The sequence below is a fragment of the Streptomyces sp. NPDC022910 genome, from assembly GCF_055561075.1.
In genome coordinates this window covers 57,672-115,342 of sequence record NZ_JBVHHL010000013.1, presented here as the reverse complement: position 1 = coordinate 115,342, position 57,671 = coordinate 57,672, and the positions used below count along the sequence as shown (strand labels likewise).

Genomic DNA, 57,671 nt, shown 5'->3' with positions numbered 1-57,671 from the left:
ACCCCGGTCACGCCGAGCAGCGGTGCGGCCGCCCCGCTCGCGCCGGCCTCCAGCTCCCCGTGCGTGAGCGTGTAGCCGGGCTCGGCGACCGCCTGCCTGCGAGCGGCGAGTATTGCGCGTCCGGCGGCTCCACGGTCCAGCGGATGCCGGAACCCGGCCCGGTACGCCACGTGGTAGTCGGTCCACGTCGGCTCGACCACGGCGACAGCCAGCGCCTCCGCCCCGTCGACCAGCGTGAGGTGCGCGGTGGCCCCTATGTCCTCGGCCAGCGCCCGCAGGGCAGGCAGCGCGGCCTCCCGCACCAGCGGGTGCACCTGACGGCCGAGGCGCAGCACACCGAGCCCGACTCGGGCGCGGCCACCCAAATCCCGGCGAACGAGCGAGTGTTGCTCCAGGGTGGCCAGCAACCGATACACCACGGTCCGGTTCACGCCCAGTTTGTTGGACAGCTCGGTGACGGTCAGCCCGTGATCCGTGTCGGCGAGCAGCTTGAGGACCCTGAGGCCCCGGTCGAGCGTCTGGGAGGTCTCCGCGGTCACGACGCCCACTCCTTAGTGGTGAGGTCGGCGGCCCTCGCGGCGGTTGCGGCGCCGAGTCCCGTCGGCGACGCGCTTCAGTGGCCGCCGATCGGCCGGCCGTCCGGGTCGGCCCCGGACTCGGTCGCTTCACGGCTGCGCTCCGCGGCGACGCTGCCACGGGGCGTGTGCGTAGCGGGACAGTAGCGAGCCGGTTCGCTCAGCGGAAGGCTCCGTCCAGAATCCGGTCACCGACCAGGACGCACTGGTTGGTTTTGCGGGGTTACGCACTGCTCACCGGGGCCAGCAGTGCCGCTGGAGCAGCCCCGGCATCACTTCATGCGGGTGGCCCACTCCTGGACCTTGGCGATCCGCTGGCGCAACTGGCCCGCGGTGCACTCGGCGCTCGGCGGGCCGCCGCACACCCGGCGCAGCTCGGTGTGGATCACGCCGTGCGGCTTGCCGCTCTGGTGGACGTATGCGCCGACCATCGTGTTGAGCTGCTTGCGCAGCTCCAGCAGCTCCTTGTGGGTGACCACGGGCCGCCGGTCGGCGGGCAGTTCGAGCAGGTCGGCCTCGGTGTCCGGCTTCTTGCGGCTGTGCGCGATCTGCCGGGCCTGCCGCTTCTGCAGCAGCAACTGCACCTGCTCCGGCTCGAGAAGACCCGGAATGCCCAGGTAGTCCTGTTCCTCCTCGCTGCCCGGGTGCGCCTGCATGCCGAACTCCGCGCCGTTGTACATGACCCGGTCGAAGACGGCGTCGGACTCCAGCGCCTCGAACGGCAGCGTGTCCTGCTCGCCGGTGTCCTCGTCCTGCTCCCGGTTGGCCTCCTCCATCTCCTTCTCGGACTCGGCGTAGGGGTCCTCCTCCTCGCCGTCCTTCTTCGGCTTGTCGAGGACGTGGTCGCGCTCGACCTCCATCTCGTTGGCGAACGTGAGGAGGTCGGGGACGGTCGGCAGGAAGACGGAGGCGGTCTCACCGCGGCGCCGCGACCGTACGAAACGGCCGACGGCCTGGGCGAAGAAGAGCGGGGTGGAGATGGTGGTCGCATACACCCCGACGGCGAGCCGCGGCACGTCGACTCCCTCGGACACCATGCGCACCGCGACCATCCAGCGGTCGTCGTTGTGGCTGTACTCGTCGATGCGGTCGGAGGCGCCGGCGTCGTCGGACAGCACGAGGGTCGCCCGGTGGCCGGTGATGTCACGGATGAGCTTGGCGTAGGCGCGGGCCGCCTCCTGGTCGGAGGCGATCACGAGCGCGCCTGCGTCCGGGACGGCCTTGCGGACCTCGGTCAGCCGCTGGTCGGCGGCGCGCAGCACGCTGGGCATCCAGTCGCCGCGCGGGTCGAGGGCGGTACGCCAGGCCTGGCTGACGGCGTCCTTGGTCATGGGCTCGCCGAGCCGGGCGGCGATCTCGTCGCCCGCCTTGGTGCGCCAGCGCATGTTGCCGCCGTAGGAGAGGAAGATGACCGGCCGCACGACCCCGTCGGCGAGGGCGGACCCGTATCCGTAGGTGTAGTCGGCGGCCGAGCGCCGGATCCCGTCGTTCCCTTCCTCGTACGACACGAAGGGGATGGGGTTGGTGTCGGACCGGAACGGCGTACCGGTCAGGGCGAGTCGGCGGGTGGCCGGCTCGAACGCCTCCAGACAGGCCTCGCCCCAGGACTTGGAGTCTCCCGCGTGGTGGATCTCGTCGAGAATGACGAGGGTCTTGCGCTGCTCGACCCGGTTGCGGTGCAGCATGGGCCGGACGCCGACGCCCGCATAGGTGACCGCGACACCGTGGTACTCCCGGCCGAGCGGTCCCGCGCTGTACTCGGGGTCGAGCTTGATGCCGATCCGTGCCGCCGCCTCCGCCCACTGCTTCTTCAGGTGCTCGGTCGGCGCGACGACGGTCACCTGTTGCACGACGTGGTGGTGCAGCAGCCAGGACGCGAGCGTCAGCGCGAAGGTCGTCTTGCCGGCGCCGGGCGTGGCGACGGCGAGGAAATCACGCGGCTGCTCCCGGAGGTACTTCTCCATCGCCCCGTGCTGCCAGGCACGCAGCTTGCCTGCGGTGCCCCAGGGGGCGCGGCCGGGGAAGGCGGGAGAGAGGTGGTGCGAGTGCGAGGAGCTGGAGCTGGCAGAGGTAGGGGCGGGCCTGGAAGGCCCTCCGTCGAGGGCGGTGGCGGGCGTCGGGCGGGCGGTAGTCACGGTCTCCGTGGAGGGTCGGGCGGCTCGGCTACATATGACAACCGGGCCACCCTACCGGTGAGCTCACCCGCCACTCGGGTCAACGCCGCCGCATCGGGCCAGGGTGCGACACGGGTCACAGATCATCGGGATCACCGCGTTCCGCCCCGCGGGGTCACCGCTCCCGCAGCCGGGTCGCCACCCACGCGCCCACCAGCGCCACCGCCGTCATCGGCAGGAACACCGCGGCGAAGGCGGCCGGGTGGGAGCCGCCGGCGGTCGCCTCGGTGGTCGTACGGGCGACGGTGCCGCCGCCGAGCGCGGCGAACGCGGCGCCGCCCGCGGAGAGCAGGACGACGTTGGACAGGCCGTCGGAGATCTGCAGGGCGGCCGAGTTGGCGCCGGCCTCCTCGGGGGCGGACAGGTGCAGCAGCAGGACGCTGGTCGAGGAGATGACCAGGCCCATGCCGAAGCAGCCGAACCCCCAGGCGACGGCGACGGTCCAGACGGGCACCGCATGGATCAGCACACCGGGCGCCGCGGCGATCGCGGCCGCGACGACGAGCATGCCGAGCGTCATCAGCCGCTCCCGGTACGGCTCCAGGCGCGGCCTCGACTGTACGTACGACCCGAGCGCCCAGGTCCCGCCGCCGGCCGCGAGCGAGAACCCGGCCAGCGTCGGCGACAGCCCCCGCTGGGTGACGAGCATGAGGGGGACGAAGCTCTCCGCCGAGATGAAGGCACCCGCCGCCACTCCGCGCAGCAACACCACGGAAGGCAGTCCGCGCGCCGCCCGGTAGGTACCGCGAGGCAGCAGTCCGAGCACCGCCGGGACCAGCAGCGCGGTGCCCGCGACACCGGGAGCCAACGAGGCCCAGCGGACGTCCTGGGCGGCGTACTGGAGGAGGCCCGCGCCCAGCGAGATACCGAGCGCCAGGCGGATGCGGCGGACGTCGAAGGGGGCCTCCACGGCCTGCTCGGCGGGTGGGCCCGCGCGGCGCCGTATCTGCGGCAGCGCGAGCGCCAGCGGGAACACCACCAGAACGGGGATGCCGACGAACACCCAGCGCCACCCGAGCTGTTCGGTCACCGCACCCGACGCGAGCGGACCGACCACCGACGGAACCACCCAGCTCGCGGCGAACGACGCCATGATCGCCGGGCGCAGCCGCTCAGGGTAGGCGCGGCCCACGACCACATACAGGGCGACGATCACGAGTCCGCCGCCGAGGCCCTGCACGGCCCGTCCCAGGATGAACAGCCACATCGCGCCGGCCGTCCCGGACAGCAGCAGCCCGGCCGCGAAGGCGGCGATGCCGCAGGTCAGCGAACCGAGCGGGCCGCTGCGGTCCGACCACTGCCCCGCGAGCACCATGCCGAACAGGCTCGTCGTGAAGTAGCCGGAGAACGCGAAGGCGTACAGCGACAGCCCGTCCAGTTCCCGCGCCGCGACAGGCATCGCCGTGCCGACGGCCGTCGCCTCGAACGCGATGAGCAGGACGACGGACACGATGCCGATGCTCAGCGCCCGGTACGGCCGGCTGAGCACGCCGGTGGCGCCGTCCGGGGGGACCGAGGGCGCGGCGCCGGCGACGTCACTGTCGCGGGGTTCCAGGGCTGCCATGCAGGTCAGAGTAAGGGGCTCGGCCGAGATTGGCTCCTGTCAGGAGTCGGTGATCGAGAGGGACCTTGGTCGTACGACTCGCCTTTCATGAACGGCGTATGGCAGTCCCATTGCGGCGCCGGCGATCCCCTTGAGCCCCCTGATCGCCCCGCCGTACGGTCCATACGTCAGGTCGGAACGAGTGAGCCGTGCCGCACCTGATCTTGGCCGTGTGTCACGTGGGTCGATGCCCTCTACGGCCTGGCGTACGGCCGTGTGCCCGAGTGGTTCAGGGACTCGCCTGCAAAGCGAGTTACGCGGGTTCGATTCCCGCCACGGCCTCTGATGCCTCGACCAGGCAAAACAACAGTTGCCGCGGCCCCGCGCGAGAAGTATCGGCCGGGTGCCGATTCAGCCGGTGGCTTCGCCCGCCCTGCGGAGTTGCGCGATTCCGACGTCCAGGGCGGCCTTGAGGTGGGTCGAGTCGCCCGTGGACGTCATGATGGAGACACCGCCCTGGATTCCGGCAAGCAGTGCGGCGGCCGTTTGATCGGCGTTCAGTGACGTCGGCAGCAGATCCCGCGCCTGCAGGGCCCGTACGCCGGCGGCGAGGTGTGCCTGCCACTGCCTCATCAGCTCGGCGACGATCGACCGGGCACCGGGTTCGGTCCGCCCGACCTGCAGGAACAGTGAGCCCAGCGGGCAGTGCTCGCCCTGTAGCTCGTAACGCTCCACCACGGCGTCCCGCCATCGGTACCAGGCGTCCCAGGAGTCCAGACAACCGAGATGGGGCTGCTGGTCGTCGAGGACACGGTCCGCCTCGTACTGCGCGACCGCGAGCAGCAACTGGTCCCTGCCCTCCGGGAAGTAGTGGAAGAGCTGGCTCTTGCTGGTGCTCGTCCGGGCCCGGATGTCGTCGAGCGTCGTGCACGCGACGCTTCTCTCACGCAGCACCTCGGCAGCGCCCTCGACGATGCGCGCCCGCGTGGCCCGCCCTCTCGCTGTCACCGCACTCGGCATCACGCCACCTCTTCCACTGGACCGACAAGTCCATTCTATCGCACCGGCCACAACCTATTGGACTTGCCGGTCCAGTTTCCTCGGACGATAGTCGATCCCACTGGCCCTCCACACGGGACGAATCGAAAAGAGGCACACGTCATGGCTACACGGCTGCAGCAGAAGACCGCCCTGGTCACCGGGGCCACCAGCAACATCGGTCGCGCGATCGCCGAGGCCTTCGCTGCCGAGGGCGCGCACGTCGCCGTCTCCGGTCGAAGCCGCGAGCGCGGCCTGGAGGTCGTCACCGGCATCCGAGCGGCGGGCGGCCGGGCCGACTTCGTCCCGGCCGACCTCGACGGGACCGCGCAGGCATCCCGGGACCTCGCCGAGCGCGCGACCGACGTGCTCGGCGGACGCATCGACATCCTCGTCAACAACGCCGGCATCTACCCCGGCGCCACCACAGCCGCCACCGACGAGGAGACCTTCGACCGCGTCTACGCCGTCAACGTGAAGGCCCCCTTCTTCCTGACCGCCGCGATCGCCCCGGTCATGGCGGAGGCCGGCGGCGGAGCCGTCATCAACCTGGGGTCCTGGATCGCCCGCCTGGGCGTCCCCATCGGCGCGCTCTACAGCTCCACCAAGGGTGCGATCGAGACGCTGACGCGGGCCTGGGCGGCCGAGTTCGGGCCCTCCGGGGTGCGGGTGAACGCCATTTCGCCCGGCGTGATCCGCGTCCCTTCCCCGGACGAGACCGAGCCGCACCCCGGCGACGTCATGATGAAGGGAACTCCCGCCGGGGTCGTCGGCGAGCCGGAGGCGATCGCTCAGGCCGCGGTCTTCCTGGCCGGCGACGAGGCGGCCTTCGTACACGGGACGGTCGTCGACGTGGACGGCGGCCGCACGGGTACCGCCGTCATCGCGGCGTAGCGATCAGATGCGTGCCGACCGGCGTCGCACAGCCCACAGTTGTCAGCGATATCGCGCAACCGAGCCGGGAGCCGCGGTCGGCGCTACGCGTACAGCCCTCCGCCGGCCTGGTCCTCGAAGGCCTCCGGCCAGTAGCGCCAGCCGTCGTCCTGCGGGGTCCTCGGGGTGGGGTCCCAGGCTGTCGGGTCGACCGTGGCGAGCGTCTCGGCCATCGTGGCGGCCAGTTGCTCGTAGGCGTCCGTCAGGTCGTGTTCCGCGTCCAGCGCCTTCTCGCGGTGCACCAGCCAGACCGTGAACGCCAGGGTGGAGATGTCCGCGTTGAGCGGGCGCAGCATCGCGTCGGGCTCGTTCCAGCACAGGACGGCCCCGGTGGCGCCGTCGACGAGAAGGCTCGTGTCCTCCAGCAGACAGCCGAGGCGTATCAGCCGGTCCGCCGCGGAAGGGAGTTCCTCCGCGGTGAACCGGTCCTCGTCCGCGTAGTACTCGGCCAGCGTCGGCAGGGGCACGTCCGTGTCCAGCTCGTACCAGTAGCCGTTCTCCGGGAGGCCCACCTCGCTCAGGAAGCGGCGGGTCGGCTCGTGCGTGAGCGTGCCGGGGAAGTCGACCTCCTCGAAGCGCACGATCGCGGCGGAGCCGAACTCCTCGTCCAGCAGCCGCGACGGCAGGTCGAGCGTGAGGCCCACGCCGGGGCGGGCAATCCGGGCCAGGGGGCGGATCAGCGCGGCCATGCGCCAGTACGGCGCAAGGTCCTGCCCGGCGTCCGCGGCGAACACCGACGCCAGTCGCTGGGCCGCTTCCGCCACCGCCTTCGGGCCGTACCCGTGTGGCGCGAACCGGCCGCGGGACGCGGTCAGTTCGTCCGTCGCCGCGGCGAACCGCAGCAGCGCCTCCAGGGAGGGGGCGAGCGGGGAGAGGTCCATCAGACCCGGGTGGCGCGGGTGGACGTACGTCGTGCCGACCTCACCCGTGGCGCCGTTGAGCACGAGGGACTCCAGGTCGCGGTCGACCGTGCGCAGCGCCCCTATGACCAGTTGGTCGCGCAGCTCCTCGGCGAGCTTCTCCGCGTCGTCGACCAGCTCGGCCACCCGCCGCAGCGCGGGCCGCTCGCACAGCGTCCCGAACCCCAACAGAGCGCTGCCGGACGGCAGTCCGGGCCCCGTGAGCAGGCGCCGTGTCTCCGCATGCGTGACGTACGGATCGAGATCCGTCTCGGTCAGCGTGATCACGCCACCGACGTCGGTCGTGCCCATTGCTTCCCCCGTGTGCTGTGACTTCAGAGCGCTCTCATGGCAGGGGAACATCCCCGTCGAGCTGCTCTCCCCCGATGCCGAAAACCATACGCGGCCCCACTGACAACGCGGCCGGAATTAGGCGCGGGCGCCGCCGGTCATCGAAGGCTCGTGACAAAGAGCACAAAGGTGCGGTCCGCCACGTGAAGGACGCGCCGCGCGGCGCCGCGACGACCGCCGCCGACACGAACAAAAGGGTGACGGAGTGTCCGTCGCTCACTGCGTCGTCACCACGGCCGCCTGTGGACGGATCGGCAGGCGGTTGACCGGGCGGCCCGTCGCCGCGCGTACCGCCGACGCGATCGCCGCCGGGGACGTCACCACGGGCACCGCGCTGACCGACTTCGCCCCGAAGGGCGCGACCACGTCCCGTTCCTCGACCAGCTTGACGATCCTGATGTCGGGCGCGTCCAGGGCCGTCGGGAGGGAGTAGCCCGTCAGGTCGGGGTGGCGGACCAGGCCGCGGGCCGTGCGCAGGTTCTCCGTGAGCGCGATGCCCACGCCCTGGGTGACGCCGGCCTCCACGCGCGCGGCGAGCTGCGCCGGGTTCAACACCCGGCCGACGTCCTGGGCGAGCGCCAGTTCCACGACGCGTACCGAGCCGATCTCGATGTCCACGTCGACCACGGCGCGGATCGCGCAGAACGCGAGCCCCACGAAGGCGTCGCCCTGGCCCGTCTCGTCCAGTGGCTCCGTGGGGTGCGGGCGGCACTGCGCCGTGGCCCACAGTTCCTTGCCGTCCATCGCCTCGGTCACCGTGGTCGACAGCACACCGTCGTACGAGGTGATCTTGCCGTCGGTGATCTGGAGCAGCTCGGTCGACATGCCGAACTTGTGTGCCAGGGGCTGCAGCAGTTGCGTACGGACCATCTTGGCGGCCCGTTCCACCGCGCCGCCCGACACCCAGGTGTGGCGGCCGCGGCAGCCCGCGCCCGCGGGCGGCTGGTCCGTGTCGACCGGCGCCACGTGCACCTCGTCGATACCGAGCGTCTCCTGGACGATCTGCCGGGCCAGCGTCGAGAAGCCCTGGCCGGTCTCGACGGCCGCGCACAGGACCGTCGCCACGCCGTCCTGCACCTTCACCGTCGCCGTGGAGACCTCGTCCGCGCCCTCCGCGCCCAGCATGTGCACCATGCCGATGCCGTAGCCGACACCGCGGCGCACGGCGCCGGGTTCGCCCGCGCCCTCGGGGCCGCCCGGCAGCAACCACTCCTCCTCGGGGGTGTCCTTGGGCAGCGGGGGCAGCGGGTAGTCCCGTACCGCCTGGAGCAGTTCGGCCACCGGCGCCGGGCAGGTCACCGTCTGGCCCGTGGGCAGGACGTCACCCGTCGCCATGATGTTGCGCAGCCGCAGCTCCGCCGGGTCGAGGCCGAGCTTCTTCGCGAGCTTGTCCATCTGGGCCTCGTAGGCCGCGCACACCTGCATCGCGCCCTCGCCCCGCACATGACCCGACGGCGGGTTGTTGGTACGGACGGCCCAGCCCTCGATGAAGGCGTTCGGGACGACGTAGGGGCCGCAGGCGAAGGAGACCGCGGCGGCGAGCGCGTCCGAGGGGGCGTCCGCGTACGCGCCCGAGTCCAGCAGGATCTGCGCCTCGACCTTCACCAGCTTGCCCTCGGCGTCGGCGTGGTGGCGGTAGCGCAGGAGGGTGGGGTGGCGGTGGACGTGGCCGAGGAAGGACTCTTCGCGCGTCGCGGTCAGCTTGACCGGGCATCCCGTCTTCAGCGCGAGCAGTCCGAGCGGCAGCTGGAAGCTCTGGTCCTCGCGGTCGGCGGTGGCGCCGGGCACTCCGGTGACGACGACCTTCACCCGCTCGGGTTCGAGCCCGTAGACCGCGGCGGCCCGGTCCCGGTCCGTGTGCGGGTCGGTGGAGGCGATGTACAGCTCGACCCCGCCGTCGGGCCGGGGCACGGCGAGTCCCGCCTCCGCGCCGATCGGGGCGGGGTCCTGGCGGCCGATGCGGTACAGGCCCTCGACGACGATCTCGCCGACCGCGTCCGGGTCGCCGTGGCGCAGCGGGATGTGCCGGATCAGGTTGCCGTCGGGGTGCAACTGCTCGGCCTCGAATGCCTGCTCCGGGTCGGTCACCGGGTCGAGCACTTCGTACTCCACGATGACGGCGGCGGCGGCCATGCGCGCGGTGTCGGGGTGGTCGGCGGCGACGGCCGCGATGGGTTCCCCGTGGTGGCGCACGACCTCGGAGGCGAACACGGGCCGGTCTGCCGTGCCGCGGCCGTGGAACGCGCCGCCGGGCACGTCCTCATGGGTGACGACGGCCCGGACGCCGGGCATCTCGCGCGCGTGGCCGGTGTCGATGGACAGGATGCGCGCGTGCGGGTGCGGCGAGCGCAGCACCGCGGCCCACAGCAGGCCCTCGGCCCACAGATCGGCCGCGTACGGGAAGGTTCCCTCGGTCTTGGCTCCGGCGTCGACGGACGGCAGGGAGGCGCCCAGGCCGTGCGGCAGCGGCTCGGGGGCGGGTGCGGCCGCCGCGGTGGTCGCGGTGGCGGCTTCGTTGCTCACGCCTGGCCTCCGTCCTGGCCGTACGGGTGCTCGTTCGGGGCCGCGTTGTCGAACGCGGAGGGGTGGACGCCGCCCGCCCCGGGGCCCGCCTGGTGCGGGATGCGGGCCTCGTCGGCGTCGCGTGCCGACTCCGCTCCGCTGTGCGCCTCGCGCTCGGCGACGACCTCCTTGACGGCCTCCAGGACACCCCGGTAGCCGGAGCAGCGGCACAGGTTGCCGCACAGGGCCTGGCGGGCCTCCAGCTCGGTGGGCGCGGGATTGCCCTCCAGGAGGTCGTGCACGGTCATCGCCATGCCGGGGACGCAGAACCCGCACTGCACGGCCCCCCGCTTGGCGAGCGCCCGCTGCACGTCGGAGGGCTGTCCGTCCACGGCGAGGCCCTCGACCGTACGCACCTCGCTGCTCGCGGCGGTGACGGCGGGCACCAGGCAGGACGCGACGAGCCGTCCGTCGACCTGGACGTTGCAGGCGCCGCACTCGCCCTGGGAACAGCCGTCCTTGGCGCCGGCGAGACCGAGTCGCTCGCGCAGCACGTACAGCAACGACTCCCCGATCCACGCGTCGGTGACGGGTCGGTCGGCGCCGTTCACCCGCAGGACGTACGACGCCAGGGGGTGCTCGTCGTGCGGCGGCGCCGGCTCCGTGCCCTCCTCGGGCGCCGGCTCGTGGCCGTCGGCGGCCTCCGGGGCCGCTTCGGACTCGGCGGCGGGCGGGGAGTCCGGTTCGGCGTCGGGGGCGCCGAGGGGCTCGGACGGCTCCTGGGCGGCCTCGTGCGCCTCAGGGGCCCCACCGGGCCGTGTGTGCTCGTACGACGCACCGGACGGCTCCCCAGGGGCCTCGGCGGGCTCTTCCGCGGCGCGCTCCCGCGTCCCGTCCGACCACGGCTGTCCGGCCGCGCCCGTGGCCCAGGGCGCGGGCGCACCGCCCGGAAGGGTCGCGGGCGGGGTGCCGCCCCACTGCTCGACCAGCGACGACGTGCTGAACTCGCCCGACTCGTCCGGCAGATCACCGCCGGCCACGGGGATCGACCACTGCCCGGTGACGTCGTGCCCGGATGCCGGTGCCGCCTGTTGCCCGGCCACGGACTCGTCGAAGCTCCACTGCCCCGTCGCGCCGGGGCGGTAGGTGAACCGGTCGTCGGCCCCCTCCCCACCGGCGGCGTTCGGGTCGTGCCACTGGGCGCCGTCGGCGGGCGTCCCCCAGTCGTCGCCGTCGGCCCCCGGGTCGGCGGGCGTGCCCGCGGCCGGGGTGAACGAAGGGGGCACATAGCCGTGGCCCGGGGCGGCCAGCGGGGTGTGGGAGGCGAGGAGGGCGTCGATACCGCCCTCGGGGAGCTGCACGAAGGCGGTGGCGCCGTCGTCGTAGTCCCCTTGTGGCAGCCGCTCCCAGGAGCCGTGGGTGGCCCCCTGGGGGGTGCCCTCCCGGTGCTGGTCGTCGGTCATGACAGTGCCCTCCCCAGTGCTCGTCGGGCCAGCGCGGCGACAGTGCGCCGCAGGTGCAGTACGGCGGGCGGAAGCTGCTGCACGGTACCGTCCTCCGCCGGGGCGGGGTCGGGGATGCAGGCCGCGGCGACGTACTCGCCGAAGGCGGCGAGGGCCTCCGGGACGATCGCGCGGTTGTTGTCCCAGTCGATGAGCTGGGCGACCCACTGCTCGGCCTCCAGGGGGCGCAGCGGCATCGGCGCTATGGCACCGACGGCGCAGCGCACGCCGCGCCGGGCCGGATCGAGGACGAGCGCCACGGACGCGACGGCCCGCCCCGGGCCGGTGCGCCCGGTCGCCTTCAGGAAGACCTGCGGGGCGTGCAACAGCGGCACGCGCACGTAGCCGATGAGTTCGCCGCCGCGCAGCATCTCCATGCCGGCGAGCAGGTGTGAGACAGGCATCTCCCGGCGGGCTCCGCCCGGGCCCGCGATGATCAGCGTGGCCTCCAGGGAGGCGAGCACCGGAAGGGCGTCGCCGGTGGGGGCGGCCGAGGCGATGTTGCCGCCCAGGGTGCCCGCGTTGCGGATGTGCGGCGGTCCGACCGCGCGCGCCGCCGCCGCGAGGGCGGGAATGAGGGCCGCGAAGTCGGGGCGGCCCATGCGTGCGTGGGTGAGGCCGGCGCCGAGCAGCGCGTGGCCGTCCTGGTACTGCCAGCCGCGGATCTCGCTGATACGGCCGAGGCCGACCAGCGCGGCGGGTCGCAGCTGCCCGGAGTTGACGGCGGCCATGAGGTCGGTGCCGCCCGCCACGGGAACGGCGGTCGGCATGGCGGCGAGAGCCGCCACGGCCTCGTCCAGTGAGGCGGGCAGCGTCACGGCCTGCGCCGCCTGCGGTGCGTGCGTGGTCAAACCGGCTGCCCCTTCCCGCTGCCCCACCTGTGTTGCCGTACGGTACGTGCTGACAGGGCGGACGTGGCAACTCTGGCACATCTTTCCCCGCCCCCGACGCGGGGGTCCGGTAGGAGGCATTCGCCCCCTCACCAGGGAGATGGTCCGTTTTGCCACCGGATCGCCGATCGGGGTGAATTGCTGCTCTTCGGTGATCCTTGTGCCACTTTTCGCAGGCGGGGTCACGTTTCCAGGGAGTCCGGCGCCTCGGCTGCCCCTCGCGAGCCGCCTCACACGTTCGGGGGCGCACCCTCGATCGGGCGTCCGAGCACACCGGGTCGCCGCTGCCACGGCCACGGTCCCGTGGGCGGCCGGTAGGCCACTCCCAGGGCGTCGAGCCGGCGGTAGTGGGCCGTCATCCGCCGCTCGAAGCCGGCGAAGTCCCGTTCCGCCGGGGTGGGCAGGGTGCTCCAGGCGACCTCGGCGAAGGCCGCGAGCCGGGGGAACGTCTGGTAGTCCACGCGCGGCTGATCCTCCATCACCTCGGTCCACACGTTGGCCTGGGTGCCGAGAACGCGCCGTGCCTCCTCCTCGGTGAGCTGCGGCGGAACGGGCTCGAACCGGTAGACGTCCTCGAGGGTGCGCACGTACCCGATGGGCACCGGCTCGTCCTCGCCGCCGTCCTGACGGTGGTCCAGGTACACCTGCTGCTCCGGGCACATCACGACCTCGTGCCCGGCCCGCGCGGCGGTGATGCCGCCCGCGTACCCGCGCCAGGAGGACACCGCGGCACCCTCCGCAAGGCCACCCTCCAGGATCTCGTCCCAGCCGATGAGCCTGCGGCCGCGCGCGGTGAGCCAGCTGTCGAAGTGCCGGACGAACCACGACTGCAGTCCGTCCTCGTCGGCGACTCCGAGTTCTCCGATGCGGGCCTGGGCGGTCGGGGACTTCCGCCACTGGTCCTTGGCGCACTCGTCGCCGCCGATATGGATGAAGGTCGAGGGGAACAGTTCCAGGACTTCCTCGAACACACCCTCGTAGAACCGCAGGGTGTTGTCAGTGGGGGCGAGTACGTTCTTGGAGATGCCCCAGTCGTCCCAGACCGTGAGGGAGGTCGTGTCGATGACGTCGGAGTTGCCGAGTCGGGGATACGCGGCGATGGCCGCCTGGCTGTGCCCGGGGACGTCGATCTCGGGGACGACGGTGATATGCCGCTCCGCCGCGTACGCCACGATCTCGCGGATGTCGTCCGGCGTGTAGAAGCCGCCGTGGGGCTTCTCCTCCCACAGCGGCGAAGCCCGGTGGCCGAATCTGCTGCGCGCCCGCCAGGATCCGACCTCGGTGAGCCTCGGATACCGCTCGATCTGAAGACGCCAGCCCTGGTCGTCGGTGAGATGGAAGTGGAAGACGTTGAGTTTGTGGGCGGCCATCAGGTCCAGGTAGCGCAGCACGCCGTCCTTGGGCATGAAGTGCCGGGCGACGTCGAGCATGAGACCGCGCCAGCGGAAACGGGGCGCGTCCTCGATGATCTGCTGCGGAATTCCGTGGTTGACGCCCGGGCGCACGGGGGCACGGCGGAAGGCGTCGGGTCCGAGCAGTTGACGCAGCGTCTGGGCACCCCAGAACACTCCGGCCGCGCTGCCGCCCCGGATCTCGATGCCCCGGTCGACAATGACGCTGAGTTTGTACTCCTCGGGCTCCAGTGTGTCGTTCAGGTACAGCCGTACGGAATTGCGGCTGTCCTCGGGGCCGGGCGGCAACGGCAGGCCGAGAGCCGCGCCGAGTGTGGAGCGCAGCCAGCGTTCGGTGGTGTCCGTACCGGGTGCGGCCCACAGGGCGGTGTCCTTGTCGAGCATGACAGCGCCGTGCAGGGGGCCCTCGACGGCGCGCGGCGCCGGAATCAGTTCCATCACGTCAGTCCTTCACCGCTCCGCCCAGCCCGGAGACCAGCCGTCGCTGTACGAGTACGAAAAAGACGAGTACCGGAATCGTCATCACCGTCGACGCCGCCATCACGCCGCCCCAGTCCGGCTCGTCGGGCTTGTAGAAGACGAGGAGTGCCATCGGCAGCGTGGACTGCGATGTGTCGCTGATGATGAACGACTTGGCGAACAGGAAGTCGTTCCAGGCCGAGATGAAGGAGAACACGCTCGTCGCCACCAGGCCGGGCAGCACGAGCGGGAAAAGGATCTGCCACAGGAATCGCGCACGGCTCGCCCCGTCGAGGTACGCGGCCTCCTCCAGCGCCTCGGGAACGGCCTTCACAAAACCCCGCAGCATCCAGATCGCGAAGGGCAGCGAGAAGGCGATGTGAGGCAGGATGAGCGAACCCAGGGTGTTGAGCTGTCCGAGGTCCCGCATGAGGAAGAAGAGGGGGATCGTCAGGGCTTCCACGGGCACCATCTGGGCGATCAGAAACATGATCAACAAGGTTGTCCGGAAACGGAAGCGGAATCGCGTCACGGCGGTCGCCGCGAGAAACGCGATGAGCGCCGACACGAGGACCACACAGCCCGCCACGAGAAGGCTGTTGAGGAAGTAACGGCCGAATTCCTGCTGCCCGAAGACGCGGCGGAAGGAATCAAGGGTCGGGGACGTCGTCCACGGCCGCGGCCGGGTCGACTCGATCTCCCCGGCCGGTTTCACGGCGCTCAGCACCATCCAGTACAGCGGGAAGGCGACCACCGCCGCGAGAAGCAGCGCCGACGCCTCGGCCGCCAGCCGCCGGGGACGCCGTACCAGACCGCGTACGAGGTTCACAGCTCCTCCCCCTGCCTGCGCAGCAGCCGCAGATACACGAGGGTGACGGCCAGCAGGATCAGCAGCATCACCACGCCGATCGCCGAGCCGAGGCTGTACTGGGAGGACGCGAACGCCTTCTGGTACGCGTACACGTTCAGCACCAGGTTCTGTCCGGCGATGCCGCCGCCGTTCGTCATGACGTAGATCTGGGTGAAGACCTTGAAGTCCCAGATGACCGACTGGATGGTGACCACCGTCAGGATCGGCCGGAGCATCGGTGCGAGCACCGAGCGCCAGATCCGCCACTGCGAGGCGCCGTCGAGCGCGGCGGCCTCGAGCACCTCGGCCGGGACGGCGCGTATGCCCGCGTACACCGTCACCATGACGAACGGGAACGAGCACCAGACGACCTCGAGGAGGACGAGGGAGAAGGCGCTGTAGCGCCCATACGTCCACGAGTGGTCGCCGAGGCCCAGCACGCGGTTCACGGGCCCGAAGTCGGGGTCGAAGAGGAACAGCCAGACGGTCGAGCCGGTGACGGCCGGGGTCGCCCAGGCACCCAGGGCGGCCAGCATCAGGGCGAGGCGCGGCAGCGCGCGGACCCGGGTGAGCAGCACGGCGAGCGCGCAGCCGACCGCCAGGGTCGAGACGACGCAGGCGGCCGCGAACACGACCGTGGCCAGCAGCACCGACCAGAACTGGTCGTCGCCGAAAAGGGTCGCGTAGTTCCCGAACCCCTGGAAGCTGGTCGGTTCGCCGCCGCTGACCTGGGCCTGGGTGTACTGCAGGACCGAGATCAGGCCGAGCTGGTAGACGGGGTAGACGAGCAGCCCGCCGAGCACGACGAGGGCGGGGGCCAGGTAGAGCCAGGGGGTCCTGCCGCCACGCATCGCATGGCGTGTGCGTACGGCGGTCGTGGAGCGGGCGGGCCGCTCCACGAGCGTGTCCTGAGCCATCACCGGCTCAGCCCGCGGAGCCGAACGCGTCGTTCATCTTCTTCGCCGCGTCCCTTGAGGCGGCCGCCACGCTCTTACGGCCGCTGATGACCTCCTGGAACATGGTCGGCAGGACCAGCGAGGAGTCGATCTGAGACCAGGCGGGCGAGGTCGGCACGAACTTGGTGCCGGCGGACAACGTCTGTACGAAGGGCTTCACGAACGGCTGCTTCGCAGCTGCCCGGTCCCGCACGTCCGTGAAGGTCGGCAGGAACCCCATCGCGTCGAAGAGTTCGCCCTGTGCCTTCTTCGAGGCGAGCTGCTCCATCAGATCGACGGCGAGGGTGCGGTGCGTGGTGCTCTTCAGGACGCCGATGTTGTTGCCGCCCGCGAACGCCGGGGCGATCGAGCCGGACTTCACACCCGGCAGCGGTACGACCCCGTACTTGCCCTTGACCTTCCCGGCCTCGACGGCGGTGTGGCTGAAGTCGCCGCCGATCGCCATGCCCGCCTTGCCGGCCGCGAACGCGGTGATAGTGTCGTTGCCGCCCATGCCCGCACACTTGGCGGCCGGACAGTTGCCGTCGCCGAACAGCGAGGTGTACGCCTTGATGCCCTTCTGAGCGGCGGCGCCGTCGATGGCCGAGGTGTACGAGCCGCCCTTGCCGGCCGCGAGTTCGCCGCCGTTGGCCCAGACGAACGGCATCGCGCCGTACGTGTAGGCGCCCCCGACCACGAGTCCGTACAGGTCGGGCCTGGCGGCGTGGATCTTGCGTGCGGTGACGGCCAACTCTTCCATGGTCTTCGGGACTTGGATGCCAAGATCCTTGAAGATGTCGGTGCGGTAGTACAGGGCGCGGACGCCGACGTAGAAGGGCGCGCCGAAGACCTTGCCGTCCACGGTGACCGACTGCCTGGCGGTGGGGTCGGTGTCCTTGGCCTCGCTCCAGTCGGTGAAGTCCTTGCTGACGTCGAGGAGTCCGCCGTCGTGGACGTATCCGGCGGTGTCGGTGTTGCCGTACTCCATGAGGTCGGGGGCGGACTTCGGGTCGTTGAAGGCGGCCTTGACGCGCTGGGCGCGGGTGTCGACCGGGATGTACTCGACGTCGACCTTCGTGCCCTTGTGGGCCTTCTCGAAGGCGGCGACGACCGAGTCGACGACCTGCTCCTTCGGCTTGTTGCCGACCTCCTGGAAGAGCCACACGCGCAGGGTGCCGCTCTTGTCGTCCTTCCCGGAGGAGGAGTTGGAGGAGGTCTGGGGGGCGCAGGCGGTGGCGGTGAGGGCGGCCAGGACCAGGGCGGTCAGCGATGTGGTGACTCGGGCGGACGGCTTCATGGAGCGTTCCTCCGAAGGCGGCGTTGCAGCATATGCAATGACGGTTTCGCTCTGCACAACACTCGGGAGGCTAGGGACTGCATGAACACGCCCACAAGAGGTCTCAACCACTCTGTGACCAGCAGACACACTCCGTGCAACGGGGGCCGCGCCGCAAAACGACACAAAGGCCCCCGGGGCGCATGAAAACGCGGCCCCGGGGGCCCAGCCGTGTGTCGTGGGTGAGCCAGTCGGCTACTTGTCGCCACCCTTGCCCTCGTCGCCGCTGCCCATGGATTCGTAGATCTCCTTGCACATGGGGCAGACGGGGTACTTCTTCGGGTCCCGGCCCGGTACCCACACCTTGCCGCACAGCGCCACGACGGGCGTGCCGTCGAGGGCGCTCGCCATAATCTTGTCCTTCTGGACATAGTGGGCGAAGCGCTCGTGGTCACCGTCGCCGTGCGACACCTGCGGCGTCGGCTCAACGAGGGTCCCCGTACCAGTACCGCGCTCGGGCTCAAGAGTGCTCATACGGCCAAGGGTACTGAAGCCCGCACGCATCAGTTGAGCGTAGGGTCGTCCGGGTAGGTGGCCACCATCGCCAGCTCGCTGCGCTGACGTCGCAGCACCTCCCGCCAGAGTCGCTCCGGCATCGGGGACGACACGTCGCCGGGCTCCGACTCGACGACGTACCACGCCCCTTCCACCAGCTCGTCCTCCAGCTGGCCCGGCCCCCAGCCCGCGTACCCGGCGAAGATGCGCAGCGACCCGAGCGCCTTGGCGAGCAGCTCGGGCGGGGCTTCCAGGTCGACCAGGCCGATCGCCCCGTGCACCCGGCGCCAGCCGAGCGGGGCACGCTCCGCGGAGCCGCCGGGGATCACCGCGACACCGAGCGCCGAGTCCAGCGAGACCGGCCCGCCCTGGAAGACGACTCCGGGCTCGCCCGCGAGGTCCGCCCAGCCCTCCAGGATGTCGCCCACGTCCACGGGGGTGGGGCGGTTGAGGACCACACCGAGCGAGCCCTCCTCGTCGTGGTCGAGAAGGAGCACCACAGCGCGGTCGAAGTTCGGGTCCGCCAGGGCGGGCGTGGCCACGAGCAGCCGCCCTGTGAGCGAGGACACCTCGGTCATGCCAGACATGATCCCGCATCTTGCCTCCGGATGGGGAGGCAATACGGGTACGCGAGTGAATGCGGCCATGAATCGGGCAGGCGGCCTGGTAAGGCCTGGTTCGGGGGTGTGACGGGACGGGGCAGGGGTGGGGCGCGGGCACACACGGCGAAGGGTAACCGCGCGCGTCCGGTGACGCACGGTTCGTGTTGTGGCAAAGCTATGACGTAGCTGGGGGGTCCTTGGGCTTACTCAAGGGGGGTGGGCGGCCATTACGCTTACGTCTTCGGCCCCTGCCCAACTCCACGGAACGCGAGATTCATGACCGTCAACGACGATGTCCTCCTTGTCCACGGCGGCACCCCGCTGGAGGGCGAAATCCGTGTCCGCGGTGCGAAGAACCTCGTACCGAAGGCCATGGTCGCCGCCCTGCTGGGCAGTGCGCCGAGCAGGCTGCGCAATGTTCCCGACATCCGCGACGTACGTGTCGTACGGGGGTTGCTGCAGCTGCACGGTGTGACGGTCCGGCCGGGCGAGGAGCCGGGCGAGCTGGTCCTCGACCCGACGTACGTCGAGAGTGCGAACGTCGCCGACATCGATGCCCACGCCGGCTCGTCGCGCATCCCGATCCTCTTCTGCGGCCCCCTGCTGCACCGCCTGGGCCACGCGTTCATCCCGGGCCTCGGGGGCTGCGACATCGGCGGCCGGCCCATCGACTTCCACTTCGACGTGCTGCGGCAGTTCGGCGCGGTCATCGAGAAGCGCGCGGACGGCCAGTACCTGGAGGCGCCCAAGGGGCTGCGCGGCACGAAGATCCGGCTGCCGTACCCGTCCGTCGGAGCGACCGAGCAGGTGCTGCTGACAGCCGTGCTCGCCGAGGGTGTCACCGAACTGTCCAACGCGGCCGTGGAGCCCGAGATCGAGGACCTCATCTGCGTGCTGCAGAAGATGGGCGCGATCATCGCGATGGACACCGACCGCACCATCCGCATCACCGGTGTGGACAAGCTCGGCGGTTACACCCACTGTGCCCTGCCTGACCGGCTGGAGGCCGCGTCCTGGGCGTCGGCGGCGCTGGCGACCGAGGGCAACATCTACGTCCGCGGCGCGCAGCAGCGCTCGATGATGACGTTCCTGAACACCTACCGGAAGGTGGGCGGCGCCTTCGAGATCGAGGACGAGGGCATCCGCTTCTGGCACCCGGGCGGCCAGCTCAAGTCCATCGCGCTGGAGACGGACGTGCACCCGGGCTTCCAGACGGACTGGCAGCAGCCGCTGGTGGTCGCCCTTACGCAGGCCACGGGCCTGTCGATCATCCACGAGACCGTCTACGAGTCCCGCCTCGGCTTCACCTCCGCGCTCAACCAGATGGGCGCGCACATCCAGCTGTACCGCGAGTGCCTCGGCAGCTCCGACTGCCGCTTCGGGCAGCGCAACTTCCTCCACTCCGCGGTGGTTTCGGGCCCGACCAAACTCCAGGGCGCCGACCTGGTCATCCCCGACCTGCGCGGCGGCTTCTCCTACCTGATCGCGGCCCTGGCGGCCCAGGGCACGTCCCGGGTCCACGGCATCGAACTCATCAACCGCGGCTACGAGAACTTCATGGACAAGCTCGTGGAACTGGGCGCGAAGGTCGAACTGCCGGGCAAGACACTCGGCTGACGGCACCGATACGGCGCGAGGGGCGGTCACCCGAACCGGGTGACCGCCCCTTTGGCCTTACTGGGCCCGTACGCCGTCCCGAGGGCGTCTGCGGGCCTCGTCACGCCGTCCCATGCCGGTACGGGCTCATCGCGCCGTCCCATGCCGGTGCGGCCCCATTGCGCCTCACCATGCCGGTACGGTACGGCCTCGCACGCCGTCCCGTGGCGTGCGAACGGCAAGGTCACTTGCCCTTGGCGGCTTCCTTGAGCTTGGAGCCCGCGGAGACCTTCACGCTGTAGCCGGCCGGGATCTGGATGGGGTCGCCGGTCTGCGGGTTGCGCGCGGTGCGAGCGGCACGGTGGGTGCGCTCGAAGGTCAGGAAGCCGGGGATGGTGACCTTCTCGTCGCCCTTGGCGACGACCTCGCCGACCGTCTCGGCGAACGCGGCCAGCACGGCGTCGGCGTCCTTGCGGGTCACCTCGGCGCGGTCGGCCAGCGCGGCCACCAGCTCACTGCGGTTCATGTTGTTACTCCCGTGTTCTTCTTGCCGTTGAGGCGTGCCACGCGGCGGAGCCGCATGTTTGGGCACAGCGAAGCCGATGCTGCCAGGGTCCTCGGTGGGTCCCCGGACCCGGGTCCGTCGTCAGACCCTCGCGCCCGAAGACGCATCCTGCCCCCACCTGCGGCGGGAAAGCCAATCCGGCACCCATAGGAGTCGTGAGAACACCCGTGGGAGTCACACGAAAGCGCCACTGCCTCACTGTGGTGACGCTCGGTCCACTCCCGGCAACGGATCGCAGGTCCCGTGGCCTGAGCCTGGCCGCCACCATAGAGGGCGACCGGGCTCCCCGGGTTCCACGACGCGCCGGATCCATGGCCGCCGTGGCGATGGTCACAGCCACCGCGGTGCCGGGCCTACTCGCCCGACGGCGTCACCGCCTTCGCGGCGTCCCGCACCGCCCCCGCGACCGCGCCCGCGACCTTGTCGTTGAACACGCTCGGGATGATGTAGTTCGGGTTCAGCTCGTCCTCGGTGACCACGTCCGCGAGCGCGGTCGCGGCGGCCAGCATCATGTCCGTGTTGACCGTGCGGGACTGCGCGTCCAGCAGACCGCGGAAGACGCCCGGGAAGACCAGGACGTTGTTGATCTGGTTCGGGAAGTCGGAGCGGCCAGTGGCCACAACCGCCGCTGTCTGACGGGCGATTGCTGGGTCGACCTCGGGGTCCGGGTTCGCGAGAGCGAACACGATCGCGCCCTCGGCCATGGCGGCCACGTCGACGCCGTCGAGCACGTTCGGGGCGGAGACGCCGATGAAGACGTCGGCACCGCGCACGGCCTCCTTGAGCGAGCCCGTGAGCCCCTCGGGGTTGGTGTTGTCGGCGATCCAGCGCAGCGGCGAGTCCGGGGCGGCGGCCACCAGGTCCTCGCGGCCGGTGTGCACGACACCGTGGATGTCGGCGACGACGGCGTTCTTCACGCCCGCCGCGAGCAGCAGTTTGAGGATGGCCGTACCGGCCGCGCCGGCGCCCGACATCACGACGCGCACATTCTCAATTCCCTTGCCCACCACGCGAAGTGCGTTGGTGAGGGCGGCGAGGACGACGATCGCGGTGCCGTGCTGGTCGTCGTGGAAGACGGGGATGTCGAGGGCCTCGCGCAGGCGGGCCTCGATCTCGAAGCAGCGGGGCGCTGAGATGTCCTCGAGGTTGATGCCGGCGAACCCGGGGGCGATCGCCTTGACGATCTGGACGATCGCGTCGGTGTCCTGGGTGTCCAGGCAGATCGGCCAGGCGTCGATGCCGGCGAACCGCTTGAAGAGGGCGGCCTTGCCCTCCATGACCGGCAGCGCGGCCTTCGGGCCGATGTTGCCGAGGCCCAGTACGGCCGATCCGTCCGTCACGACCGCAACGGAGTTGCGCTTGATGGTCAGGCGGCGGGCGTCCTCGGGGTTCTCGGCGATCGCCATGCACACACGGGCCACACCCGGCGTGTAGACCATGGAGAGGTCGTCACGGTTGCGGATGGGGTGCTTCGACGCCATCTCGATCTTGCCACCGAGGTGCATGAGGAACGTACGGTCCGAGACCTTGCCCAGGGTCACGCCCTCGATGCCGCGCAGTTTCTCCACGATCTCCTGAGCGTGGGAGGTCGAGGTCGCGGCGATGGTGACGTCGATGCGGAGCTTCTCGTGGCCGGAAGCGGTGACGTCGAGGCCGGTCACCGAGCCTCCGGAGGACTCCACGGCCGTGGTGAGCTGGGAGACCGCGGTTCCGCTCGCGGGCACCTCCAGCCGGACCGTCATCGAGTAGGAGACGCTGGGCGCCGTTGCCATGGCCGACTTCCTCTGCTTTCACCGTGTCGCGGATATGCCGTCCGATCGTCGCACCTACCGTGGAGTACGTGGTAGCCGCCCCGGATTGCGAACGTTTTGTTCGTCACTTTCGGGTACTTTCGGAAAGCCGATTCCACGATACGAGAGAAGCCGCGCGGCGGGGGAGATCCACCTCACCAACGAAAGAGATCCGCGTCACCGTCGTGACGCGGACCTCCCGAACGTTCAGCGACACCGACCCGCCATGCTCGCCTCGCGGCAAGTGGTCGCTCGAAGCGACGAAGGTTGGGCCCGGGGGCTTGGATCGGGCCGGTGCCGACATCCAGGCTAACAAACAGATCCCATAAGGCCATTCCCGTAGCGAGAGTTCATCTTCCGTACGGGTCAGTCACGCAGCAGGTCCGGCACCCCGTCCGGGTCCGGCTCGTCCCGCTCGCCCGAGACCACCGTCAGCTGCTGCGTCGCCCGGGTCAGCGCCACGTACAGCACCCGTAGACCTGCGGGGCTCTCGTCGGCGATCTCCGCGGGCGAGACGACGACCGTCGCGTCGTACTCCAGGCCCTTGGCCTCCAGGCTGCCGAGCGCCACCACCCGGTCGCCGAGCCCGTCGAGCCAGCGGGTCGCCTCCTGGCGCCGGTTCATCGCGACGACGACGCCGACCGTGCCGTCGACGAGGCCGAGCAGCCGGGCGGCCTCGTCGCGCACCGTCTGCGCCGTCGACTCCCGCACGACCGCGAAGCGCGGCTCGACGCCCGTGGAGCGGACGGCCGAGGGGGCCTCGGAGCCGGGCATCGCGAGCGCGAGCACCTTCGAGGCCAGTTCGGCGATCTCCGCCGGGTTGCGGTAGTTCACCGTGAGGGTGAAGCGGCGGCGCGGACGGGTGCCCAGGGCCTCGTCGCGCGCCCCGGCCGCCTCGTCCGGGTCGGACCAGGACGACTGGGCCGGGTCGCCGACCACCGTCCAGGTCGCGTGCCGGCCGCGGCGTCCGACCATCCGCCACTGCATCGGCGTGAGGTCCTGCGCCTCGTCGACGATGACGTGCGCGTACTCGGTCCGCTCCTGGGCGAGCCGCTCGGCGCGCTCGCGCTGTGTCTCCTCGCGTACGGGCATCAGCTCCTCGAGCCCGGTCAGCTGGTCGAGCGGGTCCAGCTCGCGCTTCTTCTTCGGGCGGGCCGGCAGACCGAGGATGGCCTGCAGTTCGTCGAGCATCGCCACATCGTGCACGGACAGCCCGTCCCGCCTCAGGGAGCGGGCGACCCTGCGCACCTCGCCGGGGTTGAGGATGCGCCGCGCCCAGCGGCCCAGCTGCCTCTCGTCGGCCATCGCGTCCAGCACGGCCCGCGGGGCCAGCTCGGGCCACCAGGCGTCCAGGAACGTGATGAAGGAGTCCTCGGAGGCGATGTCCTCGTCGAAGGAGGAGCGCAGCTCGGCGGCCAGCTCGGGGTCGGTGTACCGGGTCGCTGCGCCGGAGCGGGCCCACAGGGCGTCCAGCAGAAGCTTCCGGGCGCGCGGGCGCAGCAGGTTCACCGGAGCGGTGCCGCTCAGGGCGCCCTGCCGGATGCGCTGCAGTTCACCGGCCTCCAGTTCGAGGCGGCGGCCGAAGGCCACGACCCGCAGCAGGGTCGGCGCACCGTTCGTTTCCAGCGCCCCGCGCGCGGCCTTCCGCAGCACCTTGAGCATGCGGTACGAGCCCTTGGCGCGGGCCACGGACGGAGAGTCGTACAGCGTGGCCTCGGCGCCGTCGACGAGCGAGCCGATGGCCCGGATGGCGACCTGGCCCTCCTCGCCGAGCGAGGGCAGCACACCCTCGGTGTACGCGACCAGCAGGGGGGTGGGCGAGACGATCAGGATGCCGCCCGCGTATCTGCGCCGGTCCTGGTAGAGGAGGTAGGCGGCCCGGTGCAGGGCGACGGCCGTCTTGCCGGTGCCGGGGCCGCCCTCGACGTACGTCACGGAGGCGGCGGGGGCGCGGATGACCATGTCCTGCTCGGCCTGGATCGAGGCCACGATGTCCCGCATGGTGTGCGTGCGGGCCTGGCCGAGGGCCGCCATCAGGGCGCCGTCGCCGATCACGGGCAGCTCGTGGCCGTCGAGGCTCGCCTTCAGCTCGGGGCGCATCAGGTCGTCCTCGACGCCGAGCACCTTGCGGCCCTTGGAGCGGATGACCCGGCGCCGGACGACCCGTCCGGGGTCGACCGGCGTGGAGCGGTAGAAGGGGGCCGCGGCGGGCGCCCTCCAGTCGATGACCAGCGGCGCGTACTCCTCGTCGAGTACGCCGATGCGGCCGATGTGCAGGGTCTCGGCGATGTCGGCCGTGTTGTCGGGGCGCACCGCGCCATCGGCGGGCTCGACCGCCGTGTAGGCCCCGTCCGGACCCTTCTTGCCGTCCTTGCCGAGCAGCAGGTCGATGCGGCCGAAGAGGAAGTCCTCGAACTCGTTGTTGAGCCGGTTGAGGTGGACGCCTGCCTGGAAGACCTGCGCGTCCCGCTCGGCGAGGGCCCCGGGCGTGCCGACGTGGCCCCGCTTGGCGGCGTCGTTCATCAGGAATTCCGCCTCGTGGATCTTCTCCTCGAGGCGCCGGTACACCCGGTCCAGGTGTTCCTGTTCGACGCTGATCTCCCGGTCGCGGAGCGAATCGTGCGCGGACTTGCCGACCGTGACGAGCGCGGTTTCCTGTTGAACCTGAGCGGCCACCGGGCCCCCTTCTGACGTGCTGGGCAGCCGTCTACCGTACGCGAACGGGGCCCGAAGAGGCTACGGCCTGCTCCGGACCCCTGCACGCGTCGGCCCGCGGCGTCGTACTGCGTACGCCGCGGGAGGTGCTCAGGCGGATGCGCGAACGCCTACGCGTTCACCTCCACCAGCCGCTTTCCGTCGAACGTCATGACCTCGAAGTGGTCGATCTGGTTCGGCGTGAAGGCGGCCCCGCCGTGCACGTAGAGCGGGTACTTCGCCTGCTCCGTCTTGGCGTTCGCGATGCCGTAGCCCCACTTGGGGACGGACCACGAGGTGACCGTCTCGCGCTCGCCGTTCTTGCCGACGGCGATCAGGGAGCACTTGAGCGGGCCCTTGACGTTCTTCAGCTGGAGAACGGCGTGCGTGCCCCAGGCCCTGGTCTCCATCGCGACCACGGCGTTGACCTTGGTGTTCGGGTCGGTCGCCGAGACCTTGTCGGTGATGACCTGGAAGGCCTCCTGGGCGGGGCCCATGGCCATCGGGTCGGTGGCACCGCTGTCGCTGCCGCCGTTCACCGCCATCACGGTGAGCGGACCGCCGATGATCAGCGCCGCCGCGGCCGCCACGAGGTAGAAGCCGCGCCGGCGCTTCTGGGCGCGCCGCTCGGAGACCTCGTCGACCAGCCGCTCGACCAGCCGTGGGCTGGGTTTCGCGGACAGGGATTCGCCGATGGCCGGGGTGCCCTGGCTGCCGGGCAGGTCCGCGAGCGCGGCCAGCATCGGCTCCATGCCCGCGAGGTCGTCCAGCTGCTGGGCGCACCAGTCGCAGGTGGCGAGGTGTGCTTCGAAGGCCGTCGCCTCGGCGTCGTCCAGGATCCCGAGGGCGTAGGCGCCGACGGTCTCATGGATGTCGCCCTGGCCCTGGGGACCTTGTGGACCTCTCACGGCTCCCGGGCCGCCCGTGCCGAATCCCCCGTACACATTGCTCATGCCGTCACCCCCCGCTCCTCCAGTGCCAGCTTCATGGACCGCAGGGCGTAGAACACCCTGGAGCGCACCGTCCCACTGGGGATGCCGAGCGTTTCGGCCGCCTCGTTGACCGTACGCCCTTTGAAGTACGTTTCGACCAAGACTTCCCTGTGAGCCGGGGTCAGGTCGTCCAGCGCGTCCGACAGTGTCATCAGCCACAACGCCTTGTCGATCTCGTCCTCCGCGGGTATGACCTCCAGCGGCGACGGGTCCACCTCCTGCGGCCGGGCCTGCCGGCTGCGGTGGCCGTCTATGACGATGCGCCGGGCGACCGTCACCAGCCAGGGGCGTACCGAACCGGTCGCTCGATTGAGCTGACCGGCATTCTTCCAGGCACGGATGAGCGTTTCCTGCACGACGTCCTCGGCGCGCTGCCGGTCGCCGGCGACCAGGCGCAGCACATAGGCGAGCAGGGGTCCCGCGTGTTCCCGATACAGAGCACGCATCAGCTCCTCGTCGGGCTCGGTCGACGAGGACGCCGAGGACGCCGAGGACGAGGTCATGCGATGTCGGGCCCTTGGCCTTCGTTCATCAGCCACGGCGGAATCCTTGCGCACGCCTACCTCCGGTGTCCGGGGGTTCCCCCAGTCGGTCGCTCACATCCGGGTACGCAGAGCGGGGCCGTGGTGTTCAAAGTGACAGCACAAATTTCTGGGACGAGGTGTGGAAAGCCACCCTACTGGGCACCCATTTCCCCCCAAGGGGACATACGACCGCCCCCGCCGGGAGACACAGGTCACATCGGCCGGAGACTTCACTCCCAGGCCGGGCTTGATCATCGTGTGAAAATTTGGCTCGACTTCGATGGAGAAATTGTCGAGAACCGAGTCCTGACCTCACAGCGGGAGAAGGCCGTCGATGCTCGGCCGCACCCACGGGACCCGGCTCAGCCCCCGGCAGGGCTACGCGCGAGCCAGAGCGGCCCGGCGGCGGTGGCGGGCGACCCGTTCCCGGTTGCCGCACACCTCGCTCGAGCACCAGCGGCGACGACGGCCCCGGGACGTGTCCAGGTAGACGATGGGGCAGTTGTCGCCCGCGCACTGCCGCAGGCTCGCCCGCGCTCCCGGGTCCGTCAGCAGCTCGATCGCCTCACGGGCCACCGCGGCCAGCAGTTCCTCGCACCCCGGCAGCGCGCGCAGCCGCCGCACCAGCACGCCCTCCTCCGTACGCACGGCACACGGCGCGGGCGGCGCCCCTCGCGCCACCGCGTTGACCCACGCCAACGCCCCGTCGGCCGGGCGTCCGTCCAGCTCCCCCCGCACCAACTGCCCGACCTGACCACGCAGTTCGCGAAAGCCCGACAGCCACCTCGCATCCGCCCCCGCCAGCGGCGTGCCCGCCGGCACCAGCCCGGCCCCGATGATCCACGCCCGCAGCCGCGCCACCGAGTCGAGCCGTTCCTCGGGGTGCGTCGTCGCCAGCAGGTCCAGGCAGATCCGCCCGGAGTCGAACCGCAGCTCGTACGGGGCCGTGGCCGTGCCGGATGCCATGTGCCTGTCACCGCCTTGGAGTTGCCGCCGTGAGCGGCGGCCGGTGGGGTCCGCCGAGGGGACGTGTCCGCGTAAGAGTGCCTGGGTGCCGTACCGGAGTACCGGAGTTCGTACCCCCGTTCGTACCCACTACAGTGCCCGCCCGCACCCGCCCCGGGAAGGCCCCGTACGTCCCGCCTCCACCGTGGACGCCCCCTTATGCGGATGCGCGTCTCGATGATGTCCCCGGCGCCCCGGGCCCGGTTGACTCCCGGCCATGACATCCGACACACGTCGGCAGGACCCCGGCCGCCGCACCGCCGACGGCGTCCTCGGCGCGGCGACCGTCGCCACGGGCCTGATCGCCGGCACCTTCTACGTCTTCGCCTGCGCCGTGATGCCCGCCCTCGCCCGCAGCGACGACCGCGTCTACATCGAGGTCATGGGGAACATCAACGACGTCATCCACAACCCGGTGTTTCTCCTGGTCTTCCTCGGCTCACCCCTGCTCGCGGCCGTCTCCGCCCGGCAGTCGCGGACGGCGCCGTACCGGCGGTGGATCCACGCCGGCCTCGCCGCCTGCGCGCTCGCCTTCCTTGTCACGGTCGTCGCGAACATCCCGCTCAACGACGAGCTCGCCGCGGCCGGCACCCCGGCCCGGATCGCCGATCCGGCCGCCGTGCGCGACCACTTCGAGCGCGCCTGGGTCACCTGGAACGTCGTACGGGCCCTGCTGTCCACCCTTGCCCTGGCCTGCCTCTGCCGCGCGCTGCTCCTGCGCGGCAGGACGGCTCAGACATCGGCGTACTTGGACTCCGCCACCGGGTCGAGCGCGAGCCGGTAGCCGCGCTTGACCACCGTCTGGATCAACCTCGGCGCTCCCAGGGCCGTACGCAGCCGGGCCATCGCCGTCTCCACGGCGTGCTCGTCGCGCCCGGCACCCGGCAGCGCCCGCAGCAGCTCGGCCCGGGCGACCACCCAGCCCGGCCGCCGGCACAGGGCGCGCAGCAGGGACATGCCGGCAGGCGGGACGGGCCGCAGCGTCCCGTCCACCATCACCGCGTGCCCGCGGATCTCCACCCGGTGGCCCGCGATGGGCAGCGTACGGGCCCGGCCGGGCAGTTCCTGGCACAGCAGCTGGACGAGCGGACCGAGCCGGAAGCGTTCGGGCTGGATCGTGTCGAGGCCGCGGGCCTGGAGCGGCAGCGCGGTAACCGGTCCGACGCAGGCGGGCAGCACGTCGTGGTGGAGTGCGGCGAGCAGCTCGGGCAGCAGCCCGCGCTGCTCGGCGCGGGAGAGCAGGGACGCGGCGGCGGGCGCGCTGGTGAAGGTGAGCGCGTCCAGGCCGCGGGTGATGGTCGCGTCCAGAAGCCGGTCGACGGGCGCGATGTCCTCCGGCGGCATCCACCGGTACACGGGCACCCCGACGACCTCGGCGCCCCCTTCCCGCAGCGCCTCCACGAAGCCGGGCAGCGGCTCGCCGTGCAACTGAACCGCGATACGGCGGCCGTCGACGCCTTCGTCCAGGAGCCGGTCGAGGACCTCGGCCATGGACTCGGAGGTGGGCGACCACTCCTCGGTCAGCCCGGCGGCCCGTATGGCGCCCTTCACCTTGGGCCCGCGCGCGAGCAGTTCCACCCCGCGCAGCCGGGCGAGCAGGTCCTCGCCGAACCCCCAGCCGTCGGCGGCCTCGACCCAGCCGCGGAAGCCGATCGCGGTGGTGGCGACCACGACGTCCGGCGCCTGGTCGATCAGCTCCTTGGTGGCGGCGAGCAGTTCGCCGTCGTCGGCGAGCGGCACGATGCGCAGGGCAGGGGCGTGCAGCACGGCCGCGCCGCGCCGCTGGAGCAGGGCGCCCAGCTCGTCGGCCCGCCGCGCGGCCGTCACGCCCACGGTGAACCCCGCGAGCGGGCCGTGTTCTGGTCGCTGCTGATTGTCGTACATGGCTCTCGTCCCGCACTTCAGTCGGCATACCGGGCGTACGCGTCGGACCTACATGCCGATCGAGCCTGTCAACGGCGCATGACAGGCTCGGTTCGGCTTGATGTCGCTGGTGTTACGTCACACCTCGGCGTAGCTGAGCTGGGGCTTCGCCTCCGAGGCGGCGGCTTTGGCCTGAGTTTCGGCGGCCGGGCGGCGAAGGTATACGGCCCAGGTGACCACGAAGGCGACGCCGTAGAAGGCGAGGAAGACGACGAACGCGCCCGTGCCGGAGCCGTAGGAGAGGAACGACTGCCGGAAGGCGAGGTTGATGCCGACGCCGCCGAGGGCGCCCACGGCCCCGATGAGTCCCATGGAAGCACCGGAGAGCCGACGCCCGTAGGAAGCGGCCTCGTCCCCGGTGAGCCCCCTGGCGACGGCCTTGGTCTGGAAGATGCCCGGGATCATCTTGTACGTCGACCCGTTGCCGAGCCCGCTGAGCACGAACAGCACCACGAAGACGGCCACGAACAGCGGCAGCGACTTCTCCATGCTGGCCAGTACCAGGACCGCGGTCGCGGCGGCCATGGCGACGAAGTTCCACAGGGTGATCTTCGCGCCGCCGTACCGGTCGGCGAGCCGGCCGCCGATGGGACGGATGAGGGAGCCGAGGAGCGGGCCGATGAAGGTGAGGTACGCGGCCTGCAGCGGCGTACGCCCGAACTGGTTCTGCAGCACCTGCCCGAAGGCGAAGCTGTAGCCGATGAAGGACCCGAAGGTGCCGACGTACAGGAAGGACATGATCCAGGTGTGGGCGTCCTTCGCGGCGTCCTTGGCGGCGCCCGTGTCGTTCTTCACGGAGGCGATGTTGTCCATGAAGAGGGCGGCGAGGACGGCGGCGACGACGATGAGCGGGATGTAGATCCCGAGCAGCACCCGGGGCCCGCCGCTCGCACCGATGATCGCGAGCGCGACGAGCTGGATGACCGGCACGCCGATGTTGCCGCCGCCGGCGTTGAGCCCGAGGGCCCAGCCCTTCTTCCGCAGCGGGAAGAAGGCGTTGATGTTGGTCATGGAGGAGGCGAAGTTGCCGCCGCCGATGCCGGCCAGCAGGCCGATCCACAGGAAGGTGGAGAAGGAGGTGCCCGGCTCCATGACGGTGAAGGCGGCGATCGTCGGGATCAGCAGGAGACTGGCCGAGATGATCGTCCAGTTCCGGCCGCCGAAGACGGCGACCGCGAAGGTGTAGGGCACGCGGACGACGGCCCCCACGAGCGTGACCATCGACGTGAGCATGAACTTGTCGGCGGGGGTCAGCCCGTACTCGGGGCCCATGAACAGGACGAGCACGGACCACAGGGTCCAGATCGAGAACCCGATGTGCTCGGAGAGGACGGAGAAGACGAGGTTGCGCCGGGCGACCTTCTCCCCGGTCTCGTTCCAGAACGTCTCGTCCTCCGGATCCCAGTGCTCGATCCAGCGGCTTCCCCTGCTCGGTGCGGGGGCTGTGCTCGGGGCTGTCATGACGCCTCCACGGTGCTCCGGTGCCCAGGTGTCGTACGCGGTGATGACTCCCGAAGGTAGAAAGGACGCGTTTCCGCCCTGTGGCTGCGAATGACCGGAAGGGAACTTTGCTCTCACGCAGCGCGCGGGGGCGCGGTGAGGGAAAGGGCCGCCGGGGTGGACGGGCCGGCCGAGGAGACGTGACGCCGCAGGCCCCGAGGGGAGTGTGACGACAGGACTCAGCTCGCCGTAGGCGACAGCCCGCCGGAAGCCTCCGGCCCGTCCAGGGGCGCGGGTACCGGCGCCGTGGTGGCCCGGGGGATCAGATGGGTGGGCAGGATGATGTGCCGCCTGTGGTCCGCATCGGAGTCGTTGATGAGTTCCAGGGCCAGTTCGCCTGCGATACGGCCCATGTCCGACGGTGCCTGGGCGACCGTGGACAGGTTCGCCCACTCGGCCGTCTGGTGGTCGTCGAAGCCGATGACGGACATCCGCTCGGGCACCTGGATCTGCGCCCTGCGCAAGGTCGTGATGAAGACGGCCAGCTCGTCGTGCTCGGCCAAGACCGCGGTGGGCGGCTCCCGCAGACTCAGCAGCCTTCCGACCCCCTTGCTGACCGGACAGCCCTGGCTCGGCCTGGCGTCGTGCTCACCGCTCCCCCATGACGAGTGCGTCCGCGGCCGGGAGCCATCCGTCGTCCGGCGGGGTCAACCACCCTGCGCTCTCCCCCAGTTCGACCGCCGCCCGGCGAAGCGCATCAATCCCGGGGTGCGCCGACCCCTTCCGCCACACCAGCGACACGGGTGACAGAGGCACCGGGTCGACCAACGGCCGCAGGACGGTGCGCGGCATGGCGGGGAAGTCCACCACGGCGAGGACCGGGTGTCCCGTCTTCGCCATGATCCGCTGGAACTCCTCCGCTCCGACCGCGAGCGGTGCGGGTGGGGCCACCTCTATGTCCCGGTCCTCGAAGAGGCGGCACGCGAGGTCGGTCCACTCCGGTGTCCGGGGGTTTCCGGCGCCCGCGTACACCGTCTCGCCGGACAGTTCGGACAGCGGCACCTCGAGCCGGGACGCCAGGCGGTGGTTCTCGGGCAGGACGATCGCCATCCGCTCGTACCGCACCGGCTGCTGGCCCAGCCGCGCCCGCACCGCCGGGTCGAGCCCGGCGAACCGGCCGAACGACGCGTCCAGACGCCCCGCGAGGATCTCCGCCGCGGCCCCGGTCAGACCGCTTTCGTAGCGGGCCATCAGCTCGACGTCCGGGACGAGTTCGCGGGCGCGGTCGAGGACGCGAGTGCCGAACAGGCCCGGGCTGTTGACGTCCACCAGCAGCGGCCCCTCGGGCTCGCCGCCCCGTCCGAACGCGGCGAGCAGCGCGCTCTGTGCCTCCAGGACCTGGCGGGCGTACGGCAGCAGGAGCGCGCCGTCCGGAGTCAGGGCCACCTGCCGGGTGGTACGGACGAACAGCTCCGCGCCCAACTCCCGTTCCAGCCGGCGGATGTCGCGGCTGAGCGCCTGCTGGGCCACGTACAGCCGGGCCGCGGCGCGGGTGAAGTGCAATTCCTCGGCGACGGCCAGGAAGGCGCGCAGCAGGCGGGTGTCGACAGTGGCGGGGGGCATTCGCCCGAACTTACAACCCGTGTGCGTCAATCGCCATGGAGTAAGTGTTGGACCGCGGGTCGGGGCGCGGGCGACGGTTGGTCCATGCCGCAACCGTCCTCCCGTAGAGCGCCCGTGCTCACCGTCACCCAGGACACCCTGGTCGCCGCCGACTTCACCCCGCGCCGCCGGGCGACTGCCCCCTCCCGGAACCCGTATCGCCGTCTCTTCACCCTTCCCGGCACGCTCGGCTTCACGATCGGGAACCTCATCGCCCGCCTTCCGGTGGGCATGTTCAGCGTCAGCGCGGTGATCATGATCGCCGGCTCCCGGGGGTCGTACGCGCTCGCCGGCGCCGTCACCGCCACCGGCCTGATCGCATCGGCCGTCGTCGCACCCTGGATCGCGCGCCTCATCGACCGCCACGGCCAGGCCCGGGTCGCGCTGCCGGCGACGGCGTTCGCCCTGCTCGGCGGCCTGGCCCTGCTGCTGTGCGTGCACTACGACGCCCCCGACTGGACCCTCTTCGCCGCCTACGCCACCACGGCCACGACCCCCAACATCGGCGGCATGTCCCGCGCCCGCTGGGCCCACCTCCACCGGAGCGACCCGGAGTCCCTGCACACCGCGAACTCCTTCGAACAGGCCGCGGACGAGCTGTGTTTCATGCTCGGGCCGGTCCTCGCCGTCTTCCTCTGCGGGACCCTGTTCCCGGAGGCCGGCGCGCTGACCGGGGGGATCCTGCTGCTGGCGGGCATGCTTCTGTTCACGGCCCAGCGCGCGACGGAACCACCACCGAGCCGGCGGACGACGACGGCCCCGCCGCTCCGCGCCCCCGGTATGCCCCCACTCCTCATCAGCCTCCTGGCCACCGGCGCGGTCTTCGGCTCGATGGAGGTCGTCACCATCGCTTTCACGGACGCACAGGGTCACAGGTCGGCCGCGGGTGTCGTCCTCGCACTGCAGGCGGCCGGGTCGTGCCTCGCGGGGCTGCTGTACGGCGCGCTGAAGCCGGCCGGACCCGCCGAACGCCGCTACCCCTGGTGCCTGGCGGCCATGACGGCCCTGATGACCCTGCCCCTGCTCGCGGCACGCACCGCCGGATCCCTCACCGCCCTCGCCCTCGCCCTGCTCCTCGCGGGCATGGCGACGGCCCCCACGATGATCACCGCGATGACCCTGGTCCAGCGGCGCACCCCGGAGGGCCGGTTGAACGAGGGCATGACCCTCGCCGTCACCGGCCTGATGGGCGGCATCGCCTGCGGCTCCGCCACCGGCGGCTGGGCGGCGGAACACCTTTCACCGACCGCCGGCTTCACCGCGCCGACGGCCGCCGCGGCCCTGGCCCTGCTGATCGCGACCGGCCACGCCGTCCACGCCCGTCGCACGCGACGAACCCGATCGGCGAGCGGCACGAATCTCCGCTGATTCGTGCGCACCCATTGACGCGCCCACAGCCCCCACATACCTTCCACCGTCGAAGCGCTTCGACGTCACGCATCGAAACGATTCGATGAGCGCTGCGTGACACCCCAGGTACCCATCCGACTCCCCTGGAGGCACTGGATGTTGACGGCACGAAGGCGTGTGGTGGCGACGGCGGCGGCGGTCCTCACCGGATCCCTGCTCCTGGCCTCCTGCGGTGGCTCGGACAGCGGTTCTTCCGACGGCAAAACTCTCAAACTGTGGCACTACGAAGCCCCGAACAGCGCGATGGGCATCGCCTGGAACGAGGCCATCAAGGAGTTCGAGGCGAAACACCCGGGCGTGAAGGTGAAGTTCGAGGAGAAGGGCTTCGAACAGATCCAGAAGACCGCGCCGATGGTCCTCAACTCCTCGGACGCGCCCGACATCATGGAGTACAACAAGGGCAACGCGACGGCGGGCCTGCTGTCCAAGCAGGGGCTCCTCACCGATCTGACCGCCGAGGTCACCAAGCGCGGCTGGGACAAGGAGCTCAGCGCCGGGGTGAAGACCACCAGTCAGTACGACGCCAACGGCGTCATGGGCTCCGGAAAATGGTACGGAGTACCCAATTACGCCGAATACACCATGGTCTTCTACAACAAGGACCTCTTCAAGAAGTACGGCATCGCCGAGCCGAAGACGTTCGCCGACCTCACCGCAGCCATGGACAAGTTCGTCGCCAAGGGCATCACCCCGCTCGCCAACGCCGGCGCCGAGTACGTGGCCCAGCAGTACCTGTACCAGCTGGCGCTGTCGAAGGCCGACCGCTCCTGGGTGGACTCGTACGAGCTCTACAAGGGCAAGACCGACTTCCACGACGCCGCCTGGACCTACGGCGCGACCACCTTCGCCGACTGGGTGAAGAAGGGCTACATCAGCAAGACGTCCAGCGGCTCCAAGGCCGAGGACGCGGGGGTCGCCTTCATCCAGGGCAAGAACCCGATCCTGTTCAGCGGCAGCTGGTGGTACGGCCGCTTCAAGGCGGAGAACAAGTTCGACTGGGGCACCATGCTGTGGCCGGATTCGAACCTGACCCTCGGCTCGGGCGGCAACCTCTGGGTCGTCCCCAAGGGCGCCAACAACAAGGACCTGGCCTACGACTTCATCGACATCACCATGTCGAAGAAGATCCAGAACCTGCTCGGCAACAAGGGCGGCGTGCCCGTAGCGGCCGACGCGTCCGCCATCACCGACCCGCAGGCGAAGGCCCTCATCGCCGACTTCAACACGGTCTCCGGACGTGACGGCCTGGCCTTCTACCCGGACTGGCCGGTCGCCGGCTTCTATGACGTCCTCGTCTCCGAGACACAGAAGCTGATCACCGGCAGCGAGAAGCCGGACGCCTACCTGAGCAACGTGCAGAAGGCGTACGACAAGGGCGTGCCGAAGCAATGACGATCACCGTCGACCGGGGTGCGCGGGCCGCCGGCAAGCACCAGCACGCCGGCTCGCGCCACCCCAGCCCGCGCACGTCGTACGCCCTCTTCCTGCTCCCCGGCATCCTCGCCTTCCTCGCCGTGATCGTCGTCCCGTTCCTGATGAACACGGGCGTGAGCTTCACGGACTGGAGCGGCGTCGGCTCGCCGAAGTGGACCGGGCTCGCCAACTACCGCGAGCTGATGGACGACTCCGAGTTCTGGGCGTCGTTCCGGCACAGCCTGTTCATGGTCGTCGCCATGGCCGTCGTACCGACGATGCTCGGACTCGTCCTCGCCGCCGCCCTGTTCGACTACGTAGGCAAGCACTTCGGCAGCAAGACCGCGGCCGTCCTTCGCGCCTGCTTCTACCTCCCGCAGGTGCTGCCCATCGCGGTCGCCGGCATCGTCTGGAGCTGGATCCTCGCTCCCGACAACGGCGCCCTGAACGCCTTGCTGAAGGCGGTCGGCCTCGGCTCGCTGCAACAGGACTGGCTCGGTGATCCGGACATCGCCCTCTACACCGTCATGGGCGTGATGGTGTGGGTGCAGATCGGCTTCCCGCTCGTCGTCTTCATGGCGGGGCTCCAGCGCGTCGACCCGCAGCTGTACGAGGCGGCGGAGCTGGACGGCGCCGGCTGGTGGCGCCGCTTCTGGCACATCACGCTGCCGCAGATCAGACCCGAGATCTACGTCGTGCTGCTGTGGTGCACGATCGCCGCGCTGAAGGTCTTCGGGGCCGTCTACGTCCTGACCAAGGGCGGGCCGGGCGGCGCCACCGACGTCCCCTCCTATTTCTCCTTCACCACGTTCTTCGAGAAGACACAGGTCGGGTACGGCGCCGCCGTCTCCACCGTCCTCACCGTGATCATCCTCGTCCTGGCCCTGGTCGGGCTGAAGCTCCAGACCCGCGCCGAGGACGCCGAGGAGGGGGTCCGCACATGACCGCCGTACGCCGCTACCCGGTCCTCATCGCGCTCTGCATCGGCGCGGCCTTCATGGTCCTGCCGTTCCTCATCGTCGCGGTCAACGCCGTGAAGTCCCCCACCGAGTATTCCCAGCACGGCCCCCTCAGCCTTCCCAAGGGCCTCTACCTGGACGGTCTGAAGGACTTCTGGTCTCGCGTGGACTACGGCCAGAAGCTCTTCAACTCCGTCCTGATCAGCGGCTCGGTGGCGGTCCTGGCCGCGGTCCTGTCCGTGCTCAACGCCTACGCGATCGGCATCGGCCGCATCAGGGGCCGCACCTGGGTGCTCGCCTTCTTCGTGCTCGCCAACATGCTGCCGCAGGAGGCGCTGATCTATCCGATCTACTACCTGTGCAAGCAGGTGGGCCTGTACGACACCCGGCTCAGCGTCGTGATCGTCTTCACCGTCGTCCAGGCCGCCTTCGGCACCTATCTGCTCTCGTCCGTCCTCGGGCAGTTCCCGCGCGAGATCATCGAGGCGGCCCGTATCGACGGGGCGAACAAGTGGCAGGTGCTGTGGCGGATCGTGGTCCCGGTCAGCCGCCCCACCATCGGTGTGCTCCTCGTCTTCTTCTTCATCTGGACCTGGAACGAGTTCCTGCTCCCCCTGGTCATGCTGATCTCCAACGACAACCAGACGGTGTCGGTGGCGCTCGGCGTCCTCCAGGGCCAGCGCCTGATGGACGCCACGATGACCAACGCGGCGGCCCTGCTGGGCGTGCTGCCCGCCATCGTCTTCTTCCTCGTCTTCCAGCGGACTCTCACCCGCGGCATCGCCGTGGGTGCCGTCAAGTAGGGGGTACGCGCTTGAAGTTCACCGACGGCTACTGGCTGCTGCGCGAAGGCGTCACCGCGGCCCACCCGGTCGAGGTCCTGGACGTGACCGCCTCACCGGGGGCCCTGGAGATCCACGCGCCGACCCAGCCCATCCGCCATCGCGGCGACCTGCTGAAGGGACCGGTCGTGACGATCAGCGCGCACGCGCCGATGCCGGACGTCATCGGCGTCACCTTCACGCACTTCGAGGGCGAGCAGCCCCGGGGGCCGAGGTTCGAGGTGCAGCGGGACGACGACTTCAGCCCGCAGGTCGAGTACGACGACGGGCACGCCACCGTGACCGCGGGCGCCCTGTCCGTGCGCGTGGCCCGCACCGGACCCTGGCACGTCGACTTCCTCGCCCACGGCCGCACCCTCACCAGCAGCGGCCCCAAGGGCATGGGCATCATGCGCGACGCCACCGGCGCCCACTACCTGCGCGAACAACTGGACCTTCGCGTCGGTACCTCGGTGTACGGCCTCGGCGAACGCTTCGGGCCGCTCGTCAAGAACGGCCAGGTCGTCGACATGTGGAACGCCGACGGCGGCACGGCCACCGAACAGGCCTACAAGAACGTCCCCTTCTATCTGACCGACGCGGGCTACGGCGTCTTCGTCGACCACCCCGGCAAGGTGTCCTTCGAGGTCGGTTCGGAGGCGGTGTCCCGGGTCCAGTTCAGCGTGGAGAGTCAGCAGCTGACGTACTACGTCATCTACGGCCCCACCCCGAAGGACATCCTGCGCAAGTACACGGCCCTCACCGGCCGCCCGGCGCTCCCGCCCGCCTGGTCCTTCGGCCTGTGGCTGTCGACCTCCTTCACCACCTCGTACGACGAGGCCACCGTCACCTCCTTCATCGACGGTATGAAGGAGCGCGAACTGCCGCTCTCGGTCTTCCACTTCGACTGCTTCTGGATGCGCGAGTTCAACTGGTGCGACTTCCAGTGGGATCCGCGGGTCTTCCCCGATCCGGAGGGCATGCTGGCCCGGCTGAAGGACAAGGGCCTGCACATCTGCGTCTGGATCAATCCGTACATCGCACAGCGCTCGCCCCTCTTCGCCGAGGGCAAGGCCCTGGGCCATCTGCTCAGGAAGCCCGACGGGAGCGTGTGGCAGTGGGACCTGTGGCAGCCCGGCATGGCGCTCGTCGACTTCACCAGCCCGGCCGCCCGCGACTGGTACGCCTCCAAGCTGGAGGCACTGCTCGCGCAGGGCGTCGACTGCTTCAAGACCGACTTCGGCGAGCGGATCCCGGTCGACGTGGCGTACGCGGACGGCTCCGACCCGGAGCGGATGCACAACTACTACACGTACCTGTACAACCGCACCGTCTTCGAGGTGCTGCGCAAGCACCGCGGCGAGCAGGAGGCCGTCGTCTTCGCGCGCTCGGCGACCGCCGGCAGCCAGAGCTTCCCCGTGCACTGGGGCGGCGACTGCGAGGCCAGCTACGAGTCGATGGCCGAGTCGCTGCGCGGCGGCCTCAGCCTCGGCATGTCCGGTTTCGGGTTCTGGAGCCATGACATCGGCGGCTTCGAGGGAACGCCGACCCCGGCCCTGTTCAAGCGGTGGCTCGCCTTCGGGCTGCTGTCCTCGCACAGCCGGCTGCACGGATCGTCGTCGTACCGGGTGCCGTGGCTGTTCGACGAGGAGGCCGTGGACGTCCTCAGGCTCTTCACGCGGCTGAAGCTGCGGCTCATGCCGTATCTGTACGAGGTCGCGCGCACCGCCCAGGCCGAGGGTGTGCCGATGATGCGGGCGATGGTGCTGGAGTTCCCGGACGACCCCGGCTGCGCGCATCTGGAGCGGCAGTACATGCTCGGTCCCGATCTGCTGGTCGCGCCGGTCTTCAGCGACGACGGGGACGTCTCGTACTACGTGCCCGAGGGCACCTGGACCCACCACCTGAGCGGGCAGACCGTGACCGGACCGCGCTGGGTGCGCGAGCGCCACGGGTTCTCCAGCGTTCCGCTGCTGGTCAGGCCGGGTGCGGTGATCCCGGTGGGCGCGGTGGACGACCGGCCCGACTATCCGTACGCAGACGGGGTCACCCTGCGCGCCTACGGCCTCGGGCGCGGGGCGCGGGTGACGGTGCCGGTGGGGGACGTGACCTTCACCGTCGTCCGGGAGGGCGACACGCTGCGGGCCTCCAGCAGTGATCCGGCCACTCCCTGGGCGCTGGCCGCCGGGGAGCGGATCGCGCGGGCGGCTGCGGGCACCGGATTCCTGTCGCTGGAGCTGGAGTCGGAGTGATGGTTCCTCCCCCACTGGAGCTGGACTGACCATGGTGAAGATCACGGACGTGGCGCGGCACGCGGGTGTCTCGCCCAGCACCGTCTCGTACGCCCTGAGCGGCAAGCGCCCGATCTCCGAGGAGACCCGGCAGCGCATCGAGGCGTCCATCCGCGAGCTGGGCTACCGCCCGCACGCCGGCGCCCGGGCGCTGGCCAGCAGCAGGTCGAACGTGCTGGCGCTGGTGATCCCGCTGCGGTCGGGGATCCACGTCCCGGTGGTGATGCAGTTCGCGGTCTCGGTGGTGACCACGGCACGGAGGCACGACCACGACGTGCTGCTGCTCACCCAGGAGGAGGGCGAGGAAGGGCTGCGCAGGGTCGCGGACACCGCGCTCGTGGACGCGTTGATCGTCATGGACGTACAACTCCACGACCCTCGGCTGCCTCTGCTGCGCACCCTCGACCGGCCCTCCGTGATGATCGGGTTCCCCCAGGACCCGGCCGGCCTGACCTGCATCGACCTCGACTTCAAGGCGGCGGGCGAGCTGTGTGTGGAGCGGATGGCGGGGCTCGGACACCGGGTCGTGGCGCTCGTCGGGTCGCCGCCCGAGGTGTATGTGCGGGAGACGGCGTTCGCCCAGCGGGTGCTGCAGGGGTTCACGGCCGCCGCCGACCGCAACGGGCTCACCTCGTCCATCCACCCGTGCGAGGCCTCGCCCGCCGCCGCCCGCCGGGTCGCCGAGCAACTGCTGCGCGAACAGCCCGCGTTGACCGGGGTCGTCGTGCACAACGAGGCGGTTCTGGAGCCGCTGATCGACGCCTTCGAGCAGCTCGGTCTGCGGGTCCCCGGCGACCTGTCCATCACCGCCATCTGCCCCGACGAACTCGCCGAGTCCCTCCGCGTCCCCGTCACCTCGGTCGCCCTGCCGTCCGCCGAGTTGGGCGCGCGGGCCGTGGAGCTGCTGATGAAGAAGCTGGACGGCACGGCCGTACCCGAGGCGACGCTCCTGCCGCCCCGGCTGACGGAACGCGCGAGCACGGCGCCGCGCAACGCGCCCTGAAGTTCCTGATGTGCAAGGCACTGACCGAAGGAGCCGTGGCATGCAGAAAGGCAAGAGAAGAAAGAAAACCACGCTGGTCGTCGCGCTCGCCCTCGTGGCCGGCCTCTCGGCCGCCGTCCCGGCCGGCGCGGACGAACTCGTGTACCCCTTCCGCAACCCGAACCTCCCCGTCGACAAACGCGTCGACGACCTGCTCTCCCGTCTGACACTCGACGAGAAGATCTCCCTCCTCCATCAGTACGAACCGGCGATCCCGCGCCTCGGCATCCAGGCGTTCCGCACCGGCACCGAGGCCCTGCACGGCGTGGCCTGGCTCGGCAAGGCGACCGTGTTCCCGCAGGCGATCGGGCTCGCCTCCACCTGGGACCCGGCACTGATCCGGCAGGTCGGCTCGGCGGTCGGCGACGAGGCGCGCGGCTTCCAGCAGCAACGCCCCGCCGGCTGGGGCCTCAACCTGTGGGCGCCCGTGGTGAACCTGCTGCGCGACCCGCGCTGGGGCCGCAACGAGGAGGGGTACTCCGAGGACCCCTATCTCACCGGCTCGATCTCCACCGCGTACGGCACCGGCCTGACCGGCGGCGACCCGAACCACCTGAAGACGGCTCCGACGCTGAAGCACTTCCTCGCCAACAACAACGAGATCCAGCGCGACACCACGTCCTCCGAGCTGCGCCCGCGCGTGCTGAAGGAGTACGACGAGCAGGCCTTCAAGCCTGCGATCGAGGCGGACGCGGCCACGGGGGTGATGTCGTCGTACAACCTCGTCAACGGCCGCCCGGACACGGTGAACCCGGCCCTGGACGACTCCGTGCGCACCTGGACCTCGCAGGACCTGCTGAACATCACCGACGCCTTTGCGCCCGGCAATCTGGTCGGCAGCCAGAAGTACTACGGCACGCAGGCAGAGGCGGACGCAGCCGCGCTGAAGGCGGGTATCGACAGCTTCACGGACAACGACACGGACTCCGGACCGACGACGACCGCGATCGAGTCGGCCTTGTCCAAGGGCCTGTTGAAGGAGTCGGACATCGACGAGGCCGTCGGGCATGTGCTGAGCGTCCGCGTCCGGCTCGGCGAGTTCGACCCGGGCGCCGGCAGGTACGGGTCCATCGACGCGTCCGTCATCGACAGCCCGGCCCACCGGAAGCTGGCGCGCGAGGCGGCCACCGAGGCTGCGGTACTGCTGAAGAACGACGGCGTGCTGCCGCTGAGGAAGTCCGGCAGCGCGGCCGTGGTCGGCCCACTGGCCGACACCCTGTACACGGACTGGTACTCCGGCACTCTCCCGTACGCGGTGACGCCCAGGGACGGCATCGCGTCGAAGCTCGGCACCTCCGTGGCGAGCAGCGAGGGCGTGGACCGGATCGCACTGAAGGACACGGTGACCGGGAAGTACGTCACGGCGGGGACGGGCGACGCGGGCGCCGCCCTGAAGGAGACCACGGACTCGGGGCCGGGTGCTCAGTTCGACATGTTCGACTGGGGATCCGGCATCGTCACACTCCGTTCGGCTGCCAACGGAAAGTACGTCGGCTACAACTGGTCGAACTTCGTCAACGACCAGACGCAGCCGAACGGCTGGTTCGTGCAGCAGCAGTTCAAGCTGGAGCGGCAGGACGACGGGACGTACCTGCTGCGGTACGCGGGCTACGAGACCGGCGAGTCCTGGTGGTCGAACCCGGTCTACCTCGGGCCCACCGGCGACGACGGCACGCTCGGCCTGGTCGACAAGGACAAGGCCGCGCACTACACGAAGGACGTCGTGCGCAACGGCGTCGACGAGGCGGTCGCCGCGGTCAAGGGCAAGGACACGGCGGTGGTGGTCGTGGGATCGATGCCCTCGATCAACGGGCGCGAGGCCCACGACCGCACGGACATGGGGCTTGCCCCGTCGCAGGAGGCCCTGGTCAAGGCGGTCCACCGGGCCAACCCTCGGGCCGTGGTGGTCGTCGAGAACAGCTATCCCACGACGCTCGGCTCCCTGCAGAAGGAGGTCCCGGCCCTGCTGTGGACCACGCACGCGGGCCAGGAGACGGGCAACGCACTGGCCGATGTGCTGTACGGCGACGCCAACCCCGCGGGCCGCTTGACGCAGACCTGGTACAGGTCGGAGTCCGACCTCCCGTCCATCCTGGACTACGACATCATCAAGGCTGACCGCACGTACGAGTACTTCAAGGGGCAGCCGCTGTACCCGTTCGGGTACGGCCTGTCGTACACGAGCTTCCGCTACGGCGAGCTGAAGCGGGTCGACGACGGGTACGAGGTGGCGGTGACGAACACGGGCAGCCGGGCGGGCGACGAGGTCGTTCAGCTGTACGTCCATCAGCGGGTGTCGCGTGACAAGCAGCCGCTGAAGCAGCTGAAGGCGTACGCGCGGGTGTCCCTGAAGCCGGGCGAGACCAGGACGGTACGGCTGAAGCTGCGGACTTCGGACCTGGTGCACTGGGACGTCACCCGCTCGAAGTGGGTGGTGGAGACGGGGACGTACGACGTGATGGCAGGCGCGTCGTCGGCGGACATCCGCGCGCGTACGTCGTTGACGGTTCGGGGCGAGACGATCCCGCCCCGTGACCTGTCGAAGGTGACCCGCGCCGAGAACTTCGACGACTACGACGCGATCAGCCTGGTGGACGAGTCGAAGGCGCGCGGAACGGCGGTGGCCGCGACGGCCGGCGGGGCGTGGCTGAAGTTCGCGGACACGCGGCTCGGCTCGGGCGCGTCGACGCTGACCACCCGGCTGGCGGGAGCCTCCGGCACGCTGGAGGTGCGCCTCGGCTCTCCTACCGGCACGTTGGTCGGTAGTGCGCACTTCGACGGCACGTCGTCGCCGTACACGTACGAGACGGTGACGGCCCCGCTGACGTCCGAGGCGAAGGGCCGCCGGGACGTGTACGTGGTCCTGAGCGGCGGCCTTCGCCTGTCGACGTTCAGCCTGCGCTGACGGGCACGGTGTCGATCGCGTACCGGCTCAGCCGAGGCCCCAGGCCCGCCCGAGCCGGTACGCGGCGCACAGGTTCACATCGAGGATGTAGGAACCGGCCGTCCCGCACTGCTCGGTCCCGCTGCCCGGGTCGACGGGCTGCCCGTGTCCCATGCCGGTGATGCTGTACGTTTCGACGGCGGCGTTCCCGGCCGGGTCCCGGAAGACCTGGTGGGGATATCCGGCGACGGTGTCGCTCACATCCGCCGTCTGATCGCCCCCGTGCACATCGGTCCACTGCCGCATCAGGTCGGTCATGTTCACGGGCTTCACGGTGTAGTCGGCCGTGCCCTGGAAGACGGTGAGGGTGGGCCAGGGGCCGCCGTACCCGGGCCGGGCGGCCCGTACCCGGTCACCCCACTGCTTCGGCGTCTGTGTGGCCCCGACGTACATGCACACGTACGGCGACCCGGCCGCCTGCGCGCACCCGTAGGGCAGCCCGGCGACGATCCCGCCCGCGGCGAACTTCTCCGGATACGTCGCCATCATCACGGCGGTCATGCCACCGCCGGCCGACAGCCCGGTGACGTACACACGCGCCCGGTCGCCTGACACGTCGGCGAGCTGCCGGTCGACCATCTGGGCGATGGACGCGGCCTCGCCCTGGCCGCGTGCGATGTCACCGCTCTGGAACCAGTCGAAGCAGGAGGAGGCGTTGTTGGCGGCGGTCTGCTGCGGCAGCACGACGGAGAACCCCCACCGGTCGGCGAGTTGGTTCCACCCGCTGCCGGTGCCGTACCCGGCGGCGTCCTGCGTGCACCCGTGCAGCGCGACGACGACGGGCCGCCCGGCGGGCAGCCCGTCGGGGACGTACCGGAACATGCGCAGCGCCCCGGGGTTGGTGCCGAACCCGGTGACCTCCTGGAGAGAGGCGGCGGCGGCTCGGCCCGGGGTGAGGAAGGCGGCGAGGAGGGCGACCAGGAGGGTCGCCAGGACGGTGAGGCGGCTTCGGCTTGCGGCTCTGGTGTGTGTCATGCGGAGGGACGGTAGGAGTGGACGCTCCTCTCCGATATGGGGTGCCGCCCCACAACAAGCGCGCCCACCCTGGGGCACGATACGAGCACGCGGCGCGGTAGAAGCCGAGCCGGGTGTGAAAGGCCTACTCCGCAGCGCCTCGTCGAGCAGGCGCGCTGCGCTCCGACGAACGCTCGTGCGGGCCCGTGCGGCAACGACAAAGGCCCCGCCGCTCGAAAGCGACAGGGCCTTGCCCACATGGGGTAAGTGGAGATGGCGGGAATCGAACCCGCGTCCAACGGTGCGGAACCAGGGCTTCTCCGTGTGCAGTCCGCTTCGCTTTTCTCGGCCCCGGAGATCACGCGGACAAGTCTCCGACGGGCTCAGTCACTGTTTGGTTTCCCTCTTCACCCCGTGACCGGGATCAAGGTTTAGTCCCCTAGCTGATGCCAGGATCCGGGTCGGGAACAGCCCCGGGCTGACACTCCCTTTTAGGAGGCTCGCTCTTGCTGCCTATCAGGCAGCGAGGGCGAAGGCCTGCTGGGAGGAATCGCGCTTGGTGTTGGCGATTATTTTTTTCGGCCTGTGGTTTACGAGATCATGGCCGCTTCCTCGACACGCTTCCCCTGCTTCGACAACCGCTGTCGAAACCGATCATCCCCATGTTGATTTTTCAATCCGCGCCCCTCGTGAGGAGGGGCTCACACCGGCTACGCGGTGCAGGCGTCATCGTACGTGAACAACGGTCCTCGATGCCAGCGTATTCCCGGCGGCCACCCGCCCGTGATACCGGGTTCAACCGTCCGGGGCGCCCGGTCGTCCCCGGCTCAGGCCCGCTGCCGCCTCCGTGCCGCCGACACCGCGCGCTCCGCCTCGCGGCGGTCCTGCTTCTCGCGGAGCGTCTGCCGCTTGTCGTACTCCTTCTTGCCCCTCGCCAGCGCGATCTCGATCTTGGCGCGGCCGTCCTTGAAGTACAGGGCGAGGGGCACGATCGTGTGACCCGTCTCCTGGGACTTGGACTCCAGCTTGTCGATCTCCGTGCGGTGCAGCAGCAGCTTCCGCTTGCGGCGGGCGCTGTGGTTGGTCCAGGTGCCCTGGCTGTACTCCGGCACGTGCACGTTGTGCAGCCACGCCTCGTGACCGTCCAGCTGCACAAAGCCGTCGACCAGTGAGGCCCGCCCCTGACGCAGTGACTTCACCTCGGTGCCCATGAGTACGAGACCGGCCTCGTAGGTGTCGAGGATGTGGTAGTCGTGCCGCGCCTTCTTGTTCTGCGCGATCAGCTTGCGCCCTTTTTCCTTAGCCATAGTGAGCCCATTTTCGCACTACGGAGGGGTCCGGAGGGAAGCGGAATACGCGGAGTGCCGAGCTCGCTACGGCGTGTTGCCCAAGCCGCTGAGCACCGTCTCGGCCCGCTCCAGCGCCCGCTCGTCGGCCTCGAGGTCGGGGGTGATGCCGCGGCCGTCGACGCTGTGGCCCGAGGGGGTGCGGTAGTGCCCGACGGTCAGCTCCGCGACGGAGCCGTCGGGCAGCCGGCTCGGCATCTGGACCGAGCCCTTGCCGAAGGTACGGGTGCCCACCACGACGGCCCGGCCGCGGTCCTGAAGGGCACCGGTGAGCAGTTCGGCCGCGCTCATCGTGCCGCCGTCGACGAGCGCGACCAGGGGTCTGGTGGTGTCGCCGCCGGGGTCCGCGTGCAGGGCGCGCTGGTCGCCGTCGACGTCGTAGGTCGCCACCAGCCCGCCGTCGAGGAAGACCGAGGCGGCGGTGACGGCCTCGGTGACCAGCCCACCGGAGTTGCCGCGCAGGTCGAGGACGATCCCGGCGCCCTGTGGCGCTCCCGCCACGGCGCTGCGGACCAGGTCGCCGGACCCCTTGGTGAACGCGGCGACCTTGATCACGGTGACGCCGCCCGGGAGCCGGGTCACGGTCACCGAGTCGGTGGACAGCCGGGCCCGGCGCAGTATCAGGCTCCACGCGTGCGTGCCCCGCTGCAGGCCGAGGCGGACCCGGGTGCCGACGGGCGCGTCGTCGGCGTCGCCGCGCAGCAAGGAGACGACCTCGGTGACGGGCCTGCCGTCGACGGTCTCGCCCTCGACGCTGCGCAGCCGGTCGCCCGGGCGGATCCCGGCGGCGGCCGCGGGCGAACCGGACTGCACCCGGGTCACCTCGATCCGGCCGTCACGCTCGCGCCGGGCGGACAGCCCGACTCCGGTGTACTGGCCGTCGAGGGCTTCCTCGAACTCCTGGTATTCGCCCTGGGAGTAGACGGCACCCCAACGGTCGCCGCTTCGGCTGACGGCGCGTTCGGCTGCCTCCAAGGGGGACTTGCCGTCGGCCATCGCCTTCGCGGCCGCCTCGGTGACGTCGTCGTCATGGCCGGCTCCGGCCGTCGTCCCGGCGGAGGCCGACTTCCCGACGGATTCGTCGAACGAGCCGGTCGCCGCACCCGCGACGAGGACGCTCGCGAAGACCAGCGTCAGGGCCGCCCCGTGGCGGAAGCGACGGGGCTGACAGAACGGGTCATGGCCTGACATGCGGGTGAGTCTAGGACAACGCAAGGGGGCGTACGGGCGGTTGCCCGCACGCCCCCTATTGGCGTGCGTCACACCTTCAGGTACTTGCGCAACGCGAAGAACGCGGCCAGCGCGGGCATCAGCAGACTTGTGGCAAGTATCAGCGGCAGCTTCGTCAACACGGCGTCCCAGCCGATGAAGTTGATCAGATTGAGCTTGTGGGACAGGTCGAGGCCGTGGTCGATGATGAAGTACCGGGCGACCAGCAGGAATCCACAGGCGACCGTGCCGCCGATGACCCCGGCGACCGCCGCCTCCATGATGAACGGCGCCTGGATGTAGAAGCCTGAGGCGCCGACCAGACGCATGATGCCGGTCTCACGACGACGGCTGAACGCGGAGACGCGCACGGTGTTGACGATCAGCATCAGAGCGACGATCAGCATCATCGCCATGACCGCGCGGGCCGCCCAGTTCATGCCGTTGAGCAGTCCGAAGAGGTTGTCGAGGATGCCCTTCTGGTCCTGCACCGACTGCACGCCGTCCCGGCCGTTGAAGGCGCTCGCGATGACCTGGTACTGCTCCGGGTTCTTCAGCTTGATGCGGTACGACTCCTGCATCTGGTCCGGAGTGAGCGAACTGGCCAGCGGGGAGTCGCCGAACTGCTCCTTGTAGTGCTTGTAGGCCTCGTCCTGCGACTCGTAGGTGACCTTCTGGACTACGGACGTCATCTTGTCCAGGTCGCCGAGGATCTGCTTCTTCTGTTCGTCGGTGACCGCGCCCTTGGAGCAGTTGGGGTCGGACTCCGCGTCACTCTTGTTGCAGAGGAAGACCGAGACGTTGACCTTGTCGTACCAGTAGCCCTTCATCTGGTTCACCTGGTCGCTCATAAGGAGCGAGCCACCGAACAGGGCCAGGGAGAGGGCGACCGAGACGATCACCGCGAAGGTCATCGTCAGATTGCGGCGGAGACCGACACCGATCTCCGACAGAACGAACTGCGCGCGCATGGCGTCTGCTCAAGCCTTTCCGTGGAACTCAGTGCTGGTAGCCGTAGACGCCGCGCGCCTGGTCGCGGACGAGGCGGCCCTTCTCCAGTTCGATGACGCGCTTGCGCATCTGGTCCACGATGTTCTGGTCGTGGGTCGCCATCACCACGGTCGTGCCCGTCCGGTTGATCCGGTCGAGCAGTTTCATGATGCCGACGGAGGTCTGCGGGTCGAGGTTGCCGGTGGGCTCGTCGGCGATCAGCAGCTTGGGCCGGTTGACGAACGCCCGCGCGATGGCGACGCGCTGCTGCTCACCGCCGGACAGCTCGCCGGGCATACGGTCCTCCTTGCCGCCGAGCCCGACGAGGTCGAGCACCTGGGGCACGGACTTACGGATCTCGCCGCGCGACTTGCCGATGACCTCCTGCGCGAAGGCCACGTTCTCGGCGACCGTCTTGTTCGGCAGGAGCCTGAAGTCCTGGAACACCGTCCCCAGCTGGCGGCGCATCTGCGGCACCTTCCAGTTGGAGAGGCGCGCGAGGTCCTTGCCCAGGACGTGCACCTGCCCGTGGCTGCACCGCTCCTCGCGGAGGATCAGCCGCAGGAAGGTGGACTTTCCGGAGCCGGAGGACCCCACGAGGAAGACGAACTCACCCTTCTCCACCTCCAGGGAGACATCCCTGAGTGCGGGGCGGGTCTGCTTGGGGTAGACCTTGGAGACGTTGTCGAATCGGATCACGGATGCACCACAGGCCGTTGGGGGTAGGTGACCGTGACCATACGCGAAGCAGGTGTGCAAGCGCAGTCGCCGGTCGGTGTTGCGGGGGAGTCGCACGTTTTGTCCCGGCCGGCTGAGACCACCAGTCCCTCCAGGCCCCGCGCCGAAACCCGCGGAACCTGGCACAGTGGATGGGGAACGGTTGCGTTCCCGGAAACGTTGTGTACGTGGAAGCGGCACAAGGAGGGCGAGGCGCATGACGTACGACCGATTGGTGTGCGCGAACTGCGCGGCGCCCGTCAGTGAAGGCCGGTGCCCCGTCTGCCGCGCGAGCCGAGAGCGGCTCCAGCAGGAAAACCCCTGGTCAGGGCTGAATCCTACGGCGCTGATCGTGCTCGCGGCCGTGCTGATCGCGGCCGTGGCGCTGCTGGCGCACCAGACGGCGTAGGGCGACGCGAGGCCGCAGCGGCTGCAGGAACGTACGGGAAGGGCCCGGGGCGACGACCGCCCCGGGCCCTTCTCACGCGCTTCTTACGCCTGCGCACGGGCTCGTACGCCCGTCTCCTGCGCCTGCGGACGGACCCGTGGGCCCGTCGGTCAGGCGGCGGCTCCGCCGCGGCCGCTCACGAGGCGTGGCAGCACCCGGAAGCCGATACCGCCGGCGATCATCGTGGCGGCGCCGACCAGCAGGAACGCGGTCTGACCGGCGCCCGTCTCGGCCAGCTGCTTGCCGCCGCTGCCTTGGGCGGAGGTGTCGGAGCTGCCGCTGTCCGAACCGGTGTCGGTCAGGCCCGAGGAACCCTTGCCCTGCTGGACCGGGTTGTTGCCGCCGTCGGGGTTGGTGTTGTTGCCGCCGCCGTTCCCGTTCCCGTTCCCGTTGCCGCCGCCGTTGCCGTCGGTCGGGTCGTCCGTCGGCTCGGTCGGCTCACCGGTGGGCTGGGTCGGGTCGTCGGTCGGCTCACCCGTGGCGGTCGGCGGCTCGGACGTCGGCGCCGGGGGCGTCGTCACGGGGCCCGTCGGAATGCCGGTCTGGCTGGGCGGAGGAGTGGTCGGGCCCTCGGTGCCCTTGCCGAGGTTGGCGCTGACGTGCACGTTGGCGCCGTTGTCGTCGACGTTCGCGCCGATGTTGAAGTCGAGCGCCGAAGCGGCACCCGCGGCGGTCAGCGAAGCACCGGCGGCGATCACCGCACCGGCGGCTATCCGCGCCACCCGGATCCGCGTCTTCTTGGTCATCTGCCTGCTACCCCCAGTAGCTGATCGTCGGTGGAGCAGCGCCCGGGGCCACGGCGTCGGGGACGGTTTGGTCGAGCCCCCGGTTCACATGCGCCCCAGAGATACGCATGCCGCGCTTTACCCTTCCGAGTTTTCAAAGCAACGTCAAGGTCGTTGCGTACGGGATGTCCAGTAAGCGATCGTTTGCGGGAGACGCAGCGCTGTGAGTGTGATGTGAAACCCAGACATCGGGCAACAGAAAAGGCAACTGCCCCGGCCTGAGGGGCAGTTGCCTTGTCGACAAAGTGCCGTTTCCCGGCAGTGGCTTCGTCGTTCGCCGCCGGTCCTACTTCTCCTGCTGCTTGCGCCAGCGAATCCCGGCTTCGATGAACCCGTCGATCTCGCCGTTGAACACGGCCTCGGGGTTGCCGACTTCGTACTCGGTCCGCAGGTCCTTGACCATCTGGTACGGGTGCAGGACGTACGAACGCATCTGGTTGCCCCAGGAGTTGCCGCCGTCGCCCTTGAGGGCGTCCATCCTGGCCTGCTCCTCCTGCCGGCGCCGCTCGAGGAGCTTGGCCTGCAGAACGTTCATCGCGGAGGCCCTGTTCTGGATCTGGGACCGCTCGTTCTGGCAGGTGACGACGATGCCGGTGGGCAGGTGCGTGATCCGCACGGCGGAGTCGGTCGTGTTGACGCCCTGACCACCGGGCCCGGAGGAACGGAACACATCGACCCGGAGGTCGGAATCGTCGATCTCGACATGGTCGGACTGCTCGACGACAGGAAGGATTTCCACACCCGCGAAGGAGGTCTGGCGCCGCCCCTGGTTGTCGTAGGGGGAGATCCGGACGAGCCGATGCGTCCCCTGCTCGACGGAGAGGGTGCCGTAGGCGTACGGGACCTGGACGGCGAAGGTGGTGGACTTGATCCCGGCCTCTTCGGCGTACGACGTGTCGTAGACCTCGGTCTTGTAGCCGTGCTGCTCGGCCCAGCGCAGGTACATGCGCTGGAGCTTCTCGGCGAAGTCGGCGGCGTCGACGCCGCCGGCCTCGGCACGGATGTTGACGAGCGCCTCACGGGCGTCGTACTCACCGCTGAGGAGCGTCCGCACCTCCATCTCGTCCAGCGCCTTCCTGACGGCGACGAGCTCGGCCTCGGCCTCGGCGCGGGTGTCCGGGTCGTCCTCGGCCTCGGCGAGCTCGAAGAGCACACCGAGGTCGTCGATCCGGCCGCGCAGGGCCTCGGCCTTCCTCACCTCGGCCTGGAGGTGGGAGAGCTTGCTGGTGATCTTCTGCGCCTCGTCCGGGTTGTCCCAGAGGGACGGCGCGGCCGCCTGCTCCTCGAGCACGGCGATGTCTGCCCTCATCTTGTCGAGGTCCAGAACGGCCTCGATCGACTCCATGGTCGAGGAGAGGGACTTGAGCTCTTCGGATACATCGACGACTGCCACGCATCCAGCGTAACGGCTCCGCCAAGCGGTGAACGCCGGGTGACCGCCGGTTACGGAGGCACCCGGCAATGGCGTGGCAGGGTGGCGCACGGCCCCCGGCCCACGAGGGGCTAGGGCGACGCCGGGACGGAGTTCTTCGTGTCCGAGGGGTGCGTGCCCTCGTCGCCGGACGTCGCCAGCCACGCCCCGGCCCCGACCGCGGCCAGCAGCGCCGCCGTCGCCACGCCCAGGACGATCCGGCGGCGGCGGGCCTGCGCGCGGTGACGGGCCGAACCCGGGCGCGGGGCACCCGCGGCGCGGGGCGCGCGTGCCGTGCCGCGCGCGCCGCCCGCCAGCTCGTCCGGCCCGGGGACCCGCATCGAGGTGTGGGTGTCCCGGTTGGAGTCCGGCTTCGCCCCCGGCACCAGCGGCACCGCCCCACGGCGCTCCCGCGCCGCCGTCGGCTCCCCCGGCACGGCCGCCTCGTACGGCTCTTCCGCCGGCTCGGCGTCCGGCTCGTCCACGTCCAGCGGCGGGATCCCCGCCAGCAGCGGCAGCTGCTCGCGCAGCCGCACCGCCAGCTCCGAGGCCCGCAGCCGGGATGCGGGCGCCTTCGCCAGGCACTGCACGATCAGCTGCCACAGCTCGTCCGGGATGCCGGGGAGCGGGACCACCGTCTCCGTGACATGGCGGCGGAGCACCGCCCCGGGGTGGCCGCCGCCGAAGGGCGTGAAGCCCGCCAGCAGCTCGTACAGGACCGTCGCCAGCGCGTAGATGTCCACCGCCGCCCTCGGCGGCAGACCCTCCACTATCTCCGGGGCCAGGTAGTCCGGAGTGCCGATGATCTTCGTCGCCCGGGTGCGGCGCGGCGAGTCGATCAGCTTGGCGACGCCGAAGTCGGTCAGCAGCGCCGGGTGCGCGCCGCCCGGACCCAGCGGGCCCTGCATGTCCAGCAGCACGTTCTCCGGCTTCACGTCCCGGTGCACGATCCCCGCCGTGTGGGCCGCCGCAAGACCGTCCGCCACATCCGCCACGATCGCCACCGCCGCCTCGGGCGCCAGACGGCGCTCCCGGTCCAGGCGGGTGCGCAGGTCGGTGCCCCGGACCAGGTCCATGACCAGCGCCAGGTCGTTTCCGTCGACCACGAGGTCCCGTACGGACACGACGTTCGGATGGTCGAGCCCCAGCAGCGCCGTGCGCTCCTGGACGAAGCGGCTCACGAGCTCCTGGTCGGACGCGAGGTCCTCCCGCAGCAGCTTGATGGCGACGGGCCCGTCCGGCCCCTCGCCCAGCCACACCGTGCCGGCGCTTCCCCGTCCCAGAATCTGGTTCGCGGTGTACCGGCTGCCGATCTTCCGTGCCAAGACTGCTCCTACTGGGGACGCGTGTTGCCGACGCTGCGCCGTTCCGGGGCCGTGATGCCGGCGGCGGACGCCGCGACCCCGGACCCGGTCGACAAAACTACGCGTCCGGATGGGCAACCTTCACCGCCCCGACGGAAATCACCCGTGAGATGTCGACAAATCCCCAAGCTCGGAGTGTTCTTGGGTCACTTCGAGCGTCTCGCGCTCAGGACGTGCTACCGCTGCCCCCGCCCAGGTTCCCGATCCATCCGGTCACGGCGGAGAACCAGTCGCTCAGCTGCGCCCAGTACGACTTCGTCGTACCGATCCAGTGCTGCAGCGGGCTGAACTCCCACACCAGCCATCCGGCCACGAACAGGATGACGATCGTGAACAGGCAGCCCTTCAGACAGCCGAGTCCCGGGATCTTCATCGGGTTGGCGCTGCGCTGGCGCGGCGGCCGCGGCTCGCGCGCCGGACGCGGGGCCGGCTGCTGGGGCTGCTGCGGCGCGGGAGCGTACCGCTGCTGCTGCGGAGCGGGTGCGTACTGCTGCCGCTGGGGCGCGTACTGCTGGGCCTGCTGCTGCGGGTACCCGTACCCGGGTCCGGGCTGCTGCTGCGGGCGCTGCTGGGGCTGCTGCGGGCGCGCGACCTGCCGCTGCGGGCGGCGGCGCAGCGGGTCCTCGCCGGGGTCGAGATATGCCTGGACCTGGGTCTGCTCGTTGCGGTCGCGGGCCGCGCGCAGCTGGCTCTGCCAGGGGTGCGGCTCCTCCTGCCGGGGCTGTGCGCCCGGCTGGTTCTGCGGCACCGGCGGCATGACAGCCGTCGGGTCGGCCGCGCCGGTGTTCGGCAGGACGGCGGTGGGGTCGGCGGGGCCCGAGGTGTGCGGCAGGAAGCTGGTCGCCGCATTCGGGTCGTAGCCGGCCGAGCCGTGCGGCAGCACCTGCGTGGGGTCGGCGGAGCCGGGGACGGTGGCCGGGGCCGGGTCCGGCGCCAGCAGCGCGCCCACGCCCTCCGCGGCGGCGATCTGCGCGGAGTTCGCGTGCACGCCGACGCCCTCGGCGACGACCCGCAGCGCCCGCGCCAGGTTCTCAGCGCTGGGCCGGTCGTCCGGGTTCTTGCGCAGGCAACGCTCTATGACCGTCCACAGCGGGTCGGGCACGGTCGACGGGCGGCGCGGCTCGGCGCTCAGGTGCTGGTGGAGCACCTCGAGGGCCGATCCGCCGCCGAACGGCGGACGCCCGGTGACCAGCTCGTACAGCAGGATGCCGGCGCCGTAGATGTCGACGGCGGAGGTCTGCGGGCGGCCCTCGGCCGACTCGGGAGCGACGTATGCGGGCGTGCCCACGAACTCGTGCGTGCGCGTGAGGCCCGGCGAGTCGGCCAGTCGGGCGATGCCGAAGTCGGTCAGCATCGGGTGCATCTGGCCCCCGTCCTGCTTGAGCAGGACGTTCGCGGGCTTCAGGTCGCGGTGCACTACGCCGTCCGAGTGGCTCGCGGCCAGCGCGTCGGCGATCTGCGCGGTGAGCAGGGCGGCGGCGACGGGCGTGAACGGACCGTTCTCACGGAGGTAGCGATGCAGGTCGGGGCCGTCGACGAGGTCCATGACCAGCGCCAGCAGATCGCCCTCGACCACCAGGTCACGCACTCGGACGATGTTCGGGTGGGTCAGGCGGAGCAGGACGGAGCGCTCGCGCAGGAACCGCATCACGACGTCCGCGTCGCTCGCCAGTTCCTCCCTGAGGACCTTGATCGCCACGGTCTCGCCGGGCTGGCCTGCGACGGCCGCCTCGGCACCCGCGGTCTCACGCTGGCGGGCTCGCCAGACGGTGCCCGTGGCGCCGCGTCCGAGCGGCTCCTCGAGCAGGTATTTGCTGCCTACCGGCCGCACGTCATGCGCTCCCTGCTGCTTGCTTGCCTGGTCCGTCCACCGTGCTACTGGTGTTCCGAACCACTGTAGTGCCGCAGATCCTGGCACCGGGGTGTCGGCGGCCTGTGCGCCCGCCGCCGCTTTTCACAGCCAAGGACGTCGACGAGCACGTCGCCGTTCCCCGTCGCCGCACGGCCGTGCCCATGGATGCCTACGCCATTCGCCTTGTTGTGCACATGGGGGTGTACGTACGCGGCTCCCGCACGCGTTCGACGAGAAGACGCTCGCTTCGGTGCAGTTGGTTGCCGGGATCGGGCGTGACCGATCTCAAGCGGACACCGGCCGGGCACTGGTCAGGCACTTTTGCGGGCAGAGCCGACCAATCAAGATCACTTGGTGGTGGGCGGCGGGCGTGTTGTCGGTGGCAGGTGCGAGGATGCATCCCGTACTGGCCGATGTGCTCGTGCGCGGTGGGGGAAGTCGCGGTGGGCGACCGCGACGCGGCTCCGTCCCCGCCCGCGGGCGCACGCACGCGAGGGAGCCTGCCTCGTAGGCGAACCGCGGATGCGCACAGAAGGGACCGCTGACGGCGATGCAGATCCGGCTGACCGTCGTAGACCCGCTGGGGCCGCCCCCGGAGGCACGGGTGCGCGCCGCGAGCTGCGACGTGCTGGTCACCGCGCCCGCGGGGACGGCGCTGGCCGCGGTGGCGTCGGGCCTGGCCTCGGCGGCCGGCTCGGGCGACGGTCCGGTGGTGCTGTACGCGGGCACGGAGCGGCTGGACGCCCAGCGCTGCACGCTGGGCGAGCCGCCGCTGCTGGACGGCGCGGTGCTGACCCTGGGCGCCCCCGCGGAGCCGGGCCCCGAACCGGACGAGGACGCGGCCCAGTTGCATGTGGTCGCGGGCCCGGACGCGGGCGGCGTCCATCTGCTGCACGGGGGCGTGATCCGCATCGGCCGCTCCGCCGACGCCGAGGTCCCGCTGGACGACCCCGATGTCTCCCGGCTGCACTGCGCGGTCACGGTCGCCGACGACGGCCGCGTGTCGGTCGCCGATCTGCACTCGACGAACGGCACGGCGCTCGACGGCAGGCCGGTGACCGACCGTCCGGTGCGCTTCGCCCCGGGGGCCCTGCTGCGCCTCGGTGAATCGGCCCTGCGGCTGGCCCCGCCCGGTGGGGTGCGGGCCATGGGGACGGCACCGGACGGGGAGGGGCATGTACGGGTCCTCGGCGAGGAGGATCCGGGAGATGCCGCCGGGGTCGTCGGCGCGGACGACCGCACCGGGTCCGGGCGTCCCTCCCCCGACGACGGCGCCTCCGGGGACGGACACGGCTCCGGGCCGGGTGCCCGGGAAATGCGCCCCACTGCGGACACCGGCCGCGCCGACCGCCGGGCCACGGACACCGGCCTCTCCGGAGACACCCACCACGGCTTCGGCTTCACCGCCTGGGGCGCCTCCGGCGGGGTGGGCCCGGGGGCACAGGGGCCCGGGCCCGTGGAGCCGCCCATCCCGTCACCGGTCGTACCGGGGCAGGGCGGAGCGCCGCTGGTCGAGAGCCACGATCCGGCCGCCGAGCGCACGCGCAAGGGCACCCCGCTGCGCGGGACGGACGTGCCGCCGGGGTTGCGCAGGCGCGGCGGCTTCACGGCGTGGGCGCGCCGGCTGACCGGGGGCCGCGTCGACCAGGGCGGCACCGGATGCGAGGCGTACGACGAGGACGGGGGTACGCCGTCGCCCGCGCCCTTCGCGTCTCCCGTCCCGGAGAAATGGCCCGACCCCGCGACACTGCTGTTGGCCGCGCTCGGCCCGGGGCCGCGGCTGTGGGAGCGCGGCCCCGGTCACCCCGAGGCGCTCACCGTGCGGCTGGGCACCGCCGACCGGGCGGCACCGGACGGTTCGGGACTGCTGCCGGCCGTGCCCGTGACGGCCGGGCTGCGCGAGGTGGGGGCGCTGGGCCTCGCCGGACCCCGGGAGCGGCTGGCCGGGCTGGCGCGTGCGGCGGTGGCGCAGCTCGCCGCGCTGCACTCCCCCGACACACTGGAGCTGGTCCTGATCAGCGCGGACCGCTCACGCTCGCTGGAGGAGCGCGTCGCCGACTGGTCCTGGCTCGGCTGGCTCCCGCACCTGCGCCCGGCGCACGGCCAGGACTGCCGGCTCCTGCTGGCGTACGACCGCGAACAGGCCACGGCCCGCACGGACGAGCTGCTGCGCCGCCTCGAGGACCACCTGACGGAACAGGGGGCCCTCACGGGCACGCCCCGCACGACCGACCAGGGAATCCGCCGCACCGACCCTGGCAGCCACCGCACCGACGCGAGCCGCCCGACCGGCTCCGACCGGCCGGCCGGAACGGCCGGTCCGGGCAGCCCTCCGGCCGACCGGCAGGACCCCTCTTCCGTGCGGGGCGCCGCCCGTCGTCCCTCCTGGGCGCGGGACGACGACCCTGCGGACGGCGCCTTCGCCGGGCCGTACACCGTGGTGGTCGTGGACGGCGACCCGGGCGGTGCCGATGCGCGCGAGGCCGTGGTGCGGCTGGCACAGCAGGGGGCGCGGGCCGGGATCCATGTCGTCTGCCTGGCCGAGGCGCCCGCCGCGTCGCCCGCCTCGCCGGTGACAGAGACGTACGAGGCCGCGTGCGCGGTCTCCCCTGCCTTCCACGCATGCGGGGCCGTCGCCCTGCTGAGCGGCGATGTGGCCACGGCGCTGCGACTGTTGCGGGTCGCGCCCGGCGAGGGGGCCGATACCGGGCGTGGGCTGCGTGCCCCGGTCGGTCACGGCACGGTCGCCGCCGTGGACGCGGTGTCCCCGGCGTGGGCCGAGCGGTTCGCGCGGGCGCTCGCCCCGCTGCGGACGGACGGCGGCGGGGACCGGCTCGGGCGCGTGTCGGCGCCGCTGCCCCAAGCTGCCCGGCTGCTGGACGAGTTGGGTCTGGCGCGGGCCACGCCCGCGTCGCTGATGGCGCGTTGGGCGGACGCGACGGACGACACCCAGGCCCCGGGCGGCCGCGCCTGGGCGGTGCTCGGCGCCGGGCCGCGTGGTCCGGTGTGTCTGGACCTGGCCGCCGAG

General features: G+C 70.8%; 45 protein-coding genes, 1 tRNA gene and 1 other RNA gene (2 of these 47 cut by a window edge). 13 read left to right on the top strand and 34 right to left on the bottom strand.

Translation table 11 applies throughout. The features are described 5' to 3' along the window. The 3 genes from ACZ3TS_RS15535 to ACZ3TS_RS15525 all read right to left on the bottom strand — a co-directional run. Nucleotides 1-539, bottom strand: the 5' portion of a protein-coding gene (locus tag ACZ3TS_RS15535) for an IclR family transcriptional regulator (RefSeq protein ID WP_467617930.1). 103 nt of this gene lie to the left of the window's left edge; the window shows 539 of its 642 coding nt (coding positions 1-539); it begins with the start codon at nt 537-539; the stop codon falls past the left edge of the window. 308 nt (nt 540-847) lie between these two features. Beyond that, on the bottom strand, nt 848-2,710 hold the full coding sequence (locus ACZ3TS_RS15530) for a DEAD/DEAH box helicase (protein WP_467617928.1): 1,863 nt from the start codon (nt 2,708-2,710) through the stop codon (nt 848-850). Nucleotides 2,711-2,864: 154 nt separating this feature from the next. Further along, entirely contained in the window at nt 2,865-4,313 is a 1,449-nt protein-coding gene (locus ACZ3TS_RS15525; RefSeq protein ID WP_467617925.1) for an MFS transporter, read from the bottom strand. Nucleotides 4,314-4,562: 249 nt separating this feature from the next. On the opposite strand from ACZ3TS_RS15525, the gene ACZ3TS_RS15520 reads away from it, so the two are divergent. Next, a tRNA-Cys gene (locus ACZ3TS_RS15520) sits at nt 4,563-4,634 on the top strand. 69 nt (nt 4,635-4,703) lie between these two features. Here ACZ3TS_RS15520 and ACZ3TS_RS15515 read toward each other — a convergent pair. Beyond that, entirely contained in the window at nt 4,704-5,312 is a 609-nt protein-coding gene (locus tag ACZ3TS_RS15515; RefSeq protein ID WP_467617924.1) for a TetR/AcrR family transcriptional regulator, read from the bottom strand. Between the two features lie 141 nt (nt 5,313-5,453). Between ACZ3TS_RS15515 and ACZ3TS_RS15510 the strand changes: the two genes are divergently transcribed. Beyond that, a complete protein-coding gene (locus ACZ3TS_RS15510; protein ID WP_467617922.1) occupies nt 5,454-6,224 on the top strand; it encodes an SDR family NAD(P)-dependent oxidoreductase in 771 nt (256 codons plus the stop codon). 83 nt (nt 6,225-6,307) lie between these two features. On the opposite strand, the gene ACZ3TS_RS15505 is transcribed toward ACZ3TS_RS15510, so the two are convergent. The 10 genes from ACZ3TS_RS15505 to ACZ3TS_RS15460 form a co-directional block, all read right to left on the bottom strand. Then, on the bottom strand, nt 6,308-7,474 hold the full coding sequence (locus ACZ3TS_RS15505; RefSeq protein WP_467617920.1) for an SUKH-4 family immunity protein: 1,167 nt from the start codon (nt 7,472-7,474) through the stop codon (nt 6,308-6,310). Between the two features lie 255 nt (nt 7,475-7,729). Continuing rightward, a complete protein-coding gene (locus ACZ3TS_RS15500) occupies nt 7,730-10,036 on the bottom strand; it encodes a xanthine dehydrogenase family protein molybdopterin-binding subunit (RefSeq protein ID WP_467617918.1) in 2,307 nt (768 codons plus the stop codon). Continuing rightward, on the bottom strand, nt 10,033-11,478 hold the full coding sequence (locus ACZ3TS_RS15495; RefSeq protein WP_467617917.1) for a (2Fe-2S)-binding protein: 1,446 nt from the start codon (nt 11,476-11,478) through the stop codon (nt 10,033-10,035). Before ACZ3TS_RS15495 ends, ACZ3TS_RS15500 begins: the two co-directional genes overlap by 4 nt. After that, nucleotides 11,475-12,368, bottom strand: a complete 894-nt coding sequence (locus ACZ3TS_RS15490; RefSeq protein ID WP_467617914.1) for an FAD binding domain-containing protein — start codon at nt 12,366-12,368, stop codon at nt 11,475-11,477. Before ACZ3TS_RS15490 ends, ACZ3TS_RS15495 begins: the two co-directional genes overlap by 4 nt. 269 nt (nt 12,369-12,637) lie before the next feature. Further along, nucleotides 12,638-14,257, bottom strand: a complete 1,620-nt coding sequence (locus ACZ3TS_RS15485) for a beta-N-acetylhexosaminidase (protein ID WP_467617912.1) — start codon at nt 14,255-14,257, stop codon at nt 12,638-12,640. 4 nt (nt 14,258-14,261) lie between these two features. Then, on the bottom strand, nt 14,262-15,107 hold the full coding sequence (locus ACZ3TS_RS15480; RefSeq protein ID WP_467617910.1) for a carbohydrate ABC transporter permease: 846 nt from the start codon (nt 15,105-15,107) through the stop codon (nt 14,262-14,264). Beyond that, on the bottom strand, nt 15,104-15,979 hold the full coding sequence (locus ACZ3TS_RS15475; RefSeq protein ID WP_467618030.1) for a carbohydrate ABC transporter permease: 876 nt from the start codon (nt 15,977-15,979) through the stop codon (nt 15,104-15,106). Before ACZ3TS_RS15475 ends, ACZ3TS_RS15480 begins: the two co-directional genes overlap by 4 nt. A gap of 73 nt (nt 15,980-16,052) precedes the next feature. Then, nucleotides 16,053-17,360, bottom strand: coding sequence for an extracellular solute-binding protein (locus ACZ3TS_RS15470; protein WP_467617908.1), 1,308 nt, complete (start codon nt 17,358-17,360; stop codon nt 16,053-16,055). 234 nt (nt 17,361-17,594) lie between these two features. After that, nucleotides 17,595-17,873, bottom strand: coding sequence for a DUF3039 domain-containing protein (locus ACZ3TS_RS15465; RefSeq protein ID WP_467617906.1), 279 nt, complete (start codon nt 17,871-17,873; stop codon nt 17,595-17,597). Between the two features lie 29 nt (nt 17,874-17,902). Next, nucleotides 17,903-18,472, bottom strand: coding sequence for a YqgE/AlgH family protein (locus tag ACZ3TS_RS15460; protein ID WP_467617904.1), 570 nt, complete (start codon nt 18,470-18,472; stop codon nt 17,903-17,905). 300 nt (nt 18,473-18,772) lie between these two features. Between ACZ3TS_RS15460 and murA the strand changes: the two genes are divergently transcribed. Further along, the gene (murA, locus tag ACZ3TS_RS15455) at nt 18,773-20,113 is read left to right on the top strand and encodes a UDP-N-acetylglucosamine 1-carboxyvinyltransferase (protein ID WP_467617902.1); all 1,341 of its coding nucleotides are present in this window, start codon (nt 18,773-18,775) and stop codon (nt 20,111-20,113) included. A 223-nt stretch (nt 20,114-20,336) separates the two neighbouring features. Here the strand turns inward: murA and ACZ3TS_RS15450 are convergent, their stop codons facing one another. The 6 genes from ACZ3TS_RS15450 to ACZ3TS_RS15425 all read right to left on the bottom strand — a co-directional run bounded on the left by ACZ3TS_RS15450 (nt 20,337) and on the right by ACZ3TS_RS15425 (nt 27,623). Then, complete coding sequence (locus ACZ3TS_RS15450) at nt 20,337-20,618, bottom strand: HU family DNA-binding protein (RefSeq protein ID WP_007498188.1); 282 nt, start codon at nt 20,616-20,618, stop codon at nt 20,337-20,339. Nucleotides 20,619-21,010: 392 nt separating this feature from the next. After that, complete coding sequence (locus ACZ3TS_RS15445) at nt 21,011-22,429, bottom strand: NAD-dependent malic enzyme (protein ID WP_467617901.1); 1,419 nt, start codon at nt 22,427-22,429, stop codon at nt 21,011-21,013. Nucleotides 22,430-22,813: 384 nt separating this feature from the next. Next, a complete protein-coding gene (locus tag ACZ3TS_RS15440) occupies nt 22,814-25,123 on the bottom strand; it encodes a HelD family protein (protein ID WP_467617898.1) in 2,310 nt (769 codons plus the stop codon). 149 nt (nt 25,124-25,272) lie between these two features. Continuing rightward, complete coding sequence (locus tag ACZ3TS_RS15435) at nt 25,273-26,094, bottom strand: anti-sigma factor family protein (RefSeq protein WP_467617896.1); 822 nt, start codon at nt 26,092-26,094, stop codon at nt 25,273-25,275. After that, entirely contained in the window at nt 26,091-26,636 is a 546-nt protein-coding gene (locus ACZ3TS_RS15430; protein WP_467617894.1) for a sigma-70 family RNA polymerase sigma factor, read from the bottom strand. Before ACZ3TS_RS15430 ends, ACZ3TS_RS15435 begins: the two co-directional genes overlap by 4 nt. Nucleotides 26,637-27,035: 399 nt before the next feature. Beyond that, complete coding sequence (locus ACZ3TS_RS15425; protein ID WP_467617891.1) at nt 27,036-27,623, bottom strand: CGNR zinc finger domain-containing protein; 588 nt, start codon at nt 27,621-27,623, stop codon at nt 27,036-27,038. Nucleotides 27,624-27,879: 256 nt separating this feature from the next. Between ACZ3TS_RS15425 and ACZ3TS_RS15420 the strand changes: the two genes are divergently transcribed. Next, complete coding sequence (locus ACZ3TS_RS15420; RefSeq protein ID WP_467617889.1) at nt 27,880-28,446, top strand: anthrone oxygenase family protein; 567 nt, start codon at nt 27,880-27,882, stop codon at nt 28,444-28,446. On the opposite strand, the gene ACZ3TS_RS15415 is transcribed toward ACZ3TS_RS15420, so the two are convergent. From ACZ3TS_RS15415 to ACZ3TS_RS15400, 4 genes are all read right to left on the bottom strand, one after another. Then, nucleotides 28,395-29,546 (bottom strand): uroporphyrinogen-III synthase, encoded by a 1,152-nt coding sequence (locus tag ACZ3TS_RS15415; protein WP_467617887.1) that lies wholly within the window; start codon nt 29,544-29,546, stop codon nt 28,395-28,397. The genes ACZ3TS_RS15420 and ACZ3TS_RS15415 overlap by 52 nt on opposite strands. A gap of 117 nt (nt 29,547-29,663) precedes the next feature. Continuing rightward, complete coding sequence (locus ACZ3TS_RS15410; protein ID WP_467617885.1) at nt 29,664-31,046, bottom strand: nitrate/nitrite transporter; 1,383 nt, start codon at nt 31,044-31,046, stop codon at nt 29,664-29,666. Nucleotides 31,047-31,264: 218 nt separating this feature from the next. Next, nucleotides 31,265-31,612 (bottom strand): substrate-binding domain-containing protein, encoded by a 348-nt coding sequence (locus tag ACZ3TS_RS15405; protein ID WP_467618027.1) that lies wholly within the window; start codon nt 31,610-31,612, stop codon nt 31,265-31,267. 61 nt (nt 31,613-31,673) lie between these two features. Beyond that, the gene (locus ACZ3TS_RS15400) at nt 31,674-32,648 is read right to left on the bottom strand and encodes a LysR family transcriptional regulator (RefSeq protein WP_467617883.1); all 975 of its coding nucleotides are present in this window, start codon (nt 32,646-32,648) and stop codon (nt 31,674-31,676) included. 84 nt (nt 32,649-32,732) lie between these two features. On the opposite strand from ACZ3TS_RS15400, the gene ACZ3TS_RS15395 reads away from it, so the two are divergent. From ACZ3TS_RS15395 to ACZ3TS_RS15365, 7 genes are all read left to right on the top strand, one after another. Then, nucleotides 32,733-34,055 (top strand): MFS transporter, encoded by a 1,323-nt coding sequence (locus ACZ3TS_RS15395; protein WP_467617880.1) that lies wholly within the window; start codon nt 32,733-32,735, stop codon nt 34,053-34,055. Between the two features lie 138 nt (nt 34,056-34,193). Beyond that, the gene (locus tag ACZ3TS_RS15390) at nt 34,194-35,489 is read left to right on the top strand and encodes an ABC transporter substrate-binding protein (protein ID WP_467617879.1); all 1,296 of its coding nucleotides are present in this window, start codon (nt 34,194-34,196) and stop codon (nt 35,487-35,489) included. Beyond that, nucleotides 35,486-36,454 (top strand): carbohydrate ABC transporter permease, encoded by a 969-nt coding sequence (locus ACZ3TS_RS15385; RefSeq protein ID WP_467617877.1) that lies wholly within the window; start codon nt 35,486-35,488, stop codon nt 36,452-36,454. Before ACZ3TS_RS15390 ends, ACZ3TS_RS15385 begins: the two co-directional genes overlap by 4 nt. Beyond that, on the top strand, nt 36,451-37,272 hold the full coding sequence (locus ACZ3TS_RS15380) for a carbohydrate ABC transporter permease (RefSeq protein WP_467617875.1): 822 nt from the start codon (nt 36,451-36,453) through the stop codon (nt 37,270-37,272). The genes ACZ3TS_RS15385 and ACZ3TS_RS15380 overlap by 4 nt, the downstream gene beginning before the upstream one ends. Nucleotides 37,273-37,283: 11 nt before the next feature. Next, on the top strand, nt 37,284-39,542 hold the full coding sequence (gene yicI, locus ACZ3TS_RS15375) for an alpha-xylosidase (protein ID WP_467617873.1): 2,259 nt from the start codon (nt 37,284-37,286) through the stop codon (nt 39,540-39,542). Nucleotides 39,543-39,573: 31 nt separating this feature from the next. After that, nucleotides 39,574-40,584 carry a LacI family DNA-binding transcriptional regulator gene (locus tag ACZ3TS_RS15370; RefSeq protein ID WP_467617872.1) on the top strand — a complete coding sequence of 337 codons (1,011 nt, stop codon included), beginning with the start codon at nt 39,574-39,576 and terminating at the stop codon, nt 40,582-40,584. A 40-nt stretch (nt 40,585-40,624) separates the two neighbouring features. Continuing rightward, a complete protein-coding gene (locus tag ACZ3TS_RS15365) occupies nt 40,625-43,528 on the top strand; it encodes a glycoside hydrolase family 3 protein (protein WP_467617870.1) in 2,904 nt (967 codons plus the stop codon). A gap of 27 nt (nt 43,529-43,555) precedes the next feature. Here the strand turns inward: ACZ3TS_RS15365 and ACZ3TS_RS15360 are convergent, their stop codons facing one another. From ACZ3TS_RS15360 to ftsE, 6 genes are all read right to left on the bottom strand, one after another. Further along, nucleotides 43,556-44,542, bottom strand: a complete 987-nt coding sequence (locus ACZ3TS_RS15360) for an extracellular catalytic domain type 1 short-chain-length polyhydroxyalkanoate depolymerase (RefSeq protein WP_467617869.1) — start codon at nt 44,540-44,542, stop codon at nt 43,556-43,558. Between the two features lie 244 nt (nt 44,543-44,786). Beyond that, nucleotides 44,787-45,183, bottom strand: a transfer-messenger RNA (tmRNA) gene (gene ssrA / locus ACZ3TS_RS15355). Between the two features lie 165 nt (nt 45,184-45,348). Continuing rightward, entirely contained in the window at nt 45,349-45,828 is a 480-nt protein-coding gene (gene smpB, locus ACZ3TS_RS15350; protein ID WP_467617867.1) for an SsrA-binding protein SmpB, read from the bottom strand. 66 nt (nt 45,829-45,894) lie between these two features. Then, entirely contained in the window at nt 45,895-47,058 is a 1,164-nt protein-coding gene (locus tag ACZ3TS_RS15345) for a S41 family peptidase (RefSeq protein ID WP_467617865.1), read from the bottom strand. Between the two features lie 68 nt (nt 47,059-47,126). Then, on the bottom strand, nt 47,127-48,047 hold the full coding sequence (gene ftsX / locus ACZ3TS_RS15340; protein ID WP_467617864.1) for a permease-like cell division protein FtsX: 921 nt from the start codon (nt 48,045-48,047) through the stop codon (nt 47,127-47,129). Nucleotides 48,048-48,075: 28 nt separating this feature from the next. Beyond that, complete coding sequence (ftsE, locus tag ACZ3TS_RS15335; protein WP_004000799.1) at nt 48,076-48,765, bottom strand: cell division ATP-binding protein FtsE; 690 nt, start codon at nt 48,763-48,765, stop codon at nt 48,076-48,078. 235 nt (nt 48,766-49,000) lie between these two features. Here ftsE and ACZ3TS_RS15330 point away from each other — a divergent pair, with 235 nt between their 5' ends. After that, entirely contained in the window at nt 49,001-49,192 is a 192-nt protein-coding gene (locus ACZ3TS_RS15330; RefSeq protein ID WP_467617863.1) for a hypothetical protein, read from the top strand. A gap of 149 nt (nt 49,193-49,341) precedes the next feature. On the opposite strand, the gene ACZ3TS_RS15325 is transcribed toward ACZ3TS_RS15330, so the two are convergent. From ACZ3TS_RS15325 to ACZ3TS_RS15310, 4 genes are all read right to left on the bottom strand, one after another. Beyond that, nucleotides 49,342-49,977 (bottom strand): hypothetical protein, encoded by a 636-nt coding sequence (locus ACZ3TS_RS15325; RefSeq protein WP_467617860.1) that lies wholly within the window; start codon nt 49,975-49,977, stop codon nt 49,342-49,344. Between the two features lie 325 nt (nt 49,978-50,302). After that, entirely contained in the window at nt 50,303-51,409 is a 1,107-nt protein-coding gene (prfB, locus tag ACZ3TS_RS15320) for a peptide chain release factor 2 (protein WP_467617858.1), read from the bottom strand. 110 nt (nt 51,410-51,519) lie between these two features. Beyond that, the gene (locus ACZ3TS_RS15315; protein WP_467617857.1) at nt 51,520-52,752 is read right to left on the bottom strand and encodes a serine/threonine-protein kinase; all 1,233 of its coding nucleotides are present in this window, start codon (nt 52,750-52,752) and stop codon (nt 51,520-51,522) included. 205 nt (nt 52,753-52,957) lie between these two features. Then, complete coding sequence (locus ACZ3TS_RS15310) at nt 52,958-54,622, bottom strand: protein kinase domain-containing protein (protein WP_467617854.1); 1,665 nt, start codon at nt 54,620-54,622, stop codon at nt 52,958-52,960. A 571-nt stretch (nt 54,623-55,193) separates the two neighbouring features. On the opposite strand from ACZ3TS_RS15310, the gene ACZ3TS_RS15305 reads away from it, so the two are divergent. Continuing rightward, nucleotides 55,194-57,671: the 5' portion of an FHA domain-containing protein gene (locus tag ACZ3TS_RS15305; RefSeq protein WP_467617853.1), read on the top strand. The gene runs 957 nt beyond the window's last position; the window shows 2,478 of its 3,435 coding nt (coding positions 1-2,478); the start codon lies at nt 55,194-55,196; its stop codon lies beyond the right edge, outside the window.

Excerpts from the sequence above, each read along its gene's own strand:
- ACZ3TS_RS15525 (WP_467617925.1), bottom strand. The coding sequence starts at position 4,313 with ATGGCAGCCCTGGAACCCCGCGACAGTGACGTCGCCGGCGCCGCGCCC.
- ACZ3TS_RS15515 (WP_467617924.1), bottom strand. The coding sequence starts at position 5,312 with ATGCCGAGTGCGGTGACAGCGAGAGGGCGGGCCACGCGGGCGCGCATC.
- ACZ3TS_RS15510 (WP_467617922.1), top strand. The coding sequence starts at position 5,454 with ATGGCTACACGGCTGCAGCAGAAGACCGCCCTGGTCACCGGGGCCACC.
- ACZ3TS_RS15505 (WP_467617920.1), bottom strand. The coding sequence starts at position 7,474 with ATGGGCACGACCGACGTCGGTGGCGTGATCACGCTGACCGAGACGGAT.
- ACZ3TS_RS15495 (WP_467617917.1), bottom strand. The coding sequence starts at position 11,478 with ATGACCGACGACCAGCACCGGGAGGGCACCCCCCAGGGGGCCACCCAC.
- ACZ3TS_RS15485 (WP_467617912.1), bottom strand. The coding sequence starts at position 14,257 with ATGGAACTGATTCCGGCGCCGCGCGCCGTCGAGGGCCCCCTGCACGGC.
- ACZ3TS_RS15475 (WP_467618030.1), bottom strand. The coding sequence starts at position 15,979 with ATGCGTGGCGGCAGGACCCCCTGGCTCTACCTGGCCCCCGCCCTCGTC.
- ACZ3TS_RS15470 (WP_467617908.1), bottom strand. The coding sequence starts at position 17,360 with ATGAAGCCGTCCGCCCGAGTCACCACATCGCTGACCGCCCTGGTCCTG.
- ACZ3TS_RS15465 (WP_467617906.1), bottom strand. The coding sequence starts at position 17,873 with ATGAGCACTCTTGAGCCCGAGCGCGGTACTGGTACGGGGACCCTCGTT.
- ACZ3TS_RS15460 (WP_467617904.1), bottom strand. The coding sequence starts at position 18,472 with ATGACCGAGGTGTCCTCGCTCACAGGGCGGCTGCTCGTGGCCACGCCC.
- murA (WP_467617902.1), top strand. The coding sequence starts at position 18,773 with ATGACCGTCAACGACGATGTCCTCCTTGTCCACGGCGGCACCCCGCTG.
- ACZ3TS_RS15450 (WP_007498188.1), bottom strand. The coding sequence starts at position 20,618 with ATGAACCGCAGTGAGCTGGTGGCCGCGCTGGCCGACCGCGCCGAGGTG.
- ACZ3TS_RS15445 (WP_467617901.1), bottom strand. The coding sequence starts at position 22,429 with ATGGCAACGGCGCCCAGCGTCTCCTACTCGATGACGGTCCGGCTGGAG.
- ACZ3TS_RS15435 (WP_467617896.1), bottom strand. The coding sequence starts at position 26,094 with ATGAGCAATGTGTACGGGGGATTCGGCACGGGCGGCCCGGGAGCCGTG.
- ACZ3TS_RS15430 (WP_467617894.1), bottom strand. The coding sequence starts at position 26,636 with ATGACCTCGTCCTCGGCGTCCTCGGCGTCCTCGTCGACCGAGCCCGAC.
- ACZ3TS_RS15425 (WP_467617891.1), bottom strand. The coding sequence starts at position 27,623 with ATGGCATCCGGCACGGCCACGGCCCCGTACGAGCTGCGGTTCGACTCC.
- ACZ3TS_RS15420 (WP_467617889.1), top strand. The coding sequence starts at position 27,880 with ATGACATCCGACACACGTCGGCAGGACCCCGGCCGCCGCACCGCCGAC.
- ACZ3TS_RS15415 (WP_467617887.1), bottom strand. The coding sequence starts at position 29,546 with ATGTACGACAATCAGCAGCGACCAGAACACGGCCCGCTCGCGGGGTTC.
- ACZ3TS_RS15410 (WP_467617885.1), bottom strand. The coding sequence starts at position 31,046 with ATGACAGCCCCGAGCACAGCCCCCGCACCGAGCAGGGGAAGCCGCTGG.
- ACZ3TS_RS15400 (WP_467617883.1), bottom strand. The coding sequence starts at position 32,648 with ATGCCCCCCGCCACTGTCGACACCCGCCTGCTGCGCGCCTTCCTGGCC.
- ACZ3TS_RS15395 (WP_467617880.1), top strand. The coding sequence starts at position 32,733 with ATGCCGCAACCGTCCTCCCGTAGAGCGCCCGTGCTCACCGTCACCCAG.
- ACZ3TS_RS15390 (WP_467617879.1), top strand. The coding sequence starts at position 34,194 with ATGTTGACGGCACGAAGGCGTGTGGTGGCGACGGCGGCGGCGGTCCTC.
- ACZ3TS_RS15385 (WP_467617877.1), top strand. The coding sequence starts at position 35,486 with ATGACGATCACCGTCGACCGGGGTGCGCGGGCCGCCGGCAAGCACCAG.
- ACZ3TS_RS15380 (WP_467617875.1), top strand. The coding sequence starts at position 36,451 with ATGACCGCCGTACGCCGCTACCCGGTCCTCATCGCGCTCTGCATCGGC.
- ACZ3TS_RS15370 (WP_467617872.1), top strand. The coding sequence starts at position 39,574 with ATGGTGAAGATCACGGACGTGGCGCGGCACGCGGGTGTCTCGCCCAGC.
- ACZ3TS_RS15365 (WP_467617870.1), top strand. The coding sequence starts at position 40,625 with ATGCAGAAAGGCAAGAGAAGAAAGAAAACCACGCTGGTCGTCGCGCTC.
- ACZ3TS_RS15360 (WP_467617869.1), bottom strand. The coding sequence starts at position 44,542 with ATGACACACACCAGAGCCGCAAGCCGAAGCCGCCTCACCGTCCTGGCG.
- smpB (WP_467617867.1), bottom strand. The coding sequence starts at position 45,828 with ATGGCTAAGGAAAAAGGGCGCAAGCTGATCGCGCAGAACAAGAAGGCG.
- ACZ3TS_RS15345 (WP_467617865.1), bottom strand. The coding sequence starts at position 47,058 with ATGTCAGGCCATGACCCGTTCTGTCAGCCCCGTCGCTTCCGCCACGGG.
- ftsX (WP_467617864.1), bottom strand. The coding sequence starts at position 48,047 with ATGCGCGCGCAGTTCGTTCTGTCGGAGATCGGTGTCGGTCTCCGCCGC.
- ACZ3TS_RS15330 (WP_467617863.1), top strand. The coding sequence starts at position 49,001 with ATGACGTACGACCGATTGGTGTGCGCGAACTGCGCGGCGCCCGTCAGT.
- ACZ3TS_RS15325 (WP_467617860.1), bottom strand. The coding sequence starts at position 49,977 with ATGACCAAGAAGACGCGGATCCGGGTGGCGCGGATAGCCGCCGGTGCG.